The 57,671-nt window shown below is 51.0% G+C and carries 51 protein-coding genes and 1 tRNA gene; 14 read left to right on the top strand and 38 right to left on the bottom strand.

All coding sequences use genetic code 11. The annotated features are described in order from the left end of the window. The first annotated feature begins 78 nt into the window (after window positions 1-78). Window positions 79-1,074 (top strand): type I glyceraldehyde-3-phosphate dehydrogenase, encoded by a 996-nt coding sequence (gene gap, locus WN56_RS12295; RefSeq protein WP_046075288.1) that lies wholly within the window; start codon window positions 79-81, stop codon window positions 1,072-1,074. A gap of 138 nt (window positions 1,075-1,212) precedes the next feature. Continuing rightward, window positions 1,213-2,097: a D-hexose-6-phosphate mutarotase gene (locus tag WN56_RS12290; protein WP_046075287.1), complete on the top strand. Its 885-nt coding sequence runs from the start codon at window positions 1,213-1,215 to the stop codon at window positions 2,095-2,097. Window positions 2,098-2,149: 52 nt separating this feature from the next. On the opposite strand, the gene WN56_RS12285 is transcribed toward WN56_RS12290, so the two are convergent. Further along, entirely contained in the window at window positions 2,150-2,908 is a 759-nt protein-coding gene (locus WN56_RS12285; RefSeq protein WP_046075286.1) for a MipA/OmpV family protein, read from the bottom strand. A 276-nt stretch (window positions 2,909-3,184) separates the two neighbouring features. Here WN56_RS12285 and WN56_RS12280 point away from each other — a divergent pair, with 276 nt between their 5' ends. Genes WN56_RS12280 through WN56_RS12270 form a run of 3 tightly spaced genes read left to right on the top strand, consistent with a single transcriptional unit; the run spans window position 3,185 to window position 8,013 of the window. Next, window positions 3,185-5,119: a PrkA family serine protein kinase gene (locus WN56_RS12280; RefSeq protein WP_046075285.1), complete on the top strand. Its 1,935-nt coding sequence runs from the start codon at window positions 3,185-3,187 to the stop codon at window positions 5,117-5,119. 33 nt (window positions 5,120-5,152) lie between these two features. Beyond that, the gene (locus WN56_RS12275) at window positions 5,153-6,424 is read left to right on the top strand and encodes a YeaH/YhbH family protein (RefSeq protein ID WP_046075284.1); all 1,272 of its coding nucleotides are present in this window, start codon (window positions 5,153-5,155) and stop codon (window positions 6,422-6,424) included. Window positions 6,425-6,465: 41 nt separating this feature from the next. Then, the gene (locus WN56_RS12270) at window positions 6,466-8,013 is read left to right on the top strand and encodes a SpoVR family protein (RefSeq protein WP_046075283.1); all 1,548 of its coding nucleotides are present in this window, start codon (window positions 6,466-6,468) and stop codon (window positions 8,011-8,013) included. A gap of 86 nt (window positions 8,014-8,099) precedes the next feature. Here WN56_RS12270 and fadR read toward each other — a convergent pair whose 3' ends face one another. After that, entirely contained in the window at window positions 8,100-8,951 is an 852-nt protein-coding gene (fadR, locus tag WN56_RS12265; RefSeq protein ID WP_046075282.1) for a fatty acid metabolism transcriptional regulator FadR, read from the bottom strand. 409 nt (window positions 8,952-9,360) lie between these two features. Between fadR and nhaB the strand changes: the two genes are divergently transcribed. Both nhaB and dsbB read left to right on the top strand, forming a co-directional pair. Continuing rightward, window positions 9,361-10,941, top strand: a complete 1,581-nt coding sequence (gene nhaB / locus WN56_RS12260) for a Na(+)/H(+) antiporter NhaB (RefSeq protein WP_046075463.1) — start codon at window positions 9,361-9,363, stop codon at window positions 10,939-10,941. Window positions 10,942-11,029: 88 nt separating this feature from the next. Continuing rightward, the gene (dsbB, locus tag WN56_RS12255; RefSeq protein WP_046075281.1) at window positions 11,030-11,569 is read left to right on the top strand and encodes a disulfide bond formation protein DsbB; all 540 of its coding nucleotides are present in this window, start codon (window positions 11,030-11,032) and stop codon (window positions 11,567-11,569) included. Here dsbB and WN56_RS12250 read toward each other — a convergent pair. The 8 genes from WN56_RS12250 to WN56_RS12215 form a co-directional block, all read right to left on the bottom strand. Beyond that, window positions 11,535-12,041 carry a (deoxy)nucleoside triphosphate pyrophosphohydrolase gene (locus tag WN56_RS12250; RefSeq protein ID WP_052708076.1) on the bottom strand — a complete coding sequence of 169 codons (507 nt, stop codon included), beginning with the start codon at window positions 12,039-12,041 and terminating at the stop codon, window positions 11,535-11,537. The genes dsbB and WN56_RS12250 overlap by 35 nt on opposite strands. 4 nt (window positions 12,042-12,045) lie before the next feature. After that, window positions 12,046-12,684 carry an SEC-C metal-binding domain-containing protein gene (locus WN56_RS12245; RefSeq protein ID WP_046075280.1) on the bottom strand — a complete coding sequence of 213 codons (639 nt, stop codon included), beginning with the start codon at window positions 12,682-12,684 and terminating at the stop codon, window positions 12,046-12,048. After that, the gene (gene dusC / locus WN56_RS12240) at window positions 12,672-13,673 is read right to left on the bottom strand and encodes a tRNA dihydrouridine(16) synthase DusC (RefSeq protein ID WP_046075279.1); all 1,002 of its coding nucleotides are present in this window, start codon (window positions 13,671-13,673) and stop codon (window positions 12,672-12,674) included. The genes WN56_RS12245 and dusC overlap by 13 nt, the downstream gene beginning before the upstream one ends. Before the next feature lie 119 nt (window positions 13,674-13,792). Then, window positions 13,793-14,524: a DsbA family protein gene (locus WN56_RS12235; RefSeq protein WP_046075278.1), complete on the bottom strand. Its 732-nt coding sequence runs from the start codon at window positions 14,522-14,524 to the stop codon at window positions 13,793-13,795. Between the two features lie 26 nt (window positions 14,525-14,550). Continuing rightward, a complete protein-coding gene (locus WN56_RS12230; protein WP_046075277.1) occupies window positions 14,551-15,072 on the bottom strand; it encodes a protein disulfide oxidoreductase in 522 nt (173 codons plus the stop codon). Further along, complete coding sequence (locus tag WN56_RS12225) at window positions 15,069-17,192, bottom strand: protein-disulfide reductase DsbD (protein WP_046075276.1); 2,124 nt, start codon at window positions 17,190-17,192, stop codon at window positions 15,069-15,071. Before WN56_RS12225 ends, WN56_RS12230 begins: the two co-directional genes overlap by 4 nt. 48 nt (window positions 17,193-17,240) lie before the next feature. Then, a complete protein-coding gene (locus tag WN56_RS12220; RefSeq protein WP_046075275.1) occupies window positions 17,241-17,600 on the bottom strand; it encodes a hypothetical protein in 360 nt (119 codons plus the stop codon). A gap of 105 nt (window positions 17,601-17,705) precedes the next feature. Next, window positions 17,706-18,146, bottom strand: a complete 441-nt coding sequence (locus WN56_RS12215; protein ID WP_046075274.1) for a YcgN family cysteine cluster protein — start codon at window positions 18,144-18,146, stop codon at window positions 17,706-17,708. A gap of 164 nt (window positions 18,147-18,310) precedes the next feature. Between WN56_RS12215 and WN56_RS12210 the strand changes: the two genes are divergently transcribed. Next, window positions 18,311-18,577 carry a YkgJ family cysteine cluster protein gene (locus tag WN56_RS12210; protein ID WP_077638845.1) on the top strand — a complete coding sequence of 89 codons (267 nt, stop codon included), beginning with the start codon at window positions 18,311-18,313 and terminating at the stop codon, window positions 18,575-18,577. 58 nt (window positions 18,578-18,635) lie between these two features. On the opposite strand, the gene WN56_RS12205 is transcribed toward WN56_RS12210, so the two are convergent. Further along, the gene (locus tag WN56_RS12205) at window positions 18,636-19,496 is read right to left on the bottom strand and encodes a Tim44 domain-containing protein (RefSeq protein WP_046075272.1); all 861 of its coding nucleotides are present in this window, start codon (window positions 19,494-19,496) and stop codon (window positions 18,636-18,638) included. Window positions 19,497-19,683: 187 nt separating this feature from the next. Here WN56_RS12205 and WN56_RS12200 point away from each other — a divergent pair, with 187 nt between their 5' ends. Both WN56_RS12200 and WN56_RS12195 read left to right on the top strand, forming a co-directional pair. Then, window positions 19,684-20,079, top strand: coding sequence for a TM2 domain-containing protein (locus WN56_RS12200; protein WP_046075271.1), 396 nt, complete (start codon window positions 19,684-19,686; stop codon window positions 20,077-20,079). A gap of 111 nt (window positions 20,080-20,190) precedes the next feature. Then, window positions 20,191-22,053, top strand: coding sequence for an MFS transporter (locus WN56_RS12195; protein ID WP_046075270.1), 1,863 nt, complete (start codon window positions 20,191-20,193; stop codon window positions 22,051-22,053). Here the strand turns inward: WN56_RS12195 and WN56_RS12190 are convergent. Genes WN56_RS12190 through WN56_RS12165 form a run of 6 tightly spaced genes read right to left on the bottom strand, consistent with a single transcriptional unit; the run spans window position 22,050 to window position 29,199 of the window. Beyond that, window positions 22,050-23,450, bottom strand: coding sequence for an AMP-binding protein (locus WN56_RS12190; protein ID WP_156146676.1), 1,401 nt, complete (start codon window positions 23,448-23,450; stop codon window positions 22,050-22,052). The two genes, WN56_RS12195 and WN56_RS12190, sit on opposite strands and share 4 nt — an antisense overlap. Further along, a complete protein-coding gene (gene menC / locus WN56_RS12185) occupies window positions 23,447-24,436 on the bottom strand; it encodes an o-succinylbenzoate synthase (protein WP_046075268.1) in 990 nt (329 codons plus the stop codon). The genes WN56_RS12190 and menC overlap by 4 nt, the downstream gene beginning before the upstream one ends. Before the next feature lie 8 nt (window positions 24,437-24,444). Beyond that, a complete protein-coding gene (gene menB, locus WN56_RS12180) occupies window positions 24,445-25,311 on the bottom strand; it encodes a 1,4-dihydroxy-2-naphthoyl-CoA synthase (RefSeq protein ID WP_046075267.1) in 867 nt (288 codons plus the stop codon). 54 nt (window positions 25,312-25,365) lie between these two features. Next, complete coding sequence (gene menH, locus WN56_RS12175) at window positions 25,366-26,145, bottom strand: 2-succinyl-6-hydroxy-2,4-cyclohexadiene-1-carboxylate synthase (protein ID WP_046075266.1); 780 nt, start codon at window positions 26,143-26,145, stop codon at window positions 25,366-25,368. Beyond that, a complete protein-coding gene (gene menD, locus WN56_RS12170; RefSeq protein WP_046075265.1) occupies window positions 26,138-27,901 on the bottom strand; it encodes a 2-succinyl-5-enolpyruvyl-6-hydroxy-3-cyclohexene-1-carboxylic-acid synthase in 1,764 nt (587 codons plus the stop codon). The genes menH and menD overlap by 8 nt, the downstream gene beginning before the upstream one ends. Beyond that, on the bottom strand, window positions 27,901-29,199 hold the full coding sequence (locus tag WN56_RS12165) for an isochorismate synthase MenF (RefSeq protein ID WP_046075264.1): 1,299 nt from the start codon (window positions 29,197-29,199) through the stop codon (window positions 27,901-27,903). Before WN56_RS12165 ends, menD begins: the two co-directional genes overlap by 1 nt. Before the next feature lie 270 nt (window positions 29,200-29,469). On the opposite strand from WN56_RS12165, the gene WN56_RS12160 reads away from it, so the two are divergent. Next, entirely contained in the window at window positions 29,470-30,690 is a 1,221-nt protein-coding gene (locus WN56_RS12160; RefSeq protein ID WP_046075263.1) for a pyridoxal phosphate-dependent aminotransferase, read from the top strand. Window positions 30,691-30,781: 91 nt separating this feature from the next. Next, window positions 30,782-31,381 (top strand): tRNA-uridine aminocarboxypropyltransferase, encoded by a 600-nt coding sequence (locus WN56_RS12155; protein ID WP_046075262.1) that lies wholly within the window; start codon window positions 30,782-30,784, stop codon window positions 31,379-31,381. A 63-nt stretch (window positions 31,382-31,444) separates the two neighbouring features. Here WN56_RS12155 and WN56_RS12150 read toward each other — a convergent pair whose 3' ends face one another. The 10 genes from WN56_RS12150 to WN56_RS12105 form a co-directional block, all read right to left on the bottom strand. Further along, window positions 31,445-32,803 carry an anti-phage deoxyguanosine triphosphatase gene (locus WN56_RS12150; RefSeq protein WP_046075261.1) on the bottom strand — a complete coding sequence of 453 codons (1,359 nt, stop codon included), beginning with the start codon at window positions 32,801-32,803 and terminating at the stop codon, window positions 31,445-31,447. Beyond that, window positions 32,790-33,392, bottom strand: coding sequence for a 5'-deoxynucleotidase (yfbR, locus tag WN56_RS12145; RefSeq protein ID WP_046075260.1), 603 nt, complete (start codon window positions 33,390-33,392; stop codon window positions 32,790-32,792). Before yfbR ends, WN56_RS12150 begins: the two co-directional genes overlap by 14 nt. Window positions 33,393-33,498: 106 nt before the next feature. Beyond that, the gene (locus WN56_RS12140) at window positions 33,499-33,801 is read right to left on the bottom strand and encodes a helix-hairpin-helix domain-containing protein (protein ID WP_046075259.1); all 303 of its coding nucleotides are present in this window, start codon (window positions 33,799-33,801) and stop codon (window positions 33,499-33,501) included. Window positions 33,802-33,963: 162 nt separating this feature from the next. Beyond that, window positions 33,964-35,844, bottom strand: coding sequence for a peptidylprolyl isomerase (gene ppiD, locus WN56_RS12135; RefSeq protein WP_046075258.1), 1,881 nt, complete (start codon window positions 35,842-35,844; stop codon window positions 33,964-33,966). A 167-nt stretch (window positions 35,845-36,011) separates the two neighbouring features. Further along, window positions 36,012-36,287, bottom strand: coding sequence for an HU family DNA-binding protein (locus WN56_RS12130; RefSeq protein WP_046075257.1), 276 nt, complete (start codon window positions 36,285-36,287; stop codon window positions 36,012-36,014). Between the two features lie 188 nt (window positions 36,288-36,475). After that, window positions 36,476-38,848 (bottom strand): endopeptidase La, encoded by a 2,373-nt coding sequence (lon, locus tag WN56_RS12125; RefSeq protein WP_046075256.1) that lies wholly within the window; start codon window positions 38,846-38,848, stop codon window positions 36,476-36,478. A 138-nt stretch (window positions 38,849-38,986) separates the two neighbouring features. Next, complete coding sequence (gene clpX / locus WN56_RS12120; RefSeq protein WP_046075255.1) at window positions 38,987-40,264, bottom strand: ATP-dependent protease ATP-binding subunit ClpX; 1,278 nt, start codon at window positions 40,262-40,264, stop codon at window positions 38,987-38,989. A 145-nt stretch (window positions 40,265-40,409) separates the two neighbouring features. Further along, the gene (gene clpP / locus WN56_RS12115; protein WP_046075254.1) at window positions 40,410-41,033 is read right to left on the bottom strand and encodes an ATP-dependent Clp endopeptidase proteolytic subunit ClpP; all 624 of its coding nucleotides are present in this window, start codon (window positions 41,031-41,033) and stop codon (window positions 40,410-40,412) included. 278 nt (window positions 41,034-41,311) lie between these two features. Next, on the bottom strand, window positions 41,312-42,616 hold the full coding sequence (gene tig / locus WN56_RS12110) for a trigger factor (protein WP_046075253.1): 1,305 nt from the start codon (window positions 42,614-42,616) through the stop codon (window positions 41,312-41,314). Between the two features lie 337 nt (window positions 42,617-42,953). After that, window positions 42,954-43,030, bottom strand: a tRNA-Arg gene (locus tag WN56_RS12105). A gap of 308 nt (window positions 43,031-43,338) precedes the next feature. Here WN56_RS12105 and folD point away from each other — a divergent pair. Further along, the gene (gene folD, locus WN56_RS12100) at window positions 43,339-44,199 is read left to right on the top strand and encodes a bifunctional methylenetetrahydrofolate dehydrogenase/methenyltetrahydrofolate cyclohydrolase FolD (protein WP_046075252.1); all 861 of its coding nucleotides are present in this window, start codon (window positions 43,339-43,341) and stop codon (window positions 44,197-44,199) included. Between the two features lie 33 nt (window positions 44,200-44,232). On the opposite strand, the gene WN56_RS12095 is transcribed toward folD, so the two are convergent. The 4 genes from WN56_RS12095 to WN56_RS12080 form a co-directional block, all read right to left on the bottom strand. Further along, window positions 44,233-45,474: a response regulator gene (locus WN56_RS12095; RefSeq protein WP_046075251.1), complete on the bottom strand. Its 1,242-nt coding sequence runs from the start codon at window positions 45,472-45,474 to the stop codon at window positions 44,233-44,235. Window positions 45,475-45,688: 214 nt separating this feature from the next. Further along, entirely contained in the window at window positions 45,689-46,903 is a 1,215-nt protein-coding gene (locus tag WN56_RS12090; RefSeq protein ID WP_231637444.1) for a response regulator, read from the bottom strand. Window positions 46,904-46,975: 72 nt separating this feature from the next. Next, a complete protein-coding gene (gene rfaH, locus WN56_RS12085; protein ID WP_046075250.1) occupies window positions 46,976-47,476 on the bottom strand; it encodes a transcription/translation regulatory transformer protein RfaH in 501 nt (166 codons plus the stop codon). Window positions 47,477-47,630: 154 nt separating this feature from the next. Continuing rightward, entirely contained in the window at window positions 47,631-48,686 is a 1,056-nt protein-coding gene (locus tag WN56_RS12080; protein ID WP_046075249.1) for a response regulator, read from the bottom strand. Window positions 48,687-49,197: 511 nt separating this feature from the next. Here WN56_RS12080 and WN56_RS12075 point away from each other — a divergent pair. Beyond that, window positions 49,198-49,797 carry a Yip1 family protein gene (locus WN56_RS12075; protein WP_046075248.1) on the top strand — a complete coding sequence of 200 codons (600 nt, stop codon included), beginning with the start codon at window positions 49,198-49,200 and terminating at the stop codon, window positions 49,795-49,797. A gap of 62 nt (window positions 49,798-49,859) precedes the next feature. On the opposite strand, the gene purF is transcribed toward WN56_RS12075, so the two are convergent. From purF to WN56_RS12040, 7 genes are all read right to left on the bottom strand, one after another. Next, window positions 49,860-51,374 carry an amidophosphoribosyltransferase gene (purF, locus tag WN56_RS12070; RefSeq protein ID WP_046075247.1) on the bottom strand — a complete coding sequence of 505 codons (1,515 nt, stop codon included), beginning with the start codon at window positions 51,372-51,374 and terminating at the stop codon, window positions 49,860-49,862. A 31-nt stretch (window positions 51,375-51,405) separates the two neighbouring features. Beyond that, on the bottom strand, window positions 51,406-51,903 hold the full coding sequence (locus tag WN56_RS12065) for a CvpA family protein (RefSeq protein ID WP_046075246.1): 498 nt from the start codon (window positions 51,901-51,903) through the stop codon (window positions 51,406-51,408). A 61-nt stretch (window positions 51,904-51,964) separates the two neighbouring features. Next, window positions 51,965-52,513 (bottom strand): SPOR domain-containing protein, encoded by a 549-nt coding sequence (locus WN56_RS12060; protein WP_046075245.1) that lies wholly within the window; start codon window positions 52,511-52,513, stop codon window positions 51,965-51,967. A gap of 12 nt (window positions 52,514-52,525) precedes the next feature. Beyond that, the gene (folC, locus tag WN56_RS12055) at window positions 52,526-53,776 is read right to left on the bottom strand and encodes a bifunctional tetrahydrofolate synthase/dihydrofolate synthase (RefSeq protein WP_046075244.1); all 1,251 of its coding nucleotides are present in this window, start codon (window positions 53,774-53,776) and stop codon (window positions 52,526-52,528) included. Window positions 53,777-53,841: 65 nt separating this feature from the next. Then, window positions 53,842-54,768: an acetyl-CoA carboxylase, carboxyltransferase subunit beta gene (accD, locus tag WN56_RS12050; protein WP_046075243.1), complete on the bottom strand. Its 927-nt coding sequence runs from the start codon at window positions 54,766-54,768 to the stop codon at window positions 53,842-53,844. A gap of 167 nt (window positions 54,769-54,935) precedes the next feature. Next, window positions 54,936-55,721 carry a tRNA pseudouridine(38-40) synthase TruA gene (gene truA / locus WN56_RS12045; RefSeq protein ID WP_046075242.1) on the bottom strand — a complete coding sequence of 262 codons (786 nt, stop codon included), beginning with the start codon at window positions 55,719-55,721 and terminating at the stop codon, window positions 54,936-54,938. 136 nt (window positions 55,722-55,857) lie between these two features. Next, window positions 55,858-57,671, bottom strand: a 1,814-nt coding sequence (locus WN56_RS12040; protein ID WP_046075241.1) for a FimV/HubP family polar landmark protein, incomplete at its 5' end; no start/stop codon positions are given.

Raw genomic sequence — 57,671 nt, 5'->3', positions numbered from 1 at the left:
CCCTTGCATGGCGGGGTCCTATTCTGTAATTTTACTACCAGTTTCATCTCACTAGAAATTAAGTTGTGGAGCAACATAATGACTATCAAAGTAGGTATTAACGGTTTTGGCCGTATCGGCCGTTTCGTATTCCGTGCATCTGTCGAGCGTAACGACATCGACGTGGTAGCAATCAACGATCTTATCGACGTTGAGTACATGGCTTACATGCTGAAGTACGATTCAACCCACGGTCGCTTCAACGGCACAGTTGAAGTAGAAGGTGGTAACCTTATCGTTAACGGTAAAACCGTACGCGTCACTGCAGAGCGCAACCCAGCAGACCTTAAGTGGGATGAAGTGGGTGTTGACGTTGTTGCTGAAGCAACCGGTATCTTCCTAACTGACGAAACCGCGCGTCAACACATCCAAGCGGGTGCGAAGAAAGTGGTTCTAACCGGCCCATCTAAAGATGCGACGCCAATGTTCGTTATGGGTGTTAACCACAACGACTACGCGGGTCAAGACATCGTTTCTAACGCTTCTTGCACCACCAACTGCCTAGCACCTGTCGCGAAAGTACTGAACGACAAGTTCGGTATCGTATCTGGCCTGATGACCACAGTTCACGCCACCACTGCGACGCAAAAAACCGTTGATGGTCCGTCTGCGAAAGACTGGCGCGGCGGCCGTGGTGCTTCTCAGAACATCATCCCATCTTCAACCGGTGCTGCAAAAGCGGTTGGTAAAGTATTGCCAGTACTAGACGGCAAACTGACTGGTATGGCGTTCCGCGTACCAACTGCCAACGTGTCTGTTGTTGACCTGACTGTAAACCTTGACAAAGCAGCGTCTTACGACCAAATCTGTGCGGCGATGAAAGAAGCGTCTGAAGGTGAGCTGAAAGGTGTTCTAGGTTACACCGAAGATGCCGTGGTTTCTCAAGACTTCATCGGCGAAGTACAAACATCAGTATTTGATGCCAAAGCAGGTATCGCACTGACTGACAACTTCGTGAAAGTGGTTTCTTGGTACGACAACGAAATCGGCTACTCAAACAAAGTATTGGATCTGGTTGCACACATCGCTAAGTAATGCGCATGTAACCCTATCCAACGTAAAGGCGGCCATTGGCCGCCTTTTGTTTATCAGGCCCCATGACTCGGGACCACGCTTTCTGTGAACGTGTCTTCGATAACTGATTAAGGAACACTTACCCAAGAGGATCAGGCTATGACTTCTCCCACTCTGCATGTTGAGCGTCAACTTTCTGCATCTGTCGATCTGTGCTATCGCCAGTCCGTTCCGATTCTTCGTGTTACTCACCCTGCGTGTTCAGCCACTATTAGCCTATTCGGCGGACACCTCATCACGTTTGCTCCTGCAGGTGAAAAGTCACTGACTTGGATGAGTGATAACGCTATCTATGATGCCAACACCCCCTTACGAGGTGGCGTCCCCATTTGCTGGCCATGGTTTGGTCACACCGGTCAACCTTCTCATGGCTTTGCTCGCCGTCAAATGTGGCAGTTAGCGAACATTGAAGAAACAGCGAAAGGCGTCACCATTCAGCTGCAGTTATCCGACTCAGACGCCTCGCGAGCACTATGGCCACATTGTTTTCAGGCGACAGTGACCTTTACGCTAACTCATCACGCCGACATTGCCTTAACGGTGACCAATACAGATCAACACGCTTGGGCCATGGGTGGCGCCTTGCACAGCTACCTTGCGGTAGAAGATAGCGAGCAAGCCAACGTGGAAGGGCTCGGTTGTCAGTATCTTGATAACTTTGCGGCAGGCAACGCCGTGCCAGCGACGGGGAAAGTGACCTTCGAGGAGCCAGTTGATAGGATTTATACGGGGGCTAACAACACCCTCACCCTAACCGATCCCGTGGGAAACCGCCGTCTCAAGGTCAACAACCAAGGGGCAACCAGCGCCGTCGTCTGGAATCCAGGCCAAGCGGCGTCCATTCAGATGGCGGATATGGACGATAACGGATACCTCAAATTTGTCTGTGTTGAAGCGGCGATTGAACAGCCCACACAAGTTGTCCATCCAGGACAAAGCTACACGTTAGCAACCCGGTTAATGGATGAGCGCCACTCAAGCTAAGCGCGCGTCACAGGCCGCTTTACACCCAAGCGGCCTGTTTTAATGGGTAAAACTACATAAAAATATAGTTTACCCCCAAGTAACCCGACGCGGCGGTAGATTGATCCACCATTGGGCTATCGGCAATATCATCATCCAAATTGGTGTAGCGCACACCACCCATTAGCTGAATACGCTCAGTCAGCATAAAATAACCACTGGCACCAATAAAATAATGGCCAGCCGAACCCGGCTCATAAGCAGATAACCCCGACCGTGCCGCTTCGTCTTCGCTGATCCCATACAAATGCTGATTGAGCTCATGGCTGTTATAGGAGTAACCCACTTCCGGTGATACGCCCCAACGAGCGTGGTTAAAGCCATATTTCCAGCTTACTTCGCCATACACCCCGTCTCTGTCATGCGTGACGCCTTCCCCAGCCAGCACCTGGAAACGACCTATCGGCGAGTGGTACTGATAAGCTAACGCCGCCACAATCGACGTATCACGTTTGTCGAGCTGGCTCAGTTGCGGATCATCGGTATCGGCGGGGTCAAAACGGCGTGGATCATAGGTCGCTGATAAAACAAGATTGTGTGTTGAATCTTTCGGGGCTAGCCTTGCACCTGCCGTCAGCCCGCGAAAATAAAAATGGTCGGTATCAACATTGACCGTGGGGACCACAAGCGGGTCGGTATCCGTGTCTTTATAGACCTGAGGTGAAAATGCGCCTATCACACCAGCAGAAACACGCGTCTCCGCGTAAGCACTGCCGGTGGCTAGCATAAAGGCGCAAGCGACCCAAGCCGTTTCTCTCGCTATGTTCATCATCTATTCCCTTCTTGTTTGACGGCTGGCAACCGTCAGCCTAATCGCCCTAACGGGTAAAACTATCACCGTTAGCATACCTCACTCGCTTGAACGCCAGCTGTCAATATCTTGACAAGACAAGTGTACGGATACGGCAACAAAAATTATCGAAAAAACAAACAATTCTTTCACGCAAAATCGGCAAATCAGGTCTAACCTTATTAAAAGGAAAGGGACCATTCAGCCAATTTTGCACCTTTTCTTTTTGAGTTATTAGACGATTTAGGGGGCAGGACCATGACTATTTTCGATCACTATCGTCAGCGTTACGAAGAAGCGAAAGACGAGGAAATGAGCCTTCAGGAATTCTTGGATCTTTGCCGAGAGGATCGCGGCGCGTATGCCAACGCGGCAGAGCGTTTGCTGATGGCAATTGGCGAACCTGAAAAGATTGATACCTCGCTTGATCCTCGACTCAGCCGTATTTTTTCCAACCGAGTGATTTCCCGCTATAAAACCTTTGAAGACTTTTATGGCATGGAAGACTCGATTGAGCAAATCGTCTCTTACCTCAAGCACGCCGCCCAAGGGTTGGAAGAGCGCAAACAAATTCTCTATTTGCTGGGCCCGGTCGGGGGCGGTAAGTCGTCCTTGGCTGAAAAACTGAAAAGCTTGATGCAGCAAATGCCTATCTACGTGTTGACGGCGAACGGCGAACGTAGTCCAGTGAACGATCACCCATTTTGTCTGTTTGATGCCGAGGAAGACGGCCATCTACTCGAGAAAGAGTACGATATTCCCCATCGTTATATTCGCCATATTATGTCACCTTGGGCGGCGAAGCGGTTGAAAGAGTTTGGTGGGGACATTAGCCAGTTTAAAGTGGTGAAACTGCGCCCATCGATTCTCAACCAAGTCGGGGTGGCCAAAACAGAACCTGGGGATGAAAACAACCAAGATATTTCTTCACTGGTGGGTAAAGTTGATATCCGTCAGCTTGAACACTATTCACAAGACGATCCTGATGCCTACTCCTACTCTGGTGCGCTGTGTCGCGCCAACCAAGGGATGATGGAGTTCGTCGAAATGTTCAAGGCGCCTATAAAGGTGCTCCACCCGTTATTGACCGCCACCCAAGAAGGCAACTATAACGGGACAGAAGGCCTATCGGCTCTGCCATTTGATGGCATCATTCTCGCACACTCAAACGAGTCCGAGTGGCAATCGTTCCGCAACAACAAAAACAACGAAGCCTTCCTCGACCGTGTCTATATCGTCAAAGTGCCCTATTGCTTGCGCGTGTCAGACGAAATTCGAATCTACAATAAGCTGCTGTCTTCCAGTGAGCTACGCCATGCGCCTTGCTCACCCAGCACACTGGATATATTGGCGCGCTTCTCTGTGCTTTCACGGCTAAAAGATCCTGAAAACTCTAGCATTTATTCAAAAATGCGCGTGTATGATGGCGAAACCTTGAAAGATACGGATCCCAAAGCCAAGTCCTATCAGGAGTATCGCGATTTTGCTGGGGTCGATGAAGGGATGGACGGGCTCTCGACACGCTTTGCGTTCAAGATCTTGTCGCGAGTCTTTAACTTTGACCACGCAGAAGTCGCCGCAAACCCCGTGCATCTTTTTTATGTGCTGGAACAGCAAATTGAACGTGAGCAGTTTCCGCAAGAGATCGCTGAACGCTATCTTGAGCACCTAAAAGGCTACTTGATCCCCAAATATATCGAGTTTATCGGCAAAGAAATTCAAACCGCGTATCTCGAGTCCTACTCAGAGTACGGGCAAAATATTTTTGACCGCTATGTCACCTATGCTGATTTCTGGATTCAAGACCAAGAGTTTCGCGATCCAGACACAGGTCAATTGTTTGATCGCTCAGCGCTCAATGCGGAACTGGAAAAAATCGAGAAGCCCGCTGGTATCAGTAATCCAAAAGATTTCCGCAACGAAATCGTCAACTTTGTCCTCCGCGCGCGCGCCAATAACGAAGGCAAAAACCCAGCTTGGACCAGCTATGAGAAGTTGAAAACCGTCATTGAGAAGAAGATGTTCTCCAATACCGAAGATTTGCTTCCAGTGATTTCCTTCAATACCAAAACGTCGAGCGAAGAGCAGAAGAAACACGACGACTTTGTCGCTCGTATGATGGAAAAAGGCTATACCCGCAAGCAAGTTCGCTTGCTCGCAGAGTGGTATTTGCGCGTGCGTAAATCATCGTAGCCCTCGGGCTGACGCAGATGACGGGAGAGAGATATGGCGCATTTTATTGATCGTCGTCTCAATGGCAAAAATAAAAGCACTGTCAATCGACAACGCTTTTTACGCCGACACAAGCGGCAAATTAAAGAGTCCATTGCTGACGCCGTCAACAACCGCTCGATCACGGATGTTGAAAGTGGAGAGGATATTTCTATCCCTTCTCGTGACATTCGTGAACCGACTTTCCACCAAGGCAAAGGGGGACAGCGTGATGCTGTCCACCCTGGTAATGATCAGTTTAGCCCAGGGGATCGTATCGCTCGTCCCCCTGGTGGCGAAGGGGGCGGTGCCGGAGAAGGACAAGCCAGTCCTGATGGCGAAGGTCAAGATGAGTTCGTCTTTCAAATATCAAAAGACGAATATTTGGATCTCTTGTTCGAGGATCTTGAGCTTCCGAACCTGAAGAAAAACCAAATGAATAAAATGGTGGAGTACAAAACGCATCGCGCGGGGTACACCTCAAATGGGGTGCCCTCGAATATTGCCATTGTACGTTCACTACAAAACTCACTGGCACGACGCACGGCGATGTCAGCCGGCAAACGCCGAGAGCTGGCAGAGCTTGAAGAGGCGCTTGAGCGCGTGCGCGAGGCCGAGCCTGCACAACCACTTGAAGTGAAACGACTCGAAGAAGAAATCACGGCATTGAAGCGCAAAATCGCCGCGGTTCCGTTCATCGATACCTTTGACTTACGGTATAAAAACTACGAAAAGCGGCCACAGCCGAGTAGCCAAGCCGTGATGTTTTGCTTAATGGATGTGTCCGGCTCGATGGATCAAGCGACCAAAGATATCGCGAAACGGTTTTATATCCTGCTTTATCTTTTCCTTACACGCACCTATAAAAACGTGGAGGTGGTCTTTATTCGCCACCACACGCAGGCGAAAGAAGTCGATGAGCACGAGTTTTTTTACTCACAGGAGACCGGCGGCACAATTGTATCCAGTGCCCTACGTCTGATGGATGAAATCATCAAAGATAGGTATGACCCGACAGAATGGAACGTCTATGCGGCACAAGCCTCGGATGGCGATAATTGGGCCGATGACTCACCCGGTTGCCGAGAACTACTGCAAAACACTCTGTTGCCGGTCAGCCGTTATTACGCCTATATCGAAATCACCCGCCGCGCGCATCAAACACTGTGGCGTGAATATGAGGCGTTGGCGCAAAGCCATGACAACTTTGCAATGCAAAACATTCGCTCAGCGGAGGAAATTTTCCCCGTGTTCCGCGAATTGTTTAAGCGTCAGGTCGAAGCCTGACGCCATACCGGCATAGACGTATTTTATCAGGGAGACATGGTATGGCTGTCACCAAAGGTAAACGTAACACTCCACTTCATGATGGACCCGATTGGACCTTTGACCTGCTCGAGCAGTATCACAAGGAAATCAAACGCGTCGCTGAACACTACAAGCTGGATACTTATCCAAACCAAATCGAAATCATTGCCGCTGAGCAAATGATGGATGCTTACTCAAGCGTCGGGATGCCCATCAATTACAATCATTGGTCGTTTGGTAAAAAATTTATCGAGACCGAACGCAACTACAAACACGGGTACATGGGGCTCGCGTACGAGATAGTGATTAACTCCAATCCGTGTATTTCTTATTTGATGGAAGAAAACACCATCACCATGCAAGCGCTGGTGATGGCACACGCCTGTTATGGCCACAATTCCTTTTTCAAAGGCAATTACCTGTTTCAAACTTGGACAGACGCAGGCTCCATTATTGATTACTTGCTGTTTGCAAAAAATTACATCAGTGAATGTGAAGAAAAGTACGGCCTAGCAGAAGTAGAAAACCTGATCGACTCCTGCCATGCCCTGATGAACTATGGGGTCGATCGCTATAAGCGGCCACAAAAGATCTCTCTTGCTGAAGAAAAAGCACGCCAAAAAGCCCGAGAAGACTACCTGCAAACGCAAGTCAATGAACTCTGGCGGACCATCCCGAGTGGCCAAAAAGAGCAAGAAGAAGAAAAACGCCGTTTCCCTGCCGAGCCACAAGAGAACCTGTTGTATTTTTTTGAAAAGCACTCTCCACTGCTTGAGCCATGGCAGCGAGAAATCGTGCGGATAGTGCGCAAGGTCAGCCAGTATTTTTACCCGCAAAAGCAAACTCAGGTGATGAACGAAGGCTGGGCGACATTTTGGCACTACACCATCCTGAATCACCTTTATGATGAGGGGTTGGTGACTGATAGCTTTATTATGGAGTTTTTACATAGCCACACCAATGTGGTGGCACAACCGCCTTACAACAGTCAGTTCTATTCCGGCATTAACCCCTACGCACTCGGGTTTGCCATGTTCCAAGATATTCGTCGCATTTGCGAAAATCCCACTGAGGAGGATAAGTACTGGTTTCCTGATATCGCCGGGAAAGACTGGCTCGACACCGTTCATTTTGCGATGGCCAACTTTAAAGATGAAAGTTTCATCAGTCAGTTTCTCTCGCCTAAAGTAATGCGGGATATGAAGTTTTTTGCCGTCAATGACGATGACCGGCAAAGCTACATTGAAGTGACCAGTATTCATAATGAACAAGGTTATCGCCAATTACGTGAAGATCTCTCCGCGCAGTACAATCTCAGTAATCGCGAACCGAATATTCAAGTCTTCGATGTCGATTTACGTGGCAACCGTTCACTCACGCTTCGCTATGTCCCTCATAACCGGATCCCACTCGCGAAGTCTTATGAAGAGGTGCTCAAGCACGTCCATCGGCTGTGGGGGTTTGAAGTGATCCTCGAAGAGGAAACCAGTGAAGGACGCGGAAAAATACTGAGTAGCTGCCCCAAGCGGCCGCAGTTTGATCCTGACATCTTGATGGGCAGCCACTAACCTTGTCGAGCCATCCATAAAAAAGCCGCCATGGTCATCAGCATGGCGGCTTTTCTTATACACATGGTTTCACTCATTGGATCGCGTTAGGCTTCTTCTTCAGCCATATGTGCCGCAATCGTTTCACGGTTACTAAACCACAAGCCACCGCACTCACGTCCGTATTGTTTGACTCGATCGCCAATCATTGGGTGCTGATTATTGGCTATCATATCACGTAAGTCATTGTAAAAGCTCAATGCATTTTCACAGGCGCGGCGATCCATAAAGTAATATCCGCCCACACGCGAATAAATCTGACGCATGCCATTGATGGTTAACACATACACCTTGTTGCCAGAAAAATGCGCCATCCCTTGGAACAAACGATAGTCAAAGTGATTAAACGCGCGCCCCATACAAATGCGCTCGCACAAGGCGGGATCTTGCTTACCGTATTTGTCCTGGATCTTTTTAACGTCTTTTAAGACTTCACCTTGTTCATCGATAAGTCCCAAGAACTGCTCAAAGCTTTCGCACTCAAGCACTTGCTCACAACGTTTAATCACATGGTCAATAAGGTTTAAGCAGTCATCAGCACGGTTTTTCGCTGCATAACGCATGTACACGCCACTGATGTCGGTGCGCGCCGCGAGTAAGTCCTCAAGCACACCATGCACATCTTGCCCCTCTAGGGTGACCAGCGTATCAAGAATACTCAGTCCTGATGTACGCATATAATCATTTACGCGTGTTGGTTTGCCATGTTGAATGGTTAACCAGCCATCACGCGCCAGGCGCTGCAACACTTCACGTAAGGTGGTGCGAGTGACCCCAATCAGTTCAGACAGTTCACGCTCTGCAGGTAAAATGGACCCTTTAGGAAAGTGATTATTCCAAATACTTTCAATTATATATTTTTCAGCAAATGTTGCTGGGCTATCCGCCTTTATAACCATTGAATCTAAATTCCAATTTGCTTCTTGCTTTGATTAATAACTCATCATACCACTAGACGCCACCGGCAGAAACCGCTGAGTGAGATCACGGGATATCGCGTGACATCTGCTATCTTTTTGTACCAGATCAATGAAAAACTGGGCATAAATCGCAAAACTGATCCACACAAGATGTAACAAAATATGTCTGGGGCAAACTAGCGCACACTTATGCGTGACGAAGCTATCCATCTACGTATTGTGGTTAAACCATACGTCCCGATAACCCTTCGTCACTGATATCTGTCACCCTCTTACTGTGCCCATGCATCCATTCGCCGATTGGGCGTTTGTGTCGGTGCACGTTACTCGCCCATCCGCGCGCTAGGTAGGCATAGATAACAATGAGACTTTCACTATGGCGAAGACCATGACACTCAGAACTGCGTTTCTTAAGAATTTTCTCGGCAAAGCACCTGATTGGTACAAACTAGCCATTGTTGGCTTTTTGATCCTTAACCCAATTGTTTTCGCGATCGACCCTTTTATCGCTGGCTGGCTACTGGTGGTCGAGTTTATTTTCACCCTCGCGATGGCTCTGAAATGCTACCCGCTGCAACCCGGTGGCTTATTAGCGATTGAAGCGGTCGCCATCGGCATGACCAGTCCCGCACAAGTCAAACATGAATTAGTGGCCAACGTTGAGGTTCTGCTACTCCTCGTCTTTATGGTGGCCGGGATCTATTTTATGAAACAGCTACTGCTGTTTATTTTCACCAAAATCCTGTTGGGCATCCGATCGAAAATCGCCTTATCATTGGCCTTTTGTGGCGCGGCGGCGGCGCTCTCTGCCTTTTTGGATGCCTTAACCGTGATTGCCGTGGTGATCAGTGTCGCCGTGGGCTTTTACTCCATTTACCACCGCGTCGCGTCCGGAAAAGAGTTCGGCGCTAGCCATGATCATACCTCGGATGAAAGCTTAAGCGACGAGCTTAGTCGCAACGATTTGGAAAACTATCGAGCGTTTTTGCGCAGCCTACTAATGCATGCTGGCGTGGGTACCGCACTAGGCGGGGTGATGACCATGGTCGGCGAGCCGCAAAACCTGATCATAGCTGACCAAGCCGGCTGGCATTTTGGCGAGTTTATTTTACGCATGTCTCCGGTCACGCTACCGGTTTTCTTTGCCGGCTTGCTGACCTGTGCGCTGGTCGAAAAGTTTGGCTGGTTTGGCTATGGCGCACACCTACCGCAAAACGTATTAAAAATTTTGGTGGGATACGATAACGCACAGCGGGCCAAACGCACACCACAGGATGTCGCCAAGTTGGTGGTACAAGCACTCATTGCTGTTTGGCTGATCACTGCATTGGCTTTACATTTGGCCGCCGTCGGTTTAATTGGCTTAAGTATCATTATCCTTGCCACCGCGTTTACGGGCATCGTCGATGAGCACCATATCGGTAAAGCCTTTGAAGAAGCGCTGCCATTCACCGCGCTATTGGCGGTCTTTTTCTCTGTGGTCGCAGTAATCATTGACCAGCACTTATTTACACCGGTGATTGATCTCGTGTTGTCACTGGACGGGCATTTGCAATTGACCATGTTTTATATCGCCAATGGCCTGCTTTCTATGGTGTCAGATAACGTGTTTGTCGGCACCGTGTATATCAACGAGGTGAAAACCGCCCTGCTCAATGGCGTGATTGGCCGCGAGCAATTCGATATGTTAGCCGTTGCGATTAACACAGGCACCAACTTACCCTCGGTCGCCACGCCCAATGGCCAAGCGGCTTTCTTATTCTTACTCACCTCAACCCTCGCGCCGCTGCTGCGCCTTTCTTACGGGCGCATGGTATATATGGCTTTGCCTTATACCATTGTCATGGGCGTATTGGGCGTGATTGGCATTGAGTTTTTCTTGGTGCCCGCTACCGAGTGGATGCTACACCAAGGTTGGATTTCCGAAACCATCCACATGGGCCAGCAAGCCATACCGAGCGCTCACTAACGCACTTCTATCATTGACCTTCGTCTCAACAAACGATTGAATAGCAAGGCTCTCAATATAGGGCCTTGTTTTTTATCAGGAGTGAGTTATGTGGCGCGCCTTAAACCAGTTTTCTCGCAGCCGAGCGTCCTGGCTGTTGTTGCTTCTATGCGTTGTGGGGCTGGAAGCCACCGCGCTTTACTTTCAACATTATCAAGGGCTGGCACCTTGTGTGATGTGTATTTATGAACGCGTTGCCCTATTTGGAATTGGCGTGGCTGCCTTGCTGGGTTTAATCGCGCCCAACGATCCTTTTTGGCGTACTCTCGGCTTGCTTGGCTATGGCGTCACAGCTGGGTGGGCGCTCAAGCTCTCATTAGAGCACGTCAGTTATCAATTTCCTGATCCGAACCAACTGTTCGGTGCCACCTGCGATGTGGTGGTGAACTTCCCTACTCGGGCGCCACTCAACCAATGGCTGCCATCCGTCTTTGAAGCATACGGTGATTGCAGCAAAGTGGTGTGGCAGTGGCTAGGCTGGTCGATGCCCCAATGGCTAGTGGGGATCTTTTCCGCGATGTTAGTTGTCTGGGCGCTAGTGGTAATTGCCCAGTTTATTGGCCGTCCTCCACGCCGCATTTTTTCATAATGGCGGGTGACGGATCGTGCAAGATAGCGTCGGCTTCATCGGCGCTTTCGCTCCTTGCGACGCGGTTGAACCGCTCACAAAGCAACTTGATTAAGGGGCGATCTGCGCCACTAAAAACCCCAGCATCAAGGCGATGAGGCTCACACCAATAGATGGCCTGATGTTGGTGTAGCACAGGCGGTCCATCAAGGATGTCACACCAAAAACTGCACAATAAGATCACCTTGTCGCCGTAATCGAATTCGGTTTCCACAATCGGTGCCCCGACATGGATCTCTACCCCAAATTCTTCACGCCACTCGCGTTTGAGAGCCTGCTGGTCAGTCTCACCTTGCTCGACTTTGCCGCCAGGAAATTCCCACCAACTAATAAACTGCGCATCTGGCTGCCGTTGGGCCACCAGCACTTGCTTGTCGCGCATGGCAACGCCGGCCACAACACGTATTGGCGAGGATTGTTTTAACGATTTCATGTCATTAACGCCCACAGCACTTTTTGAACTTGGCGCCACTGCCACATGGGCAAGGATCGTTGCGACCTATCGACTTAAATGGGTTAACCTGGTGCGCACCATGCGTGCCTTGTTGCGCTTCATCCGCCGCTTTCGCCACGTCTTGGATCATTAAATCCAGTTGATCCATATATTGGCCCGGCTCAACATCAATGCCAACCTCTTTCATCTGCGCTAACGTGCCTGCTTCATCGTGTAGCAGCAGCATGCTAGTGACTAAGGCGGATAACATCCGGCGACTGCCATCATTCATGCTCACATCGTGCCAGTGTGGCTCAACATAGGGCCACACCGCTAAAAAACCCTCGGCGAAAGCTTGGGCGTGCTCACCGCGCATCGACAACATCAAGCTATCCGGCAATACATAATCATTACGCATCAAGGCGTGATATTGCTGCTCGAGGTGCGCCAGCACTGACTGTTTATCGTCTGGATGGAGACCGGCCGCCTCCTCGTCGTCTTCTACCCCTGCGGTCACTAATACCGACAGCCAAGTGTCAGGGTCTAAAGGAGCCGGACAAATGTTCGCGGCCAGCAGTGCACCTTCCACAAAGCTGGCAGGCATACCGTCCCAGTGCTCAGAGAGCGTCACTAGTGTTGACATAAGCTTTCCTGTGTCATCAATTCTGTTTGTTCACGTGCTTTATCGAGTGCACGCACTATCTCATCGGCGCGATTAAGAACGCGAATCACCTTAAAGCAGGCATCAGCCTGGGGATAATATTGGCGCAAATACTTGAACCATTGCTTGATGCGGTTGGGGAAATACTGCGCCTTATCACCTTGGCGTTCTTGCTCGGTATAGCGAACCAGCAATGCTAGCACCGCAGGCCAAGGCATGGGCGCGACGTTATCACGGATATGCTGACCGAGATTAGGCATATTTAACGCTCCACGACATACCATTAAGGTGTTGCAGCCGGTGAGGGCTTGGCAGCGCAGCGCATCCTCACGGTGCCAAATATCGCCATTGGCCGTCACTGGGATGGGCACGTGTTGATTAATGTCAGCAATTAAATCCCAACGAATGGTACCCGCTTTGTAACCATCGCGCTTGGTACGTCCGTGAACCACTAACTCATCAGCGCCTGCCTTTGCCACGGCCTCGGCAATGAACAAGTAATCATCAAGATCATTAAAGCCAAGACGTATTTTGGCGCTCACCGTATAGGCAGGATCCACCGTATCGCGCACTGCTTTAACCACATCAAACATGTGCTCCGGGGTTTTGAGCAACGCCGCGCCCCCACGGTTGCCATTCACCGTTTTCGACGGACAACCAAAATTGATATCAATGCCTTGCGAGCCAAGTTGGATCGCGCGGACGGCATTACTCGCCATCGCCGTTGGATCTTGGCCCAATAGCTGTACACGAACCGGGGTCCCCGCCGTCGTGGTGCCCCCATGCGCTAACTCAGGACAAAAGCGATGAAAGACTTTTTCCGGCAAGCGTTGGTCAACCACGCGCACAAACTCAGTGACACAGAGGCTGTAGTGATTAATCTCCGTGAGCAACTTGCGCATTAAGGGGTCGAGGACACCTTCCATCGGGCCTAATACAATGCGTGGGGATTGATAATTCGTGTGACTCATGCCGTACCTTTACCGTTAAGGCGCGCTATTTTGCCAGCTTTTACACCAAAGCGCAGCTAACAAAAAAAGCCAGTCGCAATAGGACTGGCTTTCAACGCGTTAGCGACGCCGATAAGGGCTTAGCCTTCGGCTCTCGCCGCTTCAACCATGGCTTCGAGCTGTGGATAAGGCAAATAGCCGGGCGCGACCTGATCGCCAATGATCATCGCGGGCGTACCTCTTAGCCCTAACTCAACAAACGCGCGATAGTTCTCTGCGACCGCTTTTCCGGTCATTTCTTTGCCGGCAAGCAATGCTTCGGTACCGGTTTTCTGCGCGATTTTCTCTAACGAGCGCGCATCATGCATACCGCGCTTTTTCATCAATAATTCATGGACCTGCGCAAATGTCTGTGGCTGTTCTAGCCACACGTTCATCGCATACACCGCGGAATTAGTGCCGAGCGATTCGATACTCTGCTGTTTGAGTGGTACAGCAATATTAATCACCTTGACATCGTCATGCGCGGCCACCAGTTTCTGCAATTCTTCTTCCAGTTTTTTACAGTATGGGCAGTTGTAATCCATAAAGTTCACCACGGTGACCTCAGGGTTCTCAGCACCAATCCAGCTGTGGGTGTCCGATTCAAACCAGTCACGACGTGCGGCAAGGTTTTCCTTTAACGTTTTTTGCTGTTCAACAAACTTTTGCAAACTCTGGTTGAGGTTGGCGATCAGTTTGGGGTTCTCTTCTAACAAGCTGACAATCTCATCCAGTTGTGCTTGCTCCGTATCCGACAACGCGTGGGCACTGACCGGCAGCGCTAAAAGCAGTAGAGCCCACAGTGGGGCGATATAGCGAGATAAGGACATTGGGTTTCCTTTTGATAAATGTAAATTCATAACACCAGCCTTAACCATAGGCCAAACGGTGTTGTGAAGCCTGTTGTTATTGATGTGATTTCTCCTTGCTCGACCACCATCACGGTCGGCGTCACTTTCACCGCAAATGCGTTAGAAAGCGCCCCGCTTTGATCGTTCACGACAGGAAAATCATAACCATGATGCGCAAGGTATCCGGCAATGTGTTTGTTTGAGCCTGAGCGTAACGCGATCGAGACCACCTGCGCATGACCACTTAACCAATCTACCGAGGGGGTCACAAAACGGCATACCCCGCACCAGGTTGCCCATACATAGACAAGCACGGGTTCGTCTTGCGACATCGCCACCAAATCCTGTTGGCGGCCATCCAGCAGACGCATTGACGCGACGGGGACCTCACTGGTATCGATATCGCGGCTTCGCCACCAATCCACTGTGGTGCTAGATATCAGTACAAACACGGTGAGCCAGCACAGGTCACGCGCACCGCGTTTGACCCGCATACGCCAAGACCGTTTTGTTTGCTTGGCCGTCATGGCGTTTTCGCCTGCTCAATGGCCGCCATCACCGCCTTGTCAGTCAAAATGACGGGTAAGGGGATCCCTTCTGGTGCACCGGGGCCGTAGACAATGTTAAACGGCACACCATAACGCTGGTGCTTTTGCAAATACTGAGTCACGCTATCACTCGGACGGGTCCAATCTCCTTGCATCGTCACCACATTCGGCGCGGTGATGGCGTCATACACGGGGGATTGTAGAATCACTCCCACTTTGTTGGCATGACAGGTAATGCACCAATCCGCCGTCACATCAACAAACACCACTTTGCCCTGATCCACCGCTTGATCGATCGCGGCTTCATCCAGACTCACCCAATCCGGGTCAGGATTGAGCGGCGTTGCCCACCGCTGTGCTGTCAATGATGCGCCGATAAGCCCCAGCACGATGACCAGCAGCAGTCCTGCCGCGCCTTTAATTGCAGCCATCTTGCCGAGGGCACGATACGTCAGCCAGATACTGGCAGCCAGCAACAGCGTCCCCATTAAGATTGCGCCTAACACACCGAGGTACGGCATCCACAGCCAGAATAGCCACACCGTGGTGCCGGCCAGCAACAGCGCAAAGACCCGTTTGACATGATTCATCCACGGGCCAGGCTTGGGTAATGCGCGCGTCAGCCCTGGAAAAGCGGCGACCAGCAGCCACGGTAGCGCCATACCAACCGCGAGCGCGGTAAAGATCAGCCAAAGCGCCGTCAACGACCCACCCAGCGCGTACGCCACGGCCGTGCCGAGGAAAGGGGCCGAACACGGTGTGGCCAGTAATGTGGCAAACACGCCTTGAACAAAATGCCCGCTACGGGTGTGACCACCACGTGTCGCTAGCCACGTCTGCCAACTGGGCGGTAAATCAATACGCAGCACATCAAATAAGCTCAGGGCGAACAGCCAAATCACCAGCGTCATCACCCCAATAAATATCGGGCTTTGGAACTGGATCCCCCAACCCACGGCTTGCCCCGTCAGTTTTAAGATCATTAACAACCCAGCAATCGCCCAAAAGGACACCAGAATCCCAGCGGCTGACGCCAAAAACTGGCCACGAATGGTGCCACGTGTCGCATCTGGGTTGGCAACGATACTGTTGAGCTTAAGGCCCAGCACCGGGAGCACACAGGGCATCACGTTAAGGATCAATCCCCCTAGCAGTGCGATACCGCCAATCATCCAGATCGATAATCCGGTTTGCGAAACCACACTCCCCGCCCGCACGGTAGTGCTGTGCTCAGCCAGCAGCTGCTTATCCATGACAGTCACTTGAATGGGTTTATCGGTAAGGTTGGGGGGCTCAATCCAATTGGTGACATCAAAGGTCGCGGTCAAGGTATCGCCATCACGGTGGATACTGGGCACGCCAAAGGTATCATCGATAACGGCATCACCATCCACCAGCATATCGGGTTGCTGCCAAGCTTGGCTCCCAGTCACAGTGACCGCGAGCTGTTGCTGGTTGGCATCCCACACCGCGGATTCAATTTGCACACTGGGAAGTGGCTTAGGCACCTGACTCATCGCTTGGTTGAACTGATACATCCGCTCGCCATCCGCCTCAAGCGTGCTCGGGGTAAAGTCGAGCGAGATAGGATAATCAGTGATCACACACACACTGGTGCACGAGGACAAGCGCAAGGTGGCATCGAGCGAAACCGGCTGTTGCCAGGTTTCAACCTCAAAGGTCAGCGGGAAAGTCACCTGCCCTTTGTAGCCCAGCATGGTCAGGCCAAGTAGCTCATGGCGACTAGGCGCCGGCCAGTGCCAGGTAATATCACCCAGGTTTTGGCTGTCGTTGATGATAAGTTCCGGTGCGACTCCGCCCTCACCTGGCGAGCGCCAATAGGTTTTCCAGTCGCCTTGTAAACGGATAGAGAGCAACCCATCGAGGTGCTGAGTCTGTGGATGACCTTGTCCGGTTAAGGCGAGGCGCGCCTTAACGGGTGGATGGTCGGGGTTACTGAGCCAACCTGTATCAGGCGCAGTGGCCCGTACCGCCGGGCTGAGTAGCAGTAAGCACAAAAACAAAAGCGGCAGTAAAGCAACGCCTTGCCAAACATGACCGTGTTTAAAAGCGTGCCAATAGTCATTGAGTCGATTCATAAGTCTGTTCCTTGTTAAAAATAAAGACGCCATTGAGAAAAAGGCGCTTTATTCTCGGAACACACATAAGCAAAGGTGCCGTCGTCGATAGGTAGGCGGGTCATGGGTGGGTAACACCACCAAGAGGCGGAACGTTGCCATCACCGCAAGTAACACAATCAGCCACCAAAGCGGTGATGGTAGCCAGTCTAACGCCAACGCAGAAGGATGCATTAATTGCTCGGAAAGCGCACATTTTTTATCCAGTGCGCTTTTTGCTCCCTCTACGTCACTAATATTGACTGCTTGGCAAGTCGCTTGTACCCCTGATTGCCAACTCAGTTGGTTTTGCAAAGCACACACCGCCAGTACCCAAAGCGCAATGGCGAGGGCCCAGCCAGCTTTTGAACGACGCGTGTACCTTTGCATGTCACCTCCTGTCGAGTTGGCCATCATTATGCCCAACAACAGAAATTAAACAATGGGGGAGTCTGCGCCATAGGGTGACAATGTGCTGGGGTTATCGTGCTGGGGTTATCGCCGTTGCTGAGTCAGCTGGATATGATCTTCCCAATCAATCACATCGATTTCATACACCACGCTGTCTTTTACCGAGATCCCCGCTTTATGCATCGCCGCCTTTGATCCTGTGATCAGCGGATGCCACTCGGGTAAGGGTTTATGTTCAGCCAGCAAGCGATAGGCACAGGTTTCCGGCAACCAATAAAACTCATCAATCTTATCGCGGGTAAGCTTCAAACATGACTCTTCATACGAAAAGCGGTTGGGATAATCTTTGCACGAACAGGTTTTATCATCGAGCAAACTACAGGCGACATTGGTGTAGTAAAGCTCGTCTGTCTCTTCATCAATCAATTTGTGTAGGCAGCAGCGGCCACAGCCGTCACAGAGTGACTCCCACTCCTCATCACTCATTTGTGCCAAGGTTTTTTGTTGCCAAAAAGGCGTGCTCATGATGTTTAATCTCTTTTTTTATTGCCGCCTTTTCACGGCAACGACATTGCGCGCTTGTTATAACCATCATAGCCGTAAAGTGCAAGCAAGCCTTTGCGTGGGTTGGATAGTCCAAAAGTGAGTGGTAGAGTGCCCGACTTTGCACGTTGACGGAGGCTATGATGATGCCAACTTCATCGCCATTTTCGTGCCGTCTTGGCTGCGGCGCTTGCTGTATCGCGCCTAGCATTTCGTCACCGATCCCCGGTATGCCAAACGGTAAACCTGCTAATACCCGTTGTGTACAGCTGGATGAACGCAACCTCTGTCAGCTGTTTGGATCCGACGACCGCCCCGAGGTGTGTGCCGCATTCGATGCAGATCCCGAGGTATGTGGTGATACGTACCAGCAAGCGCTCGATAACCTTATTTATCTGGAAGCGGCGACATAAAAAACGCTGGCTTACCTTAGCCAGCGCTTTGTGTATCACCGTGTTTCACCACGAGCTGTTAGCTTTGGATCCCCACAATCAACCAAGGCGCATTGGGCTGGCTTAAGTCACGTTCTAAGTGCCAGATATCCGTAATATCTTCTTCGATCCCCTCCACGCGGTCACAATAACGACCGGTGAATTTTAAGCTCAATTGTGCCCTGCGGCTGTCATAATCGGCGCGAACAATCTCGGCATCCACATACATGACTTCAGTGTGTTGTTCACTGCCCAATCGTGCACGCTCGGCCGCGAGATCGTTATAAAGCTCAGGCGTCACATACTCTTGAATTTTCTCAAGCTCGTTATGGTTCCATGCTCCTTGCAAAATCCGATAATGCTCACGGGCTCCGCTCAAGAAACTTTGCATGTCGAACTGAGGCGGAAAGTTAAATGGCACATCGTTTTGCATGCCCCCAAACCCACCTGACGTCGCGCCTGTGCCTGCCGCGTTTTGTCGAAATGCATGAGGCTTTTCATGGTAATAACCTTTGTGTTGCCCCGCGTAGGCCGGCCCTTGCGCCTGAGCCCCTGCTTTGGCTTGGGTGAGCCCGCGGAGAAACTTCATGGCAAAGTAGGCGATCAGGCCCAGAATCAAGATATCCATAAATTGGATACCCTCAAACGCCCCGCCGAAGAATGCGGCCAACAAACCACCGGCGAGCAAACCGCCGAGTAAACCACCGGCGAGCCCTTTTTTACTTGTTTTCGAGGTATTCTGTTTGAGGGTGTTGGTATTAGTGGTGGTATTTTTTGGCGCAGGCGCGGTTTTAAAGCTTTTACCAAAAGACTTGCCGCCGCCGAAGCGTTTCGCTTCTGCGTAAGGCGCTGTCACAACAAAGACAACCATCAAGGCTGCAACAGAGAGTAATTTTTTCATCATCGCATCATCTGTGGTTTAAGACCGTTATCATGCTAGAGTCTCTGGTGGTGAAGTCAATTGGCAGAGCGGGAATAATTGTTACCAAACGTCATCCAAACACCACTGTTTTGGCGTCAGTAGGAACCATTTGCCACGCAGGCACTCCAAGCCATTAGTATTCTTTTCACTGCAATAGGACCAAGCCATGAATGATACCCACAGTAAATTTGTTGGTTACTTACTCTGGATCTTTGGTTTTCTCGGATCCCACCGGTTTTACTATGGAAAACCAGTAACTGGCACCCTCTGGTTTTTCACCCTAGGCCTGTTCTTCGTTGGCTGGATTGTGGATTTGTTCTTGATTCCTTCCATGGATAAAGAAGCCGATCTCCGTTTTCGCAGTGGCCCCACGGATTTTACCATTGCCTGGCTATTACTGACCTTTCTGGGTGTGTTTGGCATTCACCGTATGTACATGGGTAAATGGATCACCGGCTTTATTTACCTATTTACCGGTGGCTTTTTCTTAATTGGTGTGCTGTATGATTTTTGGACACTCAATGAGCAAGTGTCGATTAAAAACATGCAAAAATTCTCTTAGTCCTCCTTGTTTAACAACTAACTGAATGATGCGCAACGTATTCAAGGTTGCGCATACCTCGCTCGCTGCTAGTATAAGTCGCTTATTGCAACGCGAAATGGATCTGCCTAAATGAGCCAACAGTTTCAGCTTTTACGCGAGCGACGTTTTTTGCCTTATTTCATTACCCAGGCATTGGGCGCGTTTAACGATAACGTCTATAAGAATGTGTTGGTGATCATGGTCGCGTTCGCCTCGGCCGATCAACTGCCGATGGATGCCACGCTGTTTATCAACGCCGCTGCTGGGCTGTTTATTCTGCCTTTTTTCTTGTTTTCTGCCTTTGCTGGCGAGCTTGCAGACAAATACGACAAAGCCCTTATTATGCGACGGGTGAAATGGTTAGAAGTGGTGATCATGTCGAGTGCCGCTGTCGCGCTGTATTTTCACGCTTGGAATGTGTTACTCGGCTTACTTTTTTTGATGGGCACCCAATCGGCTTTTTTTGGCCCGGTGAAATACGCATTACTACCACAAACGCTCAATGACAAAGAGCTTGTTTCAGGCAATGCCTTGGTGGAAACCGGCACCTTTTTATCGATTCTGCTCGGTACCTTGCTGGCGGGCTTTATTGCCCATCACCCTGACTCTAACCTGATATCTGGGATAGCCGTATTTAGTTTTGCGTTGCTCGGCGTCATGTCTGCCCATGCCATCCCTCCCGCCCCCGCGGGTAACCCTGGACTCAATTTACGTTACCGACCCGTTGCTTTAATGCGACAAACGCTGCGTTTCGCGCGTAAAGACAAGGTCACCTTACAAGCGATTCTCGGGATCAGCTGGTTTTGGTTTCTAGGTGCCAGCTATTTAACCCAGTTTCCCAAATTCACCGCCTCGATCGGTGGCGGTGAAATTGGCGTATCATTTCTGCTCACCTTGTTTTCTGTTGGCATCGCTGTGGGAGCATTGCTGTGTGATAAGCTTTCTGGTCATCGTATCGAGCCCGGCATTGTCCCCTTGGGCAGTTTAGGATTAACCGGCTTTGGCTTACATTTGTTTTTTGCCACGCCGGCGGCCCCGACCCTTCATAGCAACCTGCTTGCTTTTATCACTGATCCAGCCCTGACCTGGGTGTTTATCGACCTATTGATGATTGGCGTGTGTGGCGGGATTTTTATTGTGCCACTGTACAGCCTGATGCAACAACGCGCCGATAAAGCCGCGCGTGCGCGTGTGATTGCCGCCAACAATATTTTCAATGCCTTGTTTATGGTGGTCAGTGCGATACTCGGTATCACTCTCTTGGTCGTGGTTGAGTTATCTATCGCGGAATTCTTCTTAGTATTGGCGGTGCTCAACTTCTTGGTGGCTATCTATGTCAGCAAGCTGGTACCGATTTTCGCCTTGCGCTTTTTTACCTGGATGGTCACCCATACCCTGTATCGAGTAAAACACCAAGACTTACACCATATTCCTGAAAAAGGCGGTGCCTTGCTGATTTGTAACCATGTCAGCTATATGGACGCGCTCTTGTTAGCTGGCGCGTGTCATCGCCCTATCCGCTTTGTAATGTTTGAAGATTTATATCAATTACCCGTGCTACATTGGTTCTTCCGTACCTCAAAAGTGATCCCCATTAGCCATCGGGGCCGCACGATCCGGGCCGCCATGAACGAGATTCAAAAGGCGCTTGATAATGGCGAAGTGGTACTGATTTTCCCAGAAGGGCATCTTAGTTATGACGGCGAAATCGACCAATTCCGCCGCGGGATGGATATGATTTTGCAACGCTCTCCGGTGCCTGTGGTACCGATGGCGTTACAGGGCCTTTGGGGCAGCTATTTTAGCCGTCATGGCGGGAAAGCCATGTTAAAACTGCCCAAGCGGTTTTGGTCTAAAGTCACCGTCGTCGCCGGTCCAGCCGTTGAGCCTGAGCAAGCGACCTCAGAGCATATGCGCAATGAAGTCATTCGCCTGCGCGCCGACCGACCTTAGTCAATCGCTTGGCGTTGAGCCCATTGGGTTAATTGCGCTCGAGACGGTTTAATCCCCGCCTCGGGTGATAAAGATGGCCAAGGTAAAAACGCGACCGGGCGTTGATAAGCGGGCAAGCGCCGACAATAGTCAGCCAGCTGCTGGGCGTTGAGAAGGCACCGACTCTGGATAATCGCCAACGGACGCGCCCCGAATTCGCGATCGTCAACCGGAACGACCATGGCCTGACGGATCTCGGCACACTGTTGCAAGTGTGCCTCAATCACCTCGGGCTGAACGTTCTCCCCACCGCAGATAAATTGATTATCCTTACGCCCGATGATACGTAGCGTCGGCGGGTGAACGTCTGTACACCAACTCGCTAAATCGCGCGAGGCCAGTCCTTTGGACGCATCAAGCGGTTGCAATGCGCCCGCTTGCCAAACCCCTAAGGCTAACGTCTCCCCGCGGTGGATTACCTCACCGTCATCCGCCACCATCACATCGCGATAGGGCAAGATGGTGCCCACATCATCCTGTACATCGGCTCGCTTTAAGGTGACCGTCGATGCCGTTTCCGTCATCCCATACCCACACCAACAGCTTATCCCTTGTTGTTCTGCCTGCTCCGTCAGTGCACTTGAAATCGCATCGCCACCGAGCAACACGTGAGATAAGGTGGAAGTATCTGGGCATTTTCTCAGTGCAGGCAACACGCGATAGAGCTGCGTGGGCACTAACGAGGCGTGGCTAACATGTGTGAGCGCCGATGCCATGCTTTCCCCACGACATGGATAGATAGCCAGCTGTGCGCCTTTATACAACCAACGCCATACAATGGCTAAGCCGGATATATGAAACAGTGGCAACGATAAGAGCCAACGATCGACGCGGTTTTCTAGAGAGGTCGTCTTATCCGCCAAGCCCAAAAAAGGCAGCATTTGGGTTAAACCGGCAGCACTGGCGAGATGCTGATGAGCCGCGTGAGCAATCACCTTAGGCGTACCGGTTGACCCGGAAGTTAAGGTTAACGTCAGAGGCTTATCGGGTTGCCAATGGGTTGCAATGGGCAGCACATTGGAACGCGGTTGGCACGAGCGGTCAGGCAAAAATTGATAGACGCCAAGTTGACTCAGCACGGAGGCTTGCACCTCGTCACTTAAAGATTGATTCAATACCAGCGTTTTTTTCCCCGCCTGCCAAGCCGCGAGCATCCCCACAATCAGCGCCCTTTGTGACAATGCGCTGTCGAGCACCACAATGGGCGCCTCACCCAGTCGAGCTTGCTGGCCATCCACGAGCGTACTGAGTGCACCCCATGTGAGCGGCGTCTCGCTATCAATCGCTTTCGCGTTCGGTGCTACAGCCGCCCAATGGCGCCATGGCCACGTATCAAACCCAAACATGCGTTGACTCACAAGGTGTTTATCCACACGAGTGGCTGGTCGTGGAGTGGGATCAATGGCTGCGACGCCCCTGGCCAAGTGCGATCGAGTTGATGCTGATAAATCCCCAATGTATCAAGTCCTGGCACGACACCTGGGGTCAACCAATCGGCCAATCGTGATAATTGCGTTAAGCCCAAACTGGTTTCTAATGCCGAGCTAATCACCGCCGTTTTGCCCAACGCATGCGCCCGACTCACCCATTGCTCAATGGTGGCCAGATCGCCGAGTAAACTGGGCTTAATCACCCAGGTCGAGACCCGATCGTTTTCAAGCAACGCCATATCTTGGCTATCGATTAAGCTCTCGTCCCAAGCCAGGGGGTAGCCTAATGCCTGTGCCTGTAAGAGCGATTGGTTAGGATCGCGACAAGGCTCTTCAATCCAGTGAATTCGCGCTTGGTGGGCTTCACTGAGCCCATTCCAAAAGCTGGCAAGTTGCTCAGGTTGCCAACGACGGTTCGCGTCAAGGCGCAGCCTCAAATCCGGCAACGCCTCTAACATGGTCGCTATCATTAACCGATCGCGGGCGACCTCATACTCCCCCACTTTAATTTTTGCCTCATAAGGCTGGCCCGCCGGTTGTTGCCCCAGCGTCACCAACAAGGCATCAGGATCCCCCGTACACACGGGCACATGACGAAAGCCTGACTGAGTGGGCAAACGCTTGTCTAACTCGGCTTGCGCGATACTTAGCCCCCATGCCACAGAAGGAGGCAGTTGTGGCATGGCAATATTACGATGATCACACCAAACCGCGGTGGCAGCAATTAACGCATGACGTGCCTCAGCAAAGGTTTCTTGGCTAAAACCGGGGAGCGGCGCCACTTCGCCCCAACCACGTTGTGCTCCCTCGCTTAATTCAACCACCAAGCCCTCTCTCTCCGTTAACGGCTGATCACGGACAAATAAACCGGCATTGACTGGCAAGGTGTAGTGATAAATCCGTGCCTGTCTCATAGTAACCTCTATGGATTTCGTGGGAAACGATCAAATTCAGGGCGGCGTTTTTCATTAAAGGCATTGCGCCCTTCTTGCCCCTCATCGGTCATGTAAAACATCATGGTGGCGTTACCGGCCAGTTCTTGTAGACCTGCCTGCCCATCGCAGTCTGCATTCAACGCCGCTTTTAAGCAGCGCAACGCCATGGGGCTGTGTTGGAGCACTTCCCGGCACCAACGCACTGTCTCTCGCTCAAGCTCATCCAGTGGCACAACGGTGTTCACCAATCCCATGTCTACGGCTTCTTGCGCATTGTAGAAACGGCACAAGAACCAGATTTCACGGGCTTTTTTCTGACCCACAATCCGTGCCATATAAGACGCCCCCCAGCCACCGTCAAAGCTGCCGACCTTGGGACCCGTTTGCCCAAACTGGGCGTTGTCGGCGGCGATGGTTAAATCACACATCATATGCAATACGTGGCCACCACCGACGGCATAGCCTGCAACAGCGGCAATGACGGGTTTGGGGCAGGTGCGGATCTGACGCTGAAAGTCCAGCACGTTCAAATGGTGCGTGCCTTCATCATCTTGATACCCGCCGTAGTCGCCCCGCACGGACTGATCGCCGCCGGAACAAAACGCCTTCTCTCCCAGCCCAGTGAGGATAATCACGCCCACTCGGCTGTCATAGCGCGCATCAGCCAACGCTTGCATCATTTCTTTTACCGTTTGTGGCCGGAATGCATTGCGTACCTGAGGGCGGTTAATGGTGATCCGAGCGATACCGTCGGCGGATTTATGGTATAGGATATCGCTAAACGCATGCTCAGTCGGTTCCCACTCAATCGGCGCGTAAAGCTCTTTTTCTGTCATTCCCGGCGTGACAGCCATAGTGTCTCCCCTTCCTCGGTTGCTTGGGACAAAGCCCGTCATAAAGATAAAAAGTCAAGCGAGTGCGTGACTTTGCGTGAGTACCTGCACAAACCTATCTGGATTTTCAACATGGCTGTTGTGCCCTGCCCCTTCTATCGGCGTGGCGGGGATCCCGGTGTGTTGCCATAGTGAATGTGCAAGTGAGGTAAATTTGTTGTCGTGCTCTCCACAAAGGTAGTCAATCGTGACGCCTTGTCGAAAGGCTTCACCCAGCCCCGCGCGTAAATTCGCCTGGCGGCCCAAAGAGGTCGCCAACAGCATTTTCGCCACGGCGGGGCCGTGATTATTTCCCCGCTCAAGCACTAAAGCGGTACGCTGGTCAGATGTGAGTGACTGGAAGACGGTTTGCTGGTACCAATCGTTTAACACCTCTGACAGGGTTTGATGCGCAAAGCGCGCCGCCCACTGGCTATCCTGTGCCAGCCGCTTGCGTCGTTGGTGGCTATCCGCAAAACCTGGGTGACCCGCTTCCAAGAAGACCGCGCGCCAAAGACTGGGGTGAGTGCAGACAAGATGCATGGCAAGGCGCGCGCCGAGCGAGTATCCGACTAAACATGCCTTTTGATGCCCCCACACCTGGTAACACGTTTGTCGTATTGCTGCGACTGTCGTGGCAAAGTCAACGGCTTGATAGCTCACACTGCTACCATGACCAGGCAAATCAATGCACAGCCAATGACAATGGTGCATTTTATCGGTCACCGTACGCCAATCTTCTCCGCTACCTAAAAAACCATGGAGAAACACCACTTTCTTTCCATGCCGATCGCCGCCTTGTTGGTAACTAAGCATGTGTCCCCCTGGCTGCCATGGCAGCTAAGCACTCGCTGAGTACCTGTCCCGCTTCTCCGGCCGGTGTCACCACTTCAATCACATCAGCCCCAGGGGTGGTGAGTGCCTGACTCACGCTTCGCACGAGATCATCTGGGGTCACGGGTTGATGGAAACCCAAAGAGAATTGCGCCGCGATGTGTTCAAAACCTAGATCATGCGGCATCCGGTAGTAGGTATCACAAAGGGTTTGATCAACCGGCAGCGCATCAAAAATGCCACCGCCATTGTTATTCAGGATAAGGATGGCGGCCGGCGCAGACGTCTCCCGCCATAATGCGAGGCTATTAAGATCGTAAAGTGCACTGGTATCACCCAACACCACTAACATTGGCTGAGCGCGGTATCGCTGCACCCCAGCGGCACAGGCGAGTAAACCATCAATGCCCGAGGCGCCACGGTTGGCAAATACCCGATGGTGAGCAAGGTGAGACCAAATATCCGCTAAGCGGATCGCCAAGCTATTACCGATAAAAACATCCGCTTGGTGAGGTAACATCGCCGGCAGAGTTTGAAAGACATTGTGTTCCGACAAAGGGGAAGTCGGTATGGCGGCGGCTGCCAGTTGCATCTGATACTTGGCACCGTTGACCAGGGCGCATTGCCACGCGCTCACATGCGTCGAATCAGCTATCGCGTCAGAATGTGCACTGTCGACAGCATCAGTCAATGCGTTTAACCATAACCGCCACTGGGACGGCGGCACGACAAACTGTTCGACAGACAAATGATGAGGGGCAAGTGACTGTGTGTGTTCGCTGATCAGCCAGTAGTGAGCTTGCGTTTGCGCCAGCCATTGGCCAAGGCGTTTAGACACCAACCGCCCACCGAGCTGAATTACCCATTGGGCTTGATTCAATTGCTGGAAAAGATCGGGATGGTTAAGCCACAGATCGTAGCCAGGTGCACTGCTCGCCACCCCTGCCTGTGGATCGGCCAAGATAATGGCATGAAGCGCACTCGCTAACCGCTCCACGGCCTCGGACAGCCCCTCTGGCACGGCACCAAGTACAATTACCGTTCGTGGTCCTCCATCAGCCGGCGTCCACCAAGGCGGCCATTCAGGCATCGCAGAACAGCGAGCTTGATGGTGGCGGGTATAACGCTGGCCGCTTTGCCACCAGTGGGCAACAGACTCGCGAAGCTTTTCCTCCTCTGTCTCATCGCGATTGCCATAAAAAGGCTCACGAAACGGACAGTTAATATGGACGCTCCCCCCTTGCTCAGCCTGACGTGCAAGTAGCTGATCCACTTTGGTGAGTAACGCCGGCAAAGGGATCTCAGCAGTCGGCGCCGGAAGCGCCAATTCAGCGGTCACATGAGAAGAAAACAGGCCTGATTGGGTAATCGCTTGGTTCGCGCCACAATCCATTAATTCAAACGGGCGGTCAGCAGAAAGAATCACTAACGGTTCACCGGTTAAGCCACTTTCCACCACGGCAGGCAGCAAATTTGCCACCGCGGTGCCTGAGGTCACAATCACCGCGATAGGCTCACGGACACTCTTGGCCAAACCAAGGGCAAGGTAACCCAGCCCGCGCTCATCAAAGTGACGGTGGATTGTCACCGGACGTTGGGGATGCTGACTTTGTTTCACCGCGGCCAGCGTCAAAGGTGTGGAACGTGAACCGGGCGCGACACAAATATGCCTGACGCCTAGGCGCGATAGCTCTTCTATCACAACCTCTGCCCAGGTGTGTGTGAGAGAAAGCGACATTAGCAGGCTCCGAGTCTGATGGCGTCTTTTTCAGGCACCGTGCAAGCAGGCAAACACTGACGGAGAGTCGTGAGCTTATTGTCCAGCTCTTGCCACTCAGCATCTGGATCCGAGCCAGGGACAATACCGGCGCCGGCATATAAGTCCACGGTATTCTCTGTCACTTGTGCACTGCGTATTGCTACACAAAACTGGCTTTCACGCTGAGAAAGATAACCGACCGCACCGCTATAACGGCCACGTGCAATGCCTTGCTCGGCTAAAAAGGTACGCGCATTTTCACGGGGCAACCCGGCCACCGCGGCGGTGGGCTGTAAGGCACTGAGCAGCACAGTATCATCAACACCAGGCCCGATAATGGCGCTGATTCGACGACGTAAATGCTGAAGATGGCGAAGCACAATCAGATGCGGTTCAGGGTCAACCGTCATGGTTAACGCATGACGGCGAAGTCCGGCGAAAATATCGTCCACCACCAGCTGATTCTCGTGCACGTTTTTCGTGTCACTTAATAGCCACTCGCCAAGATGGTGATCTTCACTAAAGCTTGCGCCACGACGAACTGTCCCTGCTACCGCTTCTGTGGTCACACGACAATCGCGACGGCGGTATAGCCGCTCTGGGGTTGAGCCAACAAAAGCGTCATCAGGGCCGGTTGCAAAAAGGAAGTGAAAACTCTCGACATTGTGCTGTTGGCTATGCTGTAACAGCTGGCCGGCACTGATCGGCGCATTGAGCGACAGACGCGTTTGACGTGCCAGCACCACTTTTTGTAGTGCGGTCTGCTCCATGTGTGTCAACGCACAACGGACAGATTGACACCACTGAGCGTGGTTGGGGGTATGTGTCTCTTCACGGACAACCGCTTGCCCTGCCGCCAAAGGACGGCCTTGCCAAATCACCTGATTAAGTACCACTTGGCTGTCACACGCCGTGGTGAGATTAATACTCAGCTGCCATTGCTGGTCACGCCTGACGAGCTCAACCACTGGCAAGAAAAAATCACCACAGCCGGGTGCATCATCAAAGGCCACACAGCCCCAAATGCGCTGGTCAGGCACCAGACTGGCTTGGGCCGCTTGTAGCTGAGAAAACTGATGGCTAGCGCCCAGTGCCAATACCTCTTCACGACCATCGCGTGATTGCCAGTAGGTTTTCGGGTAAATAGGCTGTGCATCCAACCAAGCAACGGGCGACAAATCACCTGGCCAAGTAAACGCCATGGTCAATTGTGCAGGCGCTTGACTGATCGCTACTTGGCTTTGTAAATGATTAGCCGCTTGAATCAAGGTAGTCACGACATCCTCCAACCGCCTAGGCGGCAGTGCTCTTTGCAAGTCAATCCGTACTCTTTTATGTAGCACGTTATTCTTGCTTATCAGTCTACCTGTGAGCGTCTTTTACAAATATGCGCTAGATCAGTTATCTGTCAAACTTGGTCGATTTTTTTGCGCCATTCCTGGCAGTGAAACTTTATCTGCCCAAGTCTTTCGAATTGGCAAACAAATAGTGTAAGTTACCAAAAAAGCCTAATAACAATTTTCACCTTTTTATTTACAGGAACGTTAATGCAACCTATTGGAATGTCCGCCAAGCTGGATGATGTCTGCTACGACATTCGCGGTCCAGTGATGAAAGAAGCGAAACGCCTCGAAGAAGAGGGCCACCGCATTCTTAAGCTGAATATCGGTAATCCCGCCCCGTTCGGTTTTGATGCCCCCGATGAAATCTTGGTGGATGTGATCCGCAACCTCCCCACCTCGCAAGGATATTGCGATTCAAAAGGGCTCTACTCCGCCCGTAAAGCCGTGGTGCAACACTACCAAAAGCGCGGCTTGATGGACTTAGACGTTGAAGACGTCTATTTGGGCAACGGTGCCTCCGAGCTTATCGTGATGGCCATGCAAGCCCTGCTTAATAATGGTGACGAGTTACTGGTGCCCTCACCTGACTATCCACTTTGGACGGCGGCGGCATCTTTATCAGGGGGCAAGCCTGTCCATTACCTTTGCGATGAAGAGTCGGACTGGTATCCAGACTTAGACGATATCAAACGTAAAATCACGCCCAGCACCCGGGGGATTGTCCTGATTAATCCCAATAACCCGACAGGGGCTGTCTATAGCCGCGACTTTTTGTTGCAAGTGGTGGAGATCGCGCGCCAGCATAATCTGATCATTTTTGCGGACGAGATCTACGATAAAATTCTCTACGACGGGACGCAGCACTACTCTATCGCCACCTTAGCACCGGATGTACTGTGCTTGACCTTTAATGGCTTATCCAAGGCCTACCGAGTCTGTGGCTTTCGCGCCGGCTGGATGCTGGTCACAGGGCCGAAACAACATGCACGCGGTTACATCGAAGGCCTTGAGATGCTGGCATCGATGCGGCTTTGTGCTAATGTCCCGATGCAGCATGCGATTCAAACGGCGTTGGGGGGATACCAGAGCATCAACGAGCTTATCTTACCCGGCGGTCGGTTGCTGGAGCAGCGCGACAAAGCCTATGAGCTTATCAACCAAATTCCAGGGGTGAGCTGTAAAAAGCCGAAAGGCGCGCTCTATCTCTTCCCGAAAATCGACACCAAGCGGTATAACATTCATAACGATGAAAAGTTAATGCTCGACTTTTTATTGCAAGAGAAAGTGCTCATGGTGCATGGAACGGGCTTTAATTGGCATCAACCCGACCATTTCCGGCTTGTCACCTTGCCGCGCGTCGATGACTTGGAGATGGCTATCAGTCGCTTTGAACGCTTTCTCAGCGGGTACAGCCAAGAGAGCTAGTGGGTGTTACCTGTCGATAACGCAAGCACGTGCGACACGGCTTGCGTTATGTTATTGATCACCGTATTCCGTTTATAACGCCCTTATTCGTATGTCTCGATACTGCTCTCGCTGCCATAAAGCCCACGCCATTTGCATTTGCGATGCCATCATCAAGATTGATAATCCCAATCCCGTGATCCTGCTTCAGCACCCTGATGAAGTCTCGCACCCAAAGAACAGTGCCTGCCTGCTGAGCCTTTCGCTACAACATAGCGTGACCTTCGTCGGAGAAGATTTTAGCCACCATCCCCAACTGAATGCGTTATTGGCGGACCCGGACATTACTTATGCCGTGCTCTACCCCGGTGAAAACGCGATGGCACTCAGTGAGATGGCGGCCCAAGGTGCGAGTGCCAAACAAGGGGTTATTTTGCTGGATGGGACCTGGAAAAAAGCCTACAAAATGTATCAGTTGTCGACCAATTTACAGGCACTTCCGAGTATCCGTATTGACGCCTGTGCGCCAAGCCAATATCAGATTCGTAAGAGTCGGAAGCCGGGTGCCCTGTCCACCCTCGAGGCCGGCTATATGGCGCTGAGTCAACTCAGTGGCGACCCCACACCCTATCAGCCGTTGCTCGACAGTTTTGACCTTCTCGTTCAGCGCCAGCTCGCCTTTATACCCAATGCGAGCAAGCGCCACGACTGAACGAGCGACTTGCTTAGTGTCCCGCACACTGAGGGCGTCATCACCCACGCTCGTCCCCGATCGCTAGCGAATCGCGTACAGCGGACCATTACTGGCGGCGGTAAACATGGTGCTGTGGAGCTTTTGCGCAAAGCTGTCAGTCATCGACGACAGGTAATCGGCAATCACTCGCATTCCTGATTGGCCGTTCGCTCGGGCGGCCAGCCAATCGCGTCGATAATCCGTTGGCAACAAACGCTCGGGATCAGAGGCAAAGGCATCAAACAACTCCATGACCAACTGTTGGCCCTTGTACTCCACCACCTGAAGCTCTGGCTGTTTAACCACAAATTCACTGACAAAGCGCTTTAGCACCTCCAAAACACCGGCCATGACCTCAGTCAAATAGGCATTCCACGCCAATAGCGGAGAGGTAAAACTGTGGGTGCCATCTTGATTGGTCGGCGCGATCTCCACTGAGGTCAATAACGTATTGACCAGAGCGCCAATCGCGTCCTTACGCTCGTACGGAGGGCCAAACATTTGCTCACTTAGCTCACCAATGTTGGCCTCGAGCCATGGGTCACCACACTCTGCCAAATAGCTTGCTACTGACTCTTGCCATTGCTCCCTCGTCACTAGGCCCATCACGATGGCATCTTCCAAGTCATGGACGCCATAAGCGATATCATCGGCCAGCTCCATGATGGAGCAATCGAGTGATTTATAGCGTGTTTTGCGGTGTTGATCCGTGGCCGTATGATCACGAAACGCTAAAAATAACGCGCGATCCGCCTCATTTAATGGCGCGAGCACCCAATCTCGCCGCGCTTTATCATCATCATAAATGCCCTTGGCGGGTTGCCACTCCCGCGCTTTGAGATGGCGAAAGTCGTTAACGGGCGCAGGCTGATTGCCATTGTGAGCGGCACTGATCAATGCGGGGTACTTCATCACACCAAGCAAGGTGCGACGTGCCAAGTTCATCCCATGATCTTGTGTATAAGGCTCAAGCAGCGTGACAATGCGAAAGGTTTGCGCATTGCCCTCAAACCCTCCGTCATTGCGCATCATGTAATTCAGTGCGATTTCGCCGCCATGGCCGTAAGGAGGATGACCGATATCGTGAGCCAAACAGAGGCTTTCCATCAAACCGGTCGACGGAAGCAGTGGGCGAAATGCTGGTTGTTTCTCTTTGAGCTGAGCGACGATGCCGGTACCAATTTGCGAGACCTCAAGTGAATGGGTTAACCGAGTCCGATAAAAGTCGCTGTGCTCGGCACCGAGCACCTGGGTTTTTGCTTGCAAGCGTCGAAAGGCAGCTGAGTGCAGAATCCGCGCACGATCGCGTTGGTACGCCGTGCGTTTATCATGACGACGCTTTTTCTGCTCATTTGTCATCTGGCGAATTTGCCAGGCGTCAGATAGGTCAAAATCCATCATCACTGATCTCATCCAACGACAGTGTAAAACTATCCACAAAAGTGGCCATAAAGTAATCGCTCGCCGGAGAGCGCCTTTTCTCTAACGAGGCTTCCAGCCGCTTCTTCGCTTGCTCAAACTCATGGTTCCCTGCTGCAATCTCTTCCAGGCATTTTAAATAAGCACATAAGGTGTCGGCCTGTTTCACCAGTTGGTAATCATCCGGCGCGATGTGGTCTGAGTCTATTAGCCCGCTATATTCCTCTTGTAACTCAGGCGGCAGCATCGCGATAAGCTTTTTCTCGGCCATTTTCTCTATTTTTTTATACTCCCCCGCAATGGATGGATTGAAGTACTTTACTGGGGTAGGCAAGTCACCCGTGATCACTTCGCTGCAATCATGGAACATCGCTAATACTGCGATACGCTCGGGTTGATAGTGACCATTGAAGCGTTTGTTATTGATTAACGCTAACGCATGCGCCACAAAGGCAACCTGTAAACTATGTTCAGAGATATTTTCGGCGGAAACATTGCGCATCAGTGGCCAACGATAAATCAGCTTCATTCGCGCAAGGTGGGCAAAAAAGTGGCTTTGTTTTTGAGTCATCGCATCCTGCTACCATGCTACACATCGCTGTCATTGTGTGCATTCAAGCCAGCAGACACAAGTATTATTCGCGCAAAGCGCCAAACACCACTTTGCGCGAGCGTGGTTACACCTTTATGAGGTCTCGGTTTTTATCCAATGTTGAGGGACCAATGCCTTTGACCTCCATCAGTGCGTCTGGCGAGCTAAATTCACCGTGGGCTTGGCGATACTCAATAATGGCCTTGGCCTTCGCCGGACCAATCCCCTTGAGTTGCTCTGATAACTGCTGCTCACTCGCGGTATTGATGTTAACGGAAAGACGTTCAACTTGCTCAGTCGCTTGAACGGCGTTTTCATCAGCACTCCAACTCACCGGCGCCGTCACCAACGCAAGGGCAAAGAACAGACAGGATAAAAGGTGTTTCATGATTTCACTCCTTGTAGAAATGTCAGCCTTACCCTAAGTCCGCGCTCGCCTATTTGCATGTGAGCGATAAAAGAAAAACGACGCAGGACAAAGTCCTAGCGCCGTTTTTCTTACTCAAGCAAAGAGGGTGCGAGAGAGATCGAACTCCTGCTGCCCACTCGCTTACTGGGTATCTGACTCCGCGTAAGTCACATCCACCTCTTCGCGCAACGCTTGTAAGGTCGCAGACAGTGACATGTTACTCATCGCGCGTTGAACACGCGCCGCCATTTGGCTTTGCGGGCTGATATCTGGCACCTCAGGCACCATCACCTTATCCAGTGCGACAACCACCACATCACCTTGACGGTTTTGCGTCACGCCATAGCTGGCGTTGTCAGATGCTGGCTGTGGCAGAGAAAACGCCAGCTCAGCGATAGCTTGTTGCTGAGAAACACGGTTGAGTGTGATGGGGGCACTGAAGGTGTAATCGCTCCCCGTTACCTCACCGCTTTCTTCGAGTTGGGCAATCAAGTCACCGGCGGTTTCTTTTGCTTGCTCTTGGCCTTTCTCGGCGGCGAGCGTTTCGCGAACTTGGTCTTTCACTTCCGCAAAACTAAGCTGTTTTTCCGGCTTCACATCATCAAGGCGCACAACAATCGCATGCTCACCAGACAACTCAATCAACTCTGAGTTAAGCCCGTTTTCACGTACGTCATAGCTGTCAAGTGCTTGCTGGATCTGAGGACGAGCCATCAAGCCAGTCGCCGCGTCTAACGCAAAATAATCGGTATACTGCACCTTGCTGTTCACCGCATCAGCCGCAGGCTCCAAACCATTCGCCTCTTCAAAAGCGACTTCAGCCAGTGTGGTAGACTGCGCGTAGAAACGATCCGCCGCGCGCGCTTGTTGCAATTCGGTACGGATATCGTCTTTTACCTCTGCAAGCGGTGTCACATCCGCCGGATCAATATCGTCTAAACGGATAATATGATAGCCAAAGTCAGATTGAACGAGCCCAGAGACATCGCCTTTCTCTGACAGCGCATACGCCGCTTTCTCGAACGCCGGATCCATCACATCAGGTTCAATCCAGTCCAGCGACCCACCCTGCTCAGCACTGAAGGTGTCATCAGACATTTCCTTCGCTAAAGCAGCAAATGCGGCGCCTTGATTCAGGCGCTCTAGCGCTTGCTGGGCTTTGGCTTTAGCCTCATCACCTGTCCCTTCAATCAGGATGTGGCTCACTTTACGACGTTCTTGTGAGCCATACTGAGACTGATTCTCTTGGTAATAAGTCGCGATGGCTTCATCCGAGACCTGAACCTCATTAGCCAGCCCCTCTCCCGTGAGCTCTACATAAGCGACTTTGACCATGCGAGGCTGGATATAATCGTCTCGGTTAGCTTGATAGTATGCTTCCAGCTCGTCGTCCGTTAGTGATACCTGCTCTGCAAAATCAGCCACTGGGAGCGTGATGGTGCGCACTTGGCGGCTTTGCGCCTCTAAGCGATACAGATTCTCTAACTCACTGGGCAAGACAAAGCCTGAGCCTTGTAGGCCATTAACCAGCTGCTGACGCATTAAGTCTGTGCGCATATAGTTGGCAAATTCATCGGCACTCATGCCCGTTTGGCGCAGAGCGGCTTGATAACGATCGTTATTAAACTGCCCGCCTTGACGGAACTGTGGCATCGCTCTAATCGCTGCTTTGACTTGCGCATCACTCACACGCAAACCGAGTTCGCTAGCCGCCTGCTCTAACAGCAAGTCATTGATCATTCGATCTAAGATGTTTTGACGAAAACGCTTCACATACTCTGGGTTGCCCAGCAGTTGGTTAAACTGCTCTCCGGCTTGTTGCTGCATACGAGCACGTTCGTTTTGATAAGCTCGATCGAGCTCTGCACGGCTGATTTCTTTATCACCGACGGTTGCAGCGGGCGGGTTGGAACCGCCTGCCAGATAGCTGCCGACACCGGCAAAAGCAAAGGAAAAGATGATAAGGCTTAAAATGATCTTCACCGCAAGACTATTGGTGCCTTCGCGTATACGTTCCATCATAACTGGCCGGTACTCCAACTGGTTTGGGCTGGTTGTCTTTCAACTAAAAAGGCGCATCATGTGATGCGCCTTTACGCTCTTGTGCGCCGAATTATACGCGGTTGTTAGTGGCTTTGCAGCTCTAGCGCCCCGTCAAACGCGAATAATTCGGCAGCGAGTCACGAGGATTACTCGTTAACGGCGTCTTTTAACGCTTTACCCGCTTTAAAGCCAGGTACTTTGGCCGCCGCGATATCAATTTCAGCGCCCGTTTGTGGGTTACGGCCCTTGCGTGCAGCGCGTTCGCGTACAGAGAAGGTGCCAAAGCCCACTAGCGCGACCTGGTCGCCTGACTTCAATGTGTCAGACACCGCCTCTACGAAGGCATCCAATGCACGGTTTGCTGAGGCCTTAGAAATATCCGCACCTTCTGCAATATGATCAATCAGTTCCGACTTATTCACTTTTTCATCCCCTTAGATTACATCTCCGCAAACCTATCAATGTTGCGGTATTCAATAACAGACGCTTTGTCGACGAAAGACGTTGAAAGCGCGCTTGCCCGCCCCATGCAGGCAATGCGTCAAAGCAACGTTAGCGAGCAAAAAAAACGCTGACAAGCCTTTTACTGCCTGTCAGCGTTTTACGTTGCTTAATTTTGCTGCATGTCACTCTTTTCGGCGTTAACCAGCTCAATTCCGAGCGGATTATTCTCTAGCGCAATGGTCAAAACATCATCAATCCAACGCACAGGGTGAATAGATAAGTCCTCTTTGACGTTGGCAGGAATATCCTCTAAATCACGCTCGTTTTCTTTTGGGATAACCACCGTTTTTATGCCGCCGCGACGTGCCGCGAGTAGCTTTTCTTTCAAGCCACCAATCGGGAGCACTTCACCGCGTAAGGTGATTTCTCCCGTCATCGCGACATCGGACCGCACTGAGTTACCGGTTAAGCTTGAAACCAAGGCAGTACACATCGCGATGCCCGCACTTGGGCCATCTTTGGGCGTTGCGCCTTCTGGAACGTGGACATGAATATCACGCTTCTCGTAAAAGTCGCTGTTGATACCCAGCTTCTCAGCACGGCTGCGCACCACGGTCATCGCCGCTTGCACTGATTCTTGCATCACATCGCCCAGCGAGCCTGTGTGCGTCAGTTTGCCTTTACCTGGCATCGCTTCCGTCTCAATAGTGAGCAAGTCACCACCCACTTCGGTCCAAGCAAGCCCAGTCACTTGGCCCACCCGGTTTTGCTCATCCGCTTTACCATAATCAAAGCGGCGGACGCCTAAGTAATCTTGCAAGTTCTCATCCGTCACCGTCACTTGCTTGAGCTCGCTATTAAGCAGAATTTCTTTGACCGTCTTGCGACAAAGTTTAGAAATCTCGCGCTCAAGGTTACGCACGCCCGCTTCGCGTGTGTAGTAACGAATAATGCCGACAATGGCCGAGTCTTCAATCGTGATCTCATGCGGTTTCAAGCCATTACGAGCCACTTGCTTGTCAATCAAATGCTGCTTAGCAATGTTGAGCTTCTCGTCCTCGGTGTAACCAGACAGGCGGATCACTTCCATCCGATCCAGCAGTGGGCCGGGGATATTCATCGAGTTAGATGTGGCCACGAACATCACATCCGAGAGATCGTAGTCAACCTCTAGATAATGATCGTTAAACGCATTGTTTTGCTCAGGATCAAGCACCTCAAGCAGCGCCGATGAGGGATCGCCACGCATGTCAGACGACACCTTATCAATTTCATCGAGCAGGAACAGCGGGTTACGGACGCCCACTTTCGACATCTTCTGGATAAGCTTGCCGGGCAATGAGCCGATATAGGTGCGACGATGGCCACGGATTTCCGCTTCATCACGTACGCCACCCAACGCCATACGGGTATATTTACGCCCAGTGGCGCGAGCAATAGACTGCCCTAGCGAGGTTTTCCCCACCCCTGGCGGTCCCACTAAGCAAAGAATCGGGCCTTTCAGCTTCTTCATCCGATTTTGTACCGCGAGGTATTCCAAAATACGGTCTTTGACGCGCTCAAGGCCATAGTGGTCGGCATTGAGCACTTCTTCCGCGCGGGCTAAATTCTTTTTCACTTTTGAGCGTTTTGCCCATGGCACACTAATCATCCAATCGATATAGCTGCGTACCACGGTGGCTTCCGCCGACATCGGAGACATCATTTTCAGCTTTTGCAGTTCTTGCTCGGTTTTTTCCCGCGCCTCCTGCGGCATTTTTGATTCTTCGATTTTCTGCTTCAGCGCTTCAAACTCGTCCGGCGCATCATCCAGCTCACCCAGCTCCTTCTGAATGGCTTTCATTTGCTCATTGAGGTAGTACTCGCGCTGGCTCTTTTCCATTTGCTTTTTAACGCGACCACGAATGCGCTTCTCAACCTGAAGCAAGTCAATCTCAGACTCCATCATAGTCATCAGGTATTCGAGACGCTCGGAAATATCAACGATTTCCAACACATTTTGCTTGTCTTCAAGCTTAAGCGGCATGTGGGCAGCAATGGTATCAGCAAGACGCGCCGCCTCTTCAATACCATTTAAGGATGTCAGTACTTCTGGCGGGATCTTTTTGTTGAGCTTGATAAAGCCTTCAAACTGGCTGATCGCCGTGCGAACCAACACTTCCTGCTCACGCTCATCCAAGCTTGGCGTGGTCAAATACTCGGCCTGCGCAGTGAAGAAATCATCTTCACTAAACTGATCGATGCGCGCACGCTGCATCCCTTCAACCAGCACTTTCACCGTGCCATCTGGAAGTTTAAGAAGCTGGAGAATGGTTGCCACCGTCCCAACGGTGTATAAATCTGAGATACTTGGATCATCAGTGGCGGCATCTTTTTGCGCAACCAGTAGAATCTGTTTGTCGTTGTCCATCGCCGCTTCAAGGCAGCGTATCGACTTTTCCCTTCCCACAAAAAGCGGGATCACCATGTGAGGATAAACCACCACATCCCGAAGTGGCAGCACCGGAATGTCAATGCGCTCGGAACGCTCCAAGTTCATATGCTTCTCTCTTCCGTTCAATCTGATTATGAGTATATGGGGTCTGTTGGACAGGTTTCAACGGCTCAACCGTCAGAAAATAAAAAAGGGAGTTGTCACTCCCTTTTTCTATATCACTGATAACCTTGTGTAACGATATTACTCGCCACCCGCCGCTTGGTTATCCGTGTGTTCATACATCAGTAGAGGTGCAGATTCGCCTCGGATCACTGAATCGTCAATCACCACTTTGCTCACGTCTTTCATTGACGGTAAGTCGTACATGGTATCCAACAAGACAGCTTCGACAATCGAGCGTAGGCCACGTGCACCCGTTTTACGCTCCATCGCTTTTTTGGCGATAGCACGCAGTGCGTCGTCTCGAAACTCCAGCTCCACCCCGTCGAGTTCAAGCAACGCGCCATACTGCTTGGTCAACGCGTTTTTCGGCTCGCGCAGAATTTGCACCAAGGCATCTTCGTCAAGCTCTCTCAACACCGCGGTTACGGGTAGACGGCCGATAAATTCAGGGATCAGGCCATACTTCACCATGTCCTCGGGCTCAACTTTGCCAAAGAACTCATCGGCTGAACGGTCCGTGGCGCCTTTAACCTGCGCACCAAAGCCAATGCCAGAGCCTGTATCGACACGCTGCTCAACCACTTTATCGAGCCCCGCAAACGCACCGCCACAGATAAACAGGATTTTCGACGTGTCCACTTGCAAAAATTCCTGCTGTGGATGCTTACGTCCTCCCTGAGGAGGAATCGACGCGACTGTCCCTTCTACCAATTTAAGCAGTGCTTGTTGCACCCCTTCCCCAGAAACGTCTCGGGTAATAGATGGGTTGTCGGATTTACGAGAGACCTTGTCAATCTCATCGATATAGACGATACCACGCTCCGCTTTGGCGACATCATAATCGCACTTTTGCAACAGCTTCTGGATAATGTTTTCCACGTCTTCACCGACATAACCGGCCTCGGTCAATGTGGTGGCGTCTGCCATGGTAAATGGCACATCCAAAAAGCGCGCAAGCGTTTCGGCCAGTAATGTTTTACCACTACCGGTAGGGCCGATCAGCAAGATGTTACTCTTGCCCAGCTCCACGCCATCTGCGCTTTTATCACCGTTTCGCAAGCGTTTGTAGTGGTTGTAGACTGCAACCGAGAGCACTTTTTTCGCTTGCTCTTGGCCAATGACATAATCGTCAAGGTGTGCACGAATCTCACTCGGCGCGGGTAAGCTATCTCCCTCGCGCTTTGGCATCACTTCTTTAATTTCTTCACGGATAATGTCATTACACAGGTCAACACACTCATCACAAATGTAGACCGATGGCCCGGCAATTAACTTACGAACTTCGTGTTGGCTCTTACCACAGAATGAGCAGTAAAGCAGCTTTCCGCTTCCACCGTCTTTTCGCTTGTCTGTCATTCGCTAACCTCTTTGGGGCATTTGCCCGTCGTTGCCTTATGTTGAGTTTACAACAAATCGGCCACTTTTTCCGACCCAACCACTGACAAGCTTTGCGCTTGTTCACGCAGCTTGCTTGATTTCAACGCCCTAAGGCATGTTGGGTTTAGTCTCGTTGACTTAATACGGCGTCAACCAAGCCATAGTCCACCGCTTCCTGTGCCGCCATGAAGTTATCACGGTCGGTGTCACGTTCAATCACTTCCATCGGCTGGCCTGTGTGCTCAGCCAACAGGGTGTTGAGACGGTGCTTGGTTTTGATCATTTCTTGGGCATGAATTTCAATGTCAGACGCCTGGCCTTGGAAGCCCCCCAGCGGCTGGTGAATCATGACCCGTGAATTCGGTAGGCAATAACGTTTGCCTTTGGCTCCACCCGCCAACAGGAACGATCCCATTGAGCACGCTTGGCCAGTACACAGGGTGCTGACATCAGGCTTGATAAACTGCATGGTGTCATAGATCGCCATGCCTGCCGTGACCACGCCACCTGGCGAGTTGATGTACAAATAAATGTCTTTTTCTGGGTTTTCTGACTCTAAGAACAGCATCTGCGCCACAATCAAATTTGCCATTTGATCTTCCACTTGCCCAGTGAGGAAGATGATGCGTTCTTTTAACAGGCGAGAGTATATATCGTAAGAGCGCTCGCCGCGCGAGGTTTGTTCCACCACCATAGGAACAAGGGCGTCCATAATTGGCGGCATGGCATTATTGTGTTGTTGGCTCATAGCGTAATATCCCTAATCGAATTCGTTATAACTCTTGCCTTAACCAAGGTTTAGCACAAAACGCTGTAACAGGTCACTAAAATCTTAAATCGATGCACGCAGCTTAATGATCCAGCGAGGTTTTTTATGGCTAAAACGTCTCGCACTCTTGACGGTTAAGCGGCCAATATAGCGACTCAGTAGATGGAAAAAATGGCCCAAATGACAAGTCATTAGGGCCATTGTAAGCAAATCCATTTACGCAGTGTCAATGCGACACAAACGTTTTTTAACCTTGATTAAGCTTGCTGAGAAGCGTTCATCAAGTCACTAAAGCCGACTTCAGCTTCGGTGACAGTGGCTTTTGCCAGTAGCGCATCAATCGCTTGCTCTTCTAGCGCGACGTTGCGCATGTTTTCCATCAGCTTCTCGTCTTTCTCGTAGTAAGCGACAACTTCTGATGGATCTTCATACGCCGATGCCATTTCTTCGATCAGTGCTTTAACACGCTCATCATCCGCTTCAAGCTCTTCTGACTTGATCACTTCCCCAAGCAGAAGACCGACGCTTACACGGCGTTTAGCTTGCTCTTCGAACAGCTCACGTGGTAGCTGAGAAGCGCTATCCATGTTGCCGCCAAAGCGTTGTGCCGCTTGCTGACGCAAGGTGCCAATTTCTTGCTCAATCAGCGCAGACGGTACGTCGATTTGGTTTTGCTCAACCAAGCCGTCAAGTACCTGCTCTTTCACCTTGTTCTTGATCGCTTGCTTGAGCTCGCGATCCATGTTTTTACGCACTTCCGCTTTCAGGCCTTCTACGCTGCCATCGGCAATACCAAAGCGCTGTACAAACTCTTCTGTCAGCTCAGGCAGCTCTTGCTCTTCCACCTTGTGCAGTTTAATCGCAAACTGCGCCGCTTTACCTTTTAGGTTCTCAGCGTGGTAGTCGTCTGGGAAGTTCACATCGATAGTGAATTCTTCACCCGCTTTTTTACCCACTAGGCCGTCTTCAAAGCCTGGGATCATACGACCTTGGCCCATTTCTAGTTGGAAGCCTTCAGCTTTACCGCCTTCAAACTCTTCACCGTCGATGGTACCAACAAAATCCAAGGTGACACGGCTGTTTTCTTTCGCTTCACCCTCTGCTTCAACCCAGCTCGCTTGTTGCTTGCGCAGGGTATCAAGCATCTCGTCCACATCACTTTCTTGAACGTCTGCTTTTGGCTTCTCAACGCTGATAGCATCTAGGCCTTGAAGCTCAACCTCTGGGTACACTTCAAAGTCAGCTTTAAAGACCAAATCTTTACCCGCTTCGTTTTCAACGGGTGTAAAGCTTGGCGCCCCTGCTGGGTTCACTTTTTCTTGAATCATGGCTTCGATGAAGTGACGCTGCATCACTTCGCCCAGCACGTCTTGGCGTACTGTGTCACCGTACATGCGTGACACCATCTTCAATGGAACTTTACCTTTACGGAAACCATCAAAACGACGATTCTTAGCGATATTGCGTAGCTCTTTAGTGACTGCGTCATCGATGTTGGCAGCAGGCACTGTGATGGTCATTTGGCGCTTAAGGCCTTCGGTGGTTTCAACGGTAACTTGCATTATAAATTTAACCTCAAATTTACTCAGGGGTACTGAGTGATGTTTACCAGTTTTACTGGTGGCATCATCTGAGCTATGAATCCGTCATAGCCCCTGCGAATCCGGATACACGCAACTGGCGTATCGAGCTATCTCATCCGAGACTGAAAATTAAGACGCGCTATTATAGCGGCACCCGTCAACTGAGTCGAGACAAGGGGCGACCGATGGCGTTTCAATATCAAAATTGGGGTGATATCTCACAATTCAACCGCGTAGGATCACACTTTTTACGGTTTTATGTGTGTTTGGTTATTTTCAGAGCAGTTCGGTGAGACAAACAGGGAAGAAAGCAGAATGGCGCGCCCTACAGGATTCGAACCTGTGACCCACGGCTTAGAAGGCCGTTGCTCTATCCAACTGAGCTAAGGGCGCACTGTCTTTACGCAGCGTGGATTATAAAGCGACGTTAGGCGTCGTCAACGCTTTTCCCTAAAATATTGACGTGGTTGCTCAAAACCACATCATTTACTGGCTATGTATTCATGCCACGCGGTGAGGCGAGAACGCGAAATTAATGCTTTTTGTGTTTCAGTCTCGTCAAGCATCGTGCGAGCATGATCGGCTGAGTGCTTTTTTTCCCTTCCCCCTCATTAAACTGCATTAGCAAACGTTTGCGTAATAGCTTTTAGGTGCGTTTTTTGTCACACTATTGCCAACATTGCTTTAGCCGAAGGATAGTTATGGCCGCACAACTCATTGATGGAAAGCTGATCGCGCAAACCGTGCGTCGAGAGGTTGCCGCCCGCGTTTCCGCTCGCACTCAAGCGGGACGTAGAGCCCCCGGATTGGCGGTAATTCTGGTCGGAGACGATCCTGCCTCCCAAGTTTATGTTGGCAGTAAACGTCGTGTCTGCGATGAGGTCGGGTTTGTGTCAAGGTCTTACGACCTCCCGGCTTCGTGCTCTCAACAAGAGTTACTCTCACTCATTGACACCTTAAATGCGGATGACAGTATTGATGGCATTCTCGTCCAACTGCCCTTACCTGCAGGGATTGATGCCACGTCCGTATTGGAGCGCATCCGCCCAGACAAAGATGTCGATGGGTTTCATCCCTACAATGTCGGTCGCTTGTGTCAACGCATGCCAACCCTGCGTTCTTGCACACCAAAAGGGATTATTACCCTCCTAGACCGCTACAATGTCCCTCTTCGTGGTAAACATGCGGTGATCGTGGGTGCCTCCAATATTGTTGGCCGCCCGATGACGTTAGAACTGCTATTGGCGGGCTGTACAACCACAACGTGCCACCGGTTTACCCAGGATTTAGAAGCCCATGTTCGACAAGCCGATGTGCTGGTTGTCGCGGTCGGTAAGCCTAAGTTTATTCCTGGCGACTGGATCAAGCCCGGCGCCATTGTGATTGATGTGGGCATTAACCGCATGGAAAACGGCAAGCTTATCGGCGACATCGAATATGAGCTCGCCTATGAAAAGGCTAGCCATATTACCCCTGTCCCAGGTGGCGTGGGCCCGATGACTGTCGCGACCTTGATTGAAAATACGCTCATGGCCTGTGAGCAATACCACGATGGTCACTAGCATGAGAGAGGGTCAAACTGGCCCTCTTTTTTTTCAGGATACTAAATCCGTTTGTCCATCTTGGATGAGCTGATTTCGTCCCCCTGCCTTGGCTTGGTACAAACACCTATCTGCGCGCTGAACAAGTTCATCAATACGGGCATCGGCATGGACCATCCCTATACTGATGGTGATTGAAAACGCCTTATCATAGGGTGACCAAACGGTCTTTTCCAATTCTTCTCGCATCGCCTCAAGCCGGCGCACAAAGCTCTGCTCGTCATTGCCGTAGAGGATACAGAATTCCTCCCCACCGAAGCGAGCGACCATGTCCTCCGGAAAATAGCGTTTCATCATCTTTGCCAGCTCAATCAGCGTAATATCGCCGATATGATGACCAAATTGATCATTGATCTTTTTAAAATGATCGACGTCGACCAGTGCCAAACTCCGCGGCCCCTTGTGTGAGCGTGTGTGAGGGTGCTCGAAAAAGTAACGTCGATTCCACACTTGGGTTAAATAATCCGTATTGGCCATATTGAATAGGCGACGCTCGGTATCGAGCGCATTCAGTGTGCTGTGCAAGCGACAATAAAATTCCTCTTGGTTAAACGGTTTGGCCAAAAAGTCATTCGCACCCGCTTTTAAAAACCGCGCCGTTAAGCTGGGATCTTCCTCACCCGATAAGCCTATAATCGCCAACTGGCCGTCTGTTTTCAGTTTGCGTAATGCCTTAACCACACTCACTCCATCCATTTCTGGCATGGTGTAATCGGTAATCACCAAAGAAATTCGCTTATCGCGCCGCACCATAGCCAATGCCTCTTGGCCATTTTGGGCCTCAAGGACATTGAGGTATTGCCGCTCTAATAAGCTGCGCACGTAACGACGGGCTGTCAGCGAATCATCCACAACTAGCACATGGTGCTGATGGTTCTTTTCCAGGCGGTTGAGTAATGGCGCTATCGATGACACGCACGAGGGACTATCTTTGGGGATGTAATCAATCACGGTTTTGGCTAGCACACGCTCCCGAGTCCGAGCATCCATCATCGCAGTGAGTACAATCACTTTTATGTCCAACGACAAACATACGTCAATGATTTCACCGTCCTGCCCATCAGGCAGGCAGTAGTCGAGGATAGCACAAAGAAAGTCGGTCTCTTGGTTGAGGATCGTCTCTGCTTGTTCGATTGAGTTTGCTATACATGGGATGTATCCGGCCTTTCGTATCTCGGCTTCAAGTAACCGCCTGAAAGGTCGACTATCTTCCACAACCAACACTTTATATTCCATCTGCAACGCACCACGTCTTCACGTTAATTTTGCGCGACAATGCACGCAACGGGGCAAGAAGCGGTACAGGGTAAGGGCAATTGAGTGCGTGTAGACAGAAATTGCGCAAATTTCTCAACAATGACACACATCTCGCAGATGTTTGACGCAACACCAACAACCGAACGCACACTTTATGCGTTATTTCGTGTCACTTTTTAGACAAAATAGACATTTACCCTTGATGCACCACCATTTGATTCCGGCCAGATGCTTTTGCCTGATACAAGGCTTGATCTGCCATATGTAAAAGGCGAGAGAGCGAGGCCGCTTGAGAGTCCACGCCAATGCTCACCGTTACTTTCAGCGTCTGATCTGACACCCGTACGGGGCGTTCGGCGACTGATTGGCGATAAGAGTCTAGCGATTGCTGAAATACCGTCAAATCACGAAGCGATAATACACAAAACTCTTCTCCTCCCAATCGGGCGACCGTGTCTTCCGGAAAGGCGTCTGCCAGCATTTGCGCGACCTCAACCAACACATCGTCACCGATATGATGACCAAAGTCATCATTGATACGTTTAAAGTAATCAATATCAATAATCGCCAAATGCTTACGCGCTTCATTTGCAAGCTGGTCACCCCGCTCAAAAAAATAGCGTCGATTCCAAAGCTGCGTGAGAAAATCTGTATTCGCCAAGAGAAATAACCGCCATTCGGTATCAATCGCATTCAAACAGCTATGCACGCGGCAGAAGAACTCTTCCTGATTAAACGGTTTGGGCAGATAATCGTTCGCCCCTGCTTTGAGAAAACGTGCCGTTAGCGCACTATCATTATGTCCAGACAACCCTATGATCGCCTGTGAGCACTCGGTATCTTTCTTACGAAGCGCATACACAAGCTGAAGGCCATCCATTTTCGGCATTTCATAATCAGTGATAATCAGCGATATATCTGGCGTTTTTTCCAGCACGTCAAGTGCCTGCTCACCATTTTCAGCTTCCAATACGGTTAGATACTGACGCGCTAACAACGCAGAGATGCGTTTACGTATCGAGGCAGAGTCATCAACCACCAGCACACGGTGTCCTTGATTGTCAGCCAATCGCTTAACGAGTCGGCAAACCGCATCAATACAATGACTACTGTCTTTGGGGATATAATCGATAACGGGCTTTGATAGTATCTCATCACGCGTTTTCTCTGTTTGCGAGGCGGTGAGGACAACCACTTTAAGCCCGACGGCTAAACAGAGATCGATGACTTCGCCGTGGTGAGCATCCGGCAAATTATAGTCGAGGATCGCACAGAGAAAGGTTGTGTGGTGATCTAGCACATCCCTCGTTTCTGCTAGGCAGGTACAGGTCACAGTGGCAAAACCCGCTTTTCTCACCTGTTGTTCAGCCAGCATGCGAAACGACCGGCTGTCTTCAACGATAAGCACCGACTCCAACGACTGCCTCCCTCATTCAAAGCTATACCTTGATGAGTGTAGCAGCCAAACCGGGAGAGCGTGTTAACTGGAGGCGCTGATATCGGAGTTATTGATACAAAGTTCAGTTTGCTTGCTAAGTATATTTATCAGCAAAATGCAGCGTTTCTCGCCGTCTTTTTCTTTGAAGATCGCTTCCGTTCCAGCAAACTGCCCCTGCTCAATCATCACCGACTGTCCAGGCTTGAAGCCTTGGTAGAGTGCGTCACGTTGTTCGTCACAATCTTCCATCGTCATCAGCTGTTGGATCAATGCCAAGTCGACCTTGACCGGGTACGCACCTTGGCGAACGAAATCAACCACACCACGCGTGGAGCGAACACTTGTATACTGCACAAGGTCGGGATCAAAGCAGGCAAACACATAGTTGGGGAAGAGTGGCTCTTCAACTTGCTGACACTTGCCACGACGCAACTTTTCCACCGTCACGGTCGGGTAGTAACAATCAACGCCTTGGCGCTTCAAATTTTGCTCTGCGCGTTGCTGTTCCGCGCGCTTACAATAAAGTAAATACCAATGTTTCATGTCGTTCTGTCCCTGATGTCTATCGACAGTGGCAGCCTGTCCAGAGCGACGAGAGTATACGGATGTTAGGCCCACACAGCAACAAAGGCGAGCGCCAATCAAAGCCACTCACCTTTGCTTAGGGTTAACGATTCGACATGGTACCGCTGAATCGTTAGGCGATTTTTTGAATATCGACGCTAAAACTGTTCAAGCCAACTTCATTCAGCGACACACGCGCATCACCTGATTGAAGATCGACGCTTTGAAATTGGCTCGAGAACGCATCGCGCCCCAACCAATGATCACTGTGAACAAGGCTTGTCGCTCCACAGCTATCGACCGTGGCTTTTATCCCCGCCGGTAAAATATCAAGCTGATTATCGGTGGTGTTTAATACACCGAACATCGCACGAACCGGCGATGTGTAGGCTGAGGATCGAATCGCATCCTCGATCCGTTTTACCAAGGTGAGAAATCCCCTTTCATTGACATCACCTGAGCGGACAAAATCATTAAAAAACGCACGGATCATCAAGGTGGTCGCGGTGCCGTCTTCCTCTGCGGAGGCAGAGTCGACCACATAAAAGGCCATTTTCCCGCCCATCAACCACGCATAATCCAATACAATGGGGTTGGCATCTGCCGATTGCAGTGAATGGTAAGAAAGACGCCAAGCACCTTGTTGCGAATCGGGCTCTGGCATCAGCCCCATTAATAACTCACGTGCGCTGCCTGGGTTATGGCGTAAGGCATCAAGGTGCCACTTGAGCTCTGTCTCTGATGCCCCGCGATCCGTATCCTCGCTCACTTTAAACCATTGCTGACTAAAATCATCGCTGGCGTGAACATCGTCGTTCGCATCATCAACCACCGCCTCGATGGCTTTTTTAACCACATTAATATCTTCAATCGGTTTGATCAGAAAGTCTTTCACCCCAAAGCGAAGCGCTTGGGCGACGTCAGCCATTCCCCCAGTGCCAGAGATCACGATCATAGGTAGCATTGGATATTCAAGGCTCACCTCCTCAACGAATTCTAAGCCTGTCATCACTGGCATCGACAGGTCACTGATCAATAGGTCAGGAATCGACTGTCTTAGCGCTTGCAACCCTTCTAAACCATTTTCAACCTCACGTACTGCCGCTCCCTCTCTTTCGAGAAAAGACGCAATCATCCGACTGAAGACGGGATCATCTTCAACGATTAAGATCTCTTTATTATGCAACACGACGCTCTCCTCCAGGACTGCAAAGCAGCGGCTGTTTTCATTCTCACTGCACTAATCGTAGTTGAATTCAGACACACCTGTGACCGCTAATGAGATTTAATTCAGTAGCGCTCTATAAACAGCTGTTTAAAATAATAATTTTCTTAGCATTCAAGCAGGTGAATCGTCAAAGCCATTTATCGGCAGCATAAAAAAGGCTTGAAAATCAATGACACTATAAGAGTACGCTACTCTGTATTAAAAGTAAGACTTATAACAATTAATACATGATGTCTATCACAAGAATGTATATCGGTATTGTCTAAATATCGAGCCAGTCAGAAAAGCGCAGCAAGGCGATTTTTTGTCAGGAGGAAAACTTGCCAATTGAGACACCAACAACTATTCCTTATTAAAGGAGAGTGTATACGGCATCTGTCTCCACACGCCAGCAGAGAAGACGTTTTACTTGAGGCGTCGTGCGCCGACCGTTGCACCTGACTTCACTGAGGGAATAACGAGCGGGGTTACTATGATATTAAGTCATTTATTGGGGTTATATACCCATCCCAAAAAGGAATGGAAAGCGATTGGCGAGCGCCACGAGGCCGCCTCAAACAGCATTGGTCACGCGTTGTTACTTGCGTTAATCCCGCCTGTTTGTGCCTATTACGCGAGCGTCCATATTGGCTGGCAGATCGGCGCAGGGGATCCCATCTTTATGACCCCACAAAGCGCACTGTTCATCGCCAGTGCCATGTATCTCGCATTATTGGGTGGTGTGGCCGCGTTGGCCTATCTCACATTGTGGATGAGTCGCACGTTTGGCTCTGCCCCAACTTACACTCAGTGTCTTGAGCTGGCAGCCTATACCGCGACGCCCATTTTTATGGTAGGACTGGCCACGCTCTACCCGGTGGTTTGGTTTGTGATGATCGTCGGCTTGATTGGCATTGCCTACTCTGTCTACCTCCTCTACACGGGGGTACCGATATTGATGGAGATCCCTGAAGAGCGAGGGTTTATCTATGCGAGCTCTGTCGTGACTTGCGGGTTAGTACTGCTGGTCGCGATCCTTGCTGCCTCTGTCATCCTTTGGAATGTCGGCATGGGCCCAGTCTTTACCCATTAATCGACATACACTCAGCGGGCTAACACTGAAAAACGCCGCGATAGATATCGCGGCGTTTTCAATTAATCCTCGTTATGTATCTCTAAGTTAGCCAGCTCTTGCTGCTGCTCGCGTACCGTTTTCGCATCGTCGTTCCGCAAGCTTTGTATATACTCGAGGTAAGCTTGATCGACATCCTGAGTGACGTATTCACCGCTGAATACGGACGTCTCAAAGCGCTCAATAGCCGGGTTCGCTTCGCCAACGGCTGCCACCAAGTCAGAAAGATCTTGGTAGACCAAGCCATCCGCACCAATCAATTGACCAATTTCATCGACTTCACGACCATGGGCGATCAGCTCGTTAACGCTGGGCATGTCGATGCCATAGACATTAGGAAAACGCACTTCGGGGGCGGCTGATGCCATATACACTTCTTTTGCCCCGGCCTCGCGCGCCATTTCGATAATTTGCTCCGAGGTGGTGCCGCGGACTATCGAATCATCGACTAACAGAACGCGTTTGTCTTTAAATTCAGAACGAATAGCATTGAGTTTACGGCGCACCGATTTCCGACGCATTTGTTGCCCGGGCATAATAAAGGTCCGACCGACATAACGGTTTTTGACAAAGCCTTGGCGGTAAGGCTTACCGAGCACTTGGGCAATCTCCAAGGCGATGTCACAGGAGGTCTCTGGAATGGGGATCACCACATCAATATCAACATCATCCCACTCTCGTTGGATTTTAGCCCCCAGTTTTTGTCCCATACGGATGCGTGCACCGTATACGGAAACCTTATCTATAAAGGAGTCAGGGCGAGAGAAGTAGACAAATTCAAAGATGCAGGGGTTTAAACTCGGCGCATCCGCACATTGACTGGTATGCAGTTGTCCATCAAGCGTAATATAGATAGCTTCACCGGGTGCCACATCACGGACAAAATCAAACCCGACCGCATCCAACGCCACTGTCTCCGACGCCACCATGTATTCAGTGCCGGCCTCCGTATCACGTTTACCTAAACAGAGTGGCCGAATGCCCTTAGGATCACGAAACGCTATCACACCGTGACCAATGACCATGGCCACGACCGCATAAGCCCCCGACACTTGTCGATGCACTGACGCCACCGCGGCAAACATATCGTCAACCGTTAATGGATGCGATGTCGCGGTTGATAACTGGTGGGCAAGGACGTTAAGAAGGATTTCAGAATCAGAGGTGGTATTAAGGTGGCGACGATCTTTCTCGAATAGCGACTGACGCAAGTCTTGCGCGTTGGTGAGGTTGCCATTGTGCGCCAGGGTAATACCGTAAGGAGAATTCACATAAAAAGGCTGCGCTTCTGACGCACTCGAACTCCCCGCGGTTGGATAACGCACATGCCCAATGCCAACTTGGCCTTGTAAGCGCTGCATATGCTTAAGTTGAAACACATCCTTTACGAGGCCATTGGCTTTTCTAAGCCGGAAACGATTGTCGTCAATAGTGACAATCCCGGCTGCATCCTGTCCCCGGTGTTGTAGCACCGTCAGTGCATCATAAATGGACTGATTGACCGGGGTGTTACCAACGATTCCAACAATACCACACATGTCAGCGATTCCTTGTTACGCGAATATCATCCTAAGATCCGGCGATCTCAGGTAAGAAACTGGAACTGTTCTCGAGATAGTGGAAAAACCATTCAATCACTACCGCAAAGTTAGGAATAAGTTGCGACCGCCCCCATGCTTGGGTGTGAGCCACCGACGTAAAGGCATCCAAAAAGAAGAGCATCGCGGCAATAATGAGTACACCACGCACACTCCCAAACACCATACCCAGCACCCTATCGGTACCAGACAACCCGGTTTTCTCTACCAACTGAGCAATCACATAATTGACCACCGCCCCCACAATTAAGGTGGCAATGAACAACAAGGCTATTGCGCTACCATTACGAATAACGGCATCTTCGATATTGGTCAGGTAAACCGCCAGTTGCGTATAAAACTGACTGGCGATAAAAAACGCACCAAACCATATCACCAATGACAATGCTTCTTTAACAAAGCCTCGAATCACACTAACTAGCGCCGAAAAACCAATGACGCCAATAATGAGGTAATCAATCCAATTCATCGTATTCACTTGCTCGAGACGTGCGCATTCTAACAGAAAAAATGCTCACGCAAACGTTTTCTTATTGGGTGAGTGGGTCAAATTTACGCAATTGACCCTTCAATCCTGTCAAAGATTGCAAATCAGTCAGTTGCGATTCTAGCGCCGATTTGGAGACGTGAGGCCCTACGACCACCTTGGCTAAGTCATCTGGCTGAATGTCTTTGGGTAAGATATGTGCTTGGTAACCTTTTTCGCGTAATTGTTTGACCAAACGTCGTGCGTTGTCTTGGTTACGAAAGGTACCGAGCCGGATCATCCACGCCCCTTTTTGCTCACTGACTGACGAAGAGGCTGTTTCACTAGACACCGGTTTAGACGCAGGCTCGCTGTCCGTTGCGTTTGTTTGATGCTCTTTAACCTTGGTGTCTGGCGCCTCCACCTCAACCACTTGTGGTGCTTGAATCGGTGTTTGGCTCACCTCACTGTCAAAATCATCCCGTAGCGGGATACTCTCATAGCTCTCTTGATAATGCTCTTTTTTGCCATCAAGCACATCTGGCAGCACTATCACACCGATAGACACCAACACCAAGGTACCAACGATTCTTTTTTGTAACTTACTGGCCACAATGACTCCGTTTTAGTTAAGCTCGCTCATTACCTGTCCAACGGTATGAAACGACCCAAATACGACCACACAGTCTCGCGCAGGTTCAGCGTATTTTAACGCCTGCTGATAGGCCTCGCTGGGTGACGCAAACTGTTGTGATGCCGATACAGGCAAGCTGTCGGCGGGGGCGCCTCGGGGCACAGATAACGATGCGGGATACCAGTGATCCACGATACCATCCAAGCAGGCTAAGGTACCCGCCATGTCTTTATCGGATAACATGGCCACCACCGCATGCACGTGCCCGCCGCGTTCCGCTTTGCACTCAGCCAACTTCTCTGCCAAATAAGCGGCCGCGTGCGGATTATGAGCAACGTCAAACACAGTGTAAGGCGCCTTGGCGACAACCTGCATTCGCCCCGGTACCGACACCGAGGCTAACCCGTCAGAGATGTGCGTGTCTGCAATCTCCAAATCGGCAACGCCCAAAGCCATCAATGCAGTGGCGGCATTTTGTAATGGTATTGCAGGGATAGGCAACGCAGTCAGTTCAAACGCCCCTGCCGCCCAACACCAGGTATCATCAGTGAGCGTATAGTGATATTGATAACCCAGCTGGTGTAGCTCGGCGCCAATACTGTCAGCGTGTGCAGCCACGCTCGCCGGTGGAGAAGGCTGACCGCAAACAGCAGGTTTATCCGCTCGGAAGATACCTGCTTTTTCGTAGCCGATTTGGTTAATATCATCACCTAACCAATCACAGTGGTCGAGCGCAAGGCTGGTGATCACCGATACGTCATGCTCAACCACATTGGTAGCATCAAGGCGTCCACCAAGGCCAACTTCTAAAATCACGACGTCCAATGCGTGCTGCTTGAACAGCTGCAATGCAGCCAAGGTGCCGAACTCGAAAAAGCTCAGGCTAGTCTCACCACGCACTTTTTCAATCGTCGCGAACGCTTTACTGTGCGCAGCATCGTCGAGCCATTTGCCATCAATGCGTACTCGCTCATTATAGTGAATGAGATGCGGGGAGCTATAGACACCTGTGCGATAACCCGCATGCTGCAAAATTGATTCCAGCAGCGCACAGGTTGTGCCCTTACCATTGGTTCCCGCGACGGTAATCACTATCGGCGCAGGCTTAGTCAGTTGCGCGCGATCAGCCACAGCGGCGACGCGTTCAAGGCCAAGATCGATGGCACTGGTATGGATACTTTCGAGATAAGACAGCCACGTCGTTAAAGAGGACGTGGCTGTTGGATGTTGTAGTTCAGACATTGACTTGGTCAGTTACTCCATGATGGGCAAATGATACCAAGGATAGCGCCGTGGGACACGGTCAATTATTGGTCTTGAGAAGGCGGTGCCGCTTCGGGCTCAAGATCAGGCTTGTCTTGCTCTACATCGACCACAAGCGGTGAGTGAATATTATTCAATTTGGCAAGCAGCCCCGCCAAGCGTTGACGCATTTCTCGGCGGTCGACAATCATGTCAATCGCGCCATGCTCAAGCAAGAACTCACTGGTTTGGAAATCTTCAGGGAGGTTCTCACGCACGGTCTGTTCAATGACTCGGCGCCCCGCGAAACCGATAATCGCTTTAGGCTCGGCCACATTGATATCACCTAACATGGCAAAACTTGCCGTCACACCACCGTATGTCGGATCAGTTAATACCGAGATAAACGGCAGGTTGTGGCGAGAAAGGCGTTCCAATGCGGCACTTGTTTTTGCCATTTGCATCAGTGACATTAGCGCTTCCTGCATACGCGCACCGCCACTGGCAGAAAAACACACCAAACCGCAGTTGTTTTCGATCGCAGCATCCACCGCTTTCACAAAGCGAGCGCCCACAACGGCCCCCATCGAGCCGCCCATGAATTTAAATTCAAAGGCACAGGCCACCACGGGTACATCAAACACGCTGCCTTTCATGACCACAAGGGCGTCTTTTTCACCACTCGCTTTTTGCGCCGACACTAAGCGATCTTTGTACTTTTTCGAATCGCGAAACTTCAACACATCTTTAGGTTCAAGCTCACTGGCAATCTCTTCACGCCCGTCTTTATCCAAAAACACGTCGAGCCGGCGGCGTGCTGGCATGCGCATATGGTGTTCACACTTTGGACATACTTCCAAGTTACGCTCGACATCAGCGTGATAGAGGACTTGATCACACGACGTACACTTGGTCCACACACCTTCTGGAATCGACGCCTTGCGTGATGAACCAATATTACTTTTGGTTAATATTTTTTCTAGCCAGCTCATGGACAACCTTTACTTAGTGATAGCTCTCGCGAACGGACAGCTATCTTGGATTCGTAACAAATTAGACCGAATTAAATCACAAGTCCGTCAGACTTGGGATAAAAAACTGGTACTACCTATTCTGTCTCCGTGCTGTATGCGTACAGCGTACTTGCCGACACAATCACCTAATCCGGCAAAAACAAGGGGCCAATGGGTGAGCGAGGCAACCCAAATGTTTCGGGGTAGTCCACCTCAACCAAATACAAGCCTTCAGCTTTCGCGGTCGCAGCAGCCTGGGTTCGATCTTTTTGTGCCAGCAGCCAAGCCATCCACTCAGGAGGCTGCTCTTGACGACCGACCGCCATTAAACTCCCCACTATGTTGCGCACCATATGATGCACAAACGCATTGGCTTTAATATCAATCACGATAAAGCGCCCTTGACGGTTGACCGATAAATGCATCAAATTCCGCCAAGGGGATTTCGATTGACACTGAGCGGCACGGAATGAGGAAAAATCATTCTCCCCAAGTAGATACTGACCGGCTCGGTGCATTAAGGTTTCATCAAGTTCAGCGTGATAGTAACTGACTCCCTTGGCTAAGATCGCCGGGCGCAAGGGATGATTATAAATGACATAACGATAGCGTCGCGCAGTGGCACTAAAACGGGCATGAAACTCGTCTGTCACGGGCTTAGCCCATCGCACTGCAATCGGATCCGGCAAATTCGCATTGACACCCATCGTCCAAGCTTTTAAAGGACGTTGATTGTCAGTGTCAAAGTGCACCACTTGTCCTGTTCCATGCACGCCAGAGTCGGTACGTCCCGCACACTGTACGGCGACAGGGTGATTGGCAACCGTCGATAAAGCACGCTCGAGGTGTTCCTGCACACTGGTGACTTCTCGTTGCCTCTGCCAACCGTAAAACTGAGCACCATCATACTCAATGCCTAACGCGAATCTCATGCCCTGCCTTCTCGTTACTCGTCAATAAGGCGCCGCATTATACCCATAAAGCCTTCGAGTTGCAGGTTAAAAGCGCGTGCTTCGCCATCACTGCCGTCATAAAGAAACAGGCAGCTCTCGCTACCTGTTTTTTGCACTACCTCAGCTGTTCTAACAACTGACGCGCTTCTTGCTGCAAGGTCTTGTTGCCCGATTGCATCACTTTTTCGAGCAAAGAAATCGCCCCATCGACATCGTTCATTTCCAAATACGCTTTGGCGAGGTCAAGATTCGTTGATGCTTCAGTACTTGCAGTATCACCGTCCACATCAATGGCACTAATATCTTCTAACACATCAGGAAACTCATCTAAACCCACATTCAGGTTCATTTCCGCTTTATCAGGATCGATATCTGGCGTAGAACCATCATCTCGCATAAGCTCTTCAATGCTGATGTAGTCATCTTCTTCTTGCTCTTCACCAATCAGCTCACTTTCTGCTTCCCCCTCACCCAGTAGATCCTCGTCTAAGGCTTCTTCGAGTTCAAAGGTTTCCAGTGAGGCAGGATCTATTGCGGGTTGCTGACTCCAGTCTTCACTCTCTGCTTCAGGCTCAGGTTCATTATCAGCCTGCCACACTGCCGCTTCTTCATCGGACAGTGAGGAAAGATCCAGTGGCGTGTCATCGTCTGACTCGGAGAGCAGTGCCTCCATGTTTAAGCCACCCACTTGGTGATCGTCATCGTCGAGATCACTGATATCTCGCTCATCACGCTCAGGCGTTTCCGTTTCCTTGGCGGCGTCACCCTCTTGCTGCTCATCTAAATAAGATTCTAGCTCGCGCTGCTCTTCAAGCGCAGCGCTTAGTGCGTCATCCTCGCCAAACTCGCCCAACTCATCAAGTGAGAAGGAGTCAAACTCATAGTCACGCTCATTGCTTGGCTCTGGCTCTGGCTCTGGCTCTGGCTCTGGCTCTGGCTCTGGCTCTGGCTCTGGCTCTGGCTCTGGCTCTGGCACGCTATCTAAATCCGCTTGCTCTTGCTCGTCAACCGGTTCAGCGTCTGCCAATGCCGCTTCTTCGTCGTACTCAGGTAGGCTGGTTAAATCAAGTAAGTCTTCTTCGCTAATGTCATCGAGATTGTCGCCGTCATCCGTAGAGGCATCATTGTTGTCAACGCCGTCAGGCGCTGACGATTCATCTGCCTCGCCGGTAGCTTCTGGCTCATCCGATTCGTCCGCTGGAGCATCGTCTTCGTTTAACTCTGTTTGCGGTTCGTCGTCAGTGTCCTCGTCAGTCGCGTCATCTGCCTCGCCACTAGCTTCTGGCGTGCCCGATTCCTCCGCCGGTGCGTCGTCTTCGTTTAACTCGGCTTGCAGCTCGTCATCAGCGTCCTCGTCAGCCGTTTCATCTTCCTCGCCGGTAGCTTCTGGCGCAGCTGGCTCGTCCGCCAGTGCGTCGTCTTCGTTTAACTCGGCTTGCGGCTCGTCATCAGCGTCCTCGTCAGCCGTTTCATCTGCCTCGCGAGTAGCCTCTGGCTCAGCTGGCTCGTCCGCTAGAGCATCGTCTTCGTTTAACTCTGCTTGCGGTTCGTCATCAGCGTCATCGTCAGCCGTTTCATCTGCCTCGCCGGTAGCTTCTGGCGCGGCCGATTCGTCCGCCGGTGCGTCGTCTTCGTTTAACTCAGCTTGCGGTTCGTCGTCAGCGTCCTCGTCAGCCGTTTCATCTACCTCGCCGGTAGCTTCTGGCTCAGCTGGCTCGTCCGCTGGAGCATCGTCTTCACTTAACTCGGCTTGCGGCTCGTCGTCAGCGTCCTCGTCAGTCGTTTCATCTTCCTCGCCGCTAACTTCTGGCGTGCCCGATTCGTCCGCCGGTGCGTCGTCTTCGTTTAGCTCGGCTTGCGGTTCGTCGTCAGCGTCCTCGTCAGCCGTTTCATCTGCCTCGCTAGTCGCTTCTGGTGCAGCTGGCTCGT

Origin of the sequence: Salinivibrio sp. KP-1 (genome assembly GCF_000968645.1) — a bacterium.
Classification (GTDB): domain Bacteria; phylum Pseudomonadota; class Gammaproteobacteria; order Enterobacterales; family Vibrionaceae; genus Salinivibrio; species Salinivibrio siamensis.
The sequence above is the reverse complement of the archived record's forward strand: the minus strand, read 5'-3'. Positions and strand labels throughout refer to the sequence as shown.

Excerpts from the sequence above, each read along its gene's own strand:
- gap (WP_046075288.1), top strand. The coding sequence starts at position 79 with ATGACTATCAAAGTAGGTATTAACGGTTTTGGCCGTATCGGCCGTTTC.
- WN56_RS12290 (WP_046075287.1), top strand. The coding sequence starts at position 1,213 with ATGACTTCTCCCACTCTGCATGTTGAGCGTCAACTTTCTGCATCTGTC.
- WN56_RS12285 (WP_046075286.1), bottom strand. The coding sequence starts at position 2,908 with ATGATGAACATAGCGAGAGAAACGGCTTGGGTCGCTTGCGCCTTTATG.
- WN56_RS12280 (WP_046075285.1), top strand. The coding sequence starts at position 3,185 with ATGACTATTTTCGATCACTATCGTCAGCGTTACGAAGAAGCGAAAGAC.
- WN56_RS12275 (WP_046075284.1), top strand. The coding sequence starts at position 5,153 with ATGGCGCATTTTATTGATCGTCGTCTCAATGGCAAAAATAAAAGCACT.
- WN56_RS12270 (WP_046075283.1), top strand. The coding sequence starts at position 6,466 with ATGGCTGTCACCAAAGGTAAACGTAACACTCCACTTCATGATGGACCC.
- fadR (WP_046075282.1), bottom strand. The coding sequence starts at position 8,951 with ATGGTTATAAAGGCGGATAGCCCAGCAACATTTGCTGAAAAATATATA.
- nhaB (WP_046075463.1), top strand. The coding sequence starts at position 9,361 with ATGACACTCAGAACTGCGTTTCTTAAGAATTTTCTCGGCAAAGCACCT.
- dsbB (WP_046075281.1), top strand. The coding sequence starts at position 11,030 with ATGTGGCGCGCCTTAAACCAGTTTTCTCGCAGCCGAGCGTCCTGGCTG.
- WN56_RS12250 (WP_052708076.1), bottom strand. The coding sequence starts at position 12,041 with ATGAAATCGTTAAAACAATCCTCGCCAATACGTGTTGTGGCCGGCGTT.
- WN56_RS12245 (WP_046075280.1), bottom strand. The coding sequence starts at position 12,684 with ATGTCAACACTAGTGACGCTCTCTGAGCACTGGGACGGTATGCCTGCC.
- dusC (WP_046075279.1), bottom strand. The coding sequence starts at position 13,673 with ATGAGTCACACGAATTATCAATCCCCACGCATTGTATTAGGCCCGATG.
- WN56_RS12235 (WP_046075278.1), bottom strand. The coding sequence starts at position 14,524 with ATGTCCTTATCTCGCTATATCGCCCCACTGTGGGCTCTACTGCTTTTA.
- WN56_RS12230 (WP_046075277.1), bottom strand. The coding sequence starts at position 15,072 with ATGACGGCCAAGCAAACAAAACGGTCTTGGCGTATGCGGGTCAAACGC.
- WN56_RS12225 (WP_046075276.1), bottom strand. The coding sequence starts at position 17,192 with ATGAATCGACTCAATGACTATTGGCACGCTTTTAAACACGGTCATGTT.
- WN56_RS12220 (WP_046075275.1), bottom strand. The coding sequence starts at position 17,600 with ATGCAAAGGTACACGCGTCGTTCAAAAGCTGGCTGGGCCCTCGCCATT.
- WN56_RS12215 (WP_046075274.1), bottom strand. The coding sequence starts at position 18,146 with ATGAGCACGCCTTTTTGGCAACAAAAAACCTTGGCACAAATGAGTGAT.
- WN56_RS12210 (WP_077638845.1), top strand. The coding sequence starts at position 18,311 with ATGCCAACTTCATCGCCATTTTCGTGCCGTCTTGGCTGCGGCGCTTGC.
- WN56_RS12205 (WP_046075272.1), bottom strand. The coding sequence starts at position 19,496 with ATGAAAAAATTACTCTCTGTTGCAGCCTTGATGGTTGTCTTTGTTGTG.
- WN56_RS12200 (WP_046075271.1), top strand. The coding sequence starts at position 19,684 with ATGAATGATACCCACAGTAAATTTGTTGGTTACTTACTCTGGATCTTT.
- WN56_RS12195 (WP_046075270.1), top strand. The coding sequence starts at position 20,191 with ATGAGCCAACAGTTTCAGCTTTTACGCGAGCGACGTTTTTTGCCTTAT.
- menC (WP_046075268.1), bottom strand. The coding sequence starts at position 24,436 with ATGAGACAGGCACGGATTTATCACTACACCTTGCCAGTCAATGCCGGT.
- menB (WP_046075267.1), bottom strand. The coding sequence starts at position 25,311 with ATGGCTGTCACGCCGGGAATGACAGAAAAAGAGCTTTACGCGCCGATT.
- menH (WP_046075266.1), bottom strand. The coding sequence starts at position 26,145 with ATGCTTAGTTACCAACAAGGCGGCGATCGGCATGGAAAGAAAGTGGTG.
- menD (WP_046075265.1), bottom strand. The coding sequence starts at position 27,901 with ATGTCGCTTTCTCTCACACACACCTGGGCAGAGGTTGTGATAGAAGAG.
- WN56_RS12160 (WP_046075263.1), top strand. The coding sequence starts at position 29,470 with ATGCAACCTATTGGAATGTCCGCCAAGCTGGATGATGTCTGCTACGAC.
- WN56_RS12155 (WP_046075262.1), top strand. The coding sequence starts at position 30,782 with ATGTCTCGATACTGCTCTCGCTGCCATAAAGCCCACGCCATTTGCATT.
- WN56_RS12150 (WP_046075261.1), bottom strand. The coding sequence starts at position 32,803 with ATGATGGATTTTGACCTATCTGACGCCTGGCAAATTCGCCAGATGACA.
- yfbR (WP_046075260.1), bottom strand. The coding sequence starts at position 33,392 with ATGACTCAAAAACAAAGCCACTTTTTTGCCCACCTTGCGCGAATGAAG.
- WN56_RS12140 (WP_046075259.1), bottom strand. The coding sequence starts at position 33,801 with ATGAAACACCTTTTATCCTGTCTGTTCTTTGCCCTTGCGTTGGTGACG.
- ppiD (WP_046075258.1), bottom strand. The coding sequence starts at position 35,844 with ATGATGGAACGTATACGCGAAGGCACCAATAGTCTTGCGGTGAAGATC.
- lon (WP_046075256.1), bottom strand. The coding sequence starts at position 38,848 with ATGAACTTGGAGCGTTCCGAGCGCATTGACATTCCGGTGCTGCCACTT.
- clpX (WP_046075255.1), bottom strand. The coding sequence starts at position 40,264 with ATGACAGACAAGCGAAAAGACGGTGGAAGCGGAAAGCTGCTTTACTGC.
- clpP (WP_046075254.1), bottom strand. The coding sequence starts at position 41,033 with ATGAGCCAACAACACAATAATGCCATGCCGCCAATTATGGACGCCCTT.
- tig (WP_046075253.1), bottom strand. The coding sequence starts at position 42,616 with ATGCAAGTTACCGTTGAAACCACCGAAGGCCTTAAGCGCCAAATGACC.
- folD (WP_046075252.1), top strand. The coding sequence starts at position 43,339 with ATGGCCGCACAACTCATTGATGGAAAGCTGATCGCGCAAACCGTGCGT.
- WN56_RS12095 (WP_046075251.1), bottom strand. The coding sequence starts at position 45,474 with ATGGAATATAAAGTGTTGGTTGTGGAAGATAGTCGACCTTTCAGGCGG.
- rfaH (WP_046075250.1), bottom strand. The coding sequence starts at position 47,476 with ATGAAACATTGGTATTTACTTTATTGTAAGCGCGCGGAACAGCAACGC.
- WN56_RS12075 (WP_046075248.1), top strand. The coding sequence starts at position 49,198 with ATGATATTAAGTCATTTATTGGGGTTATATACCCATCCCAAAAAGGAA.
- purF (WP_046075247.1), bottom strand. The coding sequence starts at position 51,374 with ATGTGTGGTATTGTTGGAATCGTTGGTAACACCCCGGTCAATCAGTCC.
- WN56_RS12065 (WP_046075246.1), bottom strand. The coding sequence starts at position 51,903 with ATGAATTGGATTGATTACCTCATTATTGGCGTCATTGGTTTTTCGGCG.
- folC (WP_046075244.1), bottom strand. The coding sequence starts at position 53,776 with ATGTCTGAACTACAACATCCAACAGCCACGTCCTCTTTAACGACGTGG.
- accD (WP_046075243.1), bottom strand. The coding sequence starts at position 54,768 with ATGAGCTGGCTAGAAAAAATATTAACCAAAAGTAATATTGGTTCATCA.
- truA (WP_046075242.1), bottom strand. The coding sequence starts at position 55,721 with ATGAGATTCGCGTTAGGCATTGAGTATGATGGTGCTCAGTTTTACGGT.